At 67.8% G+C, this 46,531-nt stretch carries 23 protein-coding genes, 2 tRNA genes and 5 pseudogenes; 23 read left to right on the top strand and 7 right to left on the bottom strand.

All coding sequences use genetic code 11. The annotated features are described in order from the left end of the window. Both H5J33_RS00420 and H5J33_RS00415 read right to left on the bottom strand, forming a co-directional pair. Positions 1 to 461 (bottom strand): annotated as a pseudogene (locus H5J33_RS00420) (hypothetical protein); the annotation flags it as partial. Positions 462 to 670: 209 nt separating this feature from the next. Continuing rightward, positions 671 to 1,180: pseudogene (locus H5J33_RS00415) on the bottom strand (response regulator); the annotation flags it as partial. Between the two features lie 118 nt (positions 1,181 to 1,298). Between H5J33_RS00415 and H5J33_RS00410 the strand changes: the two are divergent. Continuing rightward, positions 1,299 to 1,370: transfer RNA gene (locus tag H5J33_RS00410), tRNA-Arg, on the top strand. Between the two features lie 301 nt (positions 1,371 to 1,671). Here H5J33_RS00410 and H5J33_RS00405 read toward each other — a convergent pair. Then, positions 1,672 to 2,898, bottom strand: coding sequence for a tyrosine-type recombinase/integrase (locus H5J33_RS00405; RefSeq protein ID WP_258564763.1), 1,227 nt, complete (start codon positions 2,896 to 2,898; stop codon positions 1,672 to 1,674). 343 nt (positions 2,899 to 3,241) lie between these two features. Between H5J33_RS00405 and H5J33_RS00400 the strand changes: the two are divergent. From H5J33_RS00400 to H5J33_RS00350, 11 genes and pseudogenes are all read left to right on the top strand, one after another. Then, positions 3,242 to 3,481, top strand: a pseudogene (locus tag H5J33_RS00400) (adenosylcobinamide amidohydrolase); the annotation flags it as partial. Positions 3,482 to 3,854: 373 nt separating this feature from the next. Then, positions 3,855 to 4,139 (top strand): annotated as a pseudogene (locus H5J33_RS00395) (type II toxin-antitoxin system VapC family toxin); the annotation flags it as partial. Between the two features lie 211 nt (positions 4,140 to 4,350). Continuing rightward, entirely contained in the window at positions 4,351 to 5,832 is a 1,482-nt protein-coding gene (locus tag H5J33_RS00390) for a DUF3375 domain-containing protein (protein WP_220211795.1), read from the top strand. Then, positions 5,829 to 6,449 (top strand): DUF4194 domain-containing protein, encoded by a 621-nt coding sequence (locus H5J33_RS00385; protein ID WP_181792695.1) that lies wholly within the window; start codon positions 5,829 to 5,831, stop codon positions 6,447 to 6,449. Before H5J33_RS00390 ends, H5J33_RS00385 begins: the two co-directional genes overlap by 4 nt. Continuing rightward, on the top strand, positions 6,446 to 9,859 hold the full coding sequence (locus tag H5J33_RS00380; RefSeq protein WP_220211794.1) for an ATP-binding protein: 3,414 nt from the start codon (positions 6,446 to 6,448) through the stop codon (positions 9,857 to 9,859). Before H5J33_RS00385 ends, H5J33_RS00380 begins: the two co-directional genes overlap by 4 nt. Before the next feature lies 1 nt (position 9,860). Then, positions 9,861 to 11,099 carry a Wadjet anti-phage system protein JetD domain-containing protein gene (locus H5J33_RS00375; RefSeq protein ID WP_181792694.1) on the top strand — a complete coding sequence of 413 codons (1,239 nt, stop codon included), beginning with the start codon at positions 9,861 to 9,863 and terminating at the stop codon, positions 11,097 to 11,099. 214 nt (positions 11,100 to 11,313) lie between these two features. Then, the gene (locus H5J33_RS00370) at positions 11,314 to 12,477 is read left to right on the top strand and encodes a serine/threonine-protein kinase (RefSeq protein WP_181792693.1); all 1,164 of its coding nucleotides are present in this window, start codon (positions 11,314 to 11,316) and stop codon (positions 12,475 to 12,477) included. 258 nt (positions 12,478 to 12,735) lie between these two features. Further along, positions 12,736 to 15,669: an SNF2-related protein gene (locus H5J33_RS00365; protein ID WP_309485282.1), complete on the top strand. Its 2,934-nt coding sequence runs from the start codon at positions 12,736 to 12,738 to the stop codon at positions 15,667 to 15,669. Continuing rightward, complete coding sequence (locus H5J33_RS00360) at positions 15,666 to 21,155, top strand: hypothetical protein (RefSeq protein WP_181792691.1); 5,490 nt, start codon at positions 15,666 to 15,668, stop codon at positions 21,153 to 21,155. The genes H5J33_RS00365 and H5J33_RS00360 overlap by 4 nt, the downstream gene beginning before the upstream one ends. Continuing rightward, on the top strand, positions 21,152 to 27,880 hold the full coding sequence (locus H5J33_RS00355; protein ID WP_181792690.1) for a DEAD/DEAH box helicase: 6,729 nt from the start codon (positions 21,152 to 21,154) through the stop codon (positions 27,878 to 27,880). Before H5J33_RS00360 ends, H5J33_RS00355 begins: the two co-directional genes overlap by 4 nt. Beyond that, positions 27,877 to 30,198 (top strand): UvrD-helicase domain-containing protein, encoded by a 2,322-nt coding sequence (locus H5J33_RS00350; RefSeq protein ID WP_181792689.1) that lies wholly within the window; start codon positions 27,877 to 27,879, stop codon positions 30,196 to 30,198. Before H5J33_RS00355 ends, H5J33_RS00350 begins: the two co-directional genes overlap by 4 nt. A 62-nt stretch (positions 30,199 to 30,260) precedes the next feature. Here H5J33_RS00350 and H5J33_RS00345 read toward each other — a convergent pair whose 3' ends face one another. Next, on the bottom strand, positions 30,261 to 31,319 hold the full coding sequence (locus H5J33_RS00345; protein ID WP_181792688.1) for a restriction endonuclease: 1,059 nt from the start codon (positions 31,317 to 31,319) through the stop codon (positions 30,261 to 30,263). A 236-nt stretch (positions 31,320 to 31,555) separates the two neighbouring features. Between H5J33_RS00345 and H5J33_RS00340 the strand changes: the two genes are divergently transcribed. Further along, positions 31,556 to 32,215 carry an HAD family hydrolase gene (locus H5J33_RS00340; RefSeq protein ID WP_181792687.1) on the top strand — a complete coding sequence of 220 codons (660 nt, stop codon included), beginning with the start codon at positions 31,556 to 31,558 and terminating at the stop codon, positions 32,213 to 32,215. Here H5J33_RS00340 and H5J33_RS00335 read toward each other — a convergent pair. Beyond that, positions 32,196 to 33,470 carry a transcriptional regulator gene (locus tag H5J33_RS00335; RefSeq protein ID WP_181792686.1) on the bottom strand — a complete coding sequence of 425 codons (1,275 nt, stop codon included), beginning with the start codon at positions 33,468 to 33,470 and terminating at the stop codon, positions 32,196 to 32,198. The genes H5J33_RS00340 and H5J33_RS00335 overlap by 20 nt on opposite strands. Before the next feature lie 551 nt (positions 33,471 to 34,021). On the opposite strand from H5J33_RS00335, the gene H5J33_RS00330 reads away from it, so the two are divergent. The 9 genes from H5J33_RS00330 (at position 34,022) to H5J33_RS00290 (ending at position 44,319) form a co-directional block, all read left to right on the top strand. Beyond that, positions 34,022 to 35,311: a radical SAM protein gene (locus H5J33_RS00330; protein WP_181792685.1), complete on the top strand. Its 1,290-nt coding sequence runs from the start codon at positions 34,022 to 34,024 to the stop codon at positions 35,309 to 35,311. Positions 35,312 to 35,316: 5 nt separating this feature from the next. Beyond that, on the top strand, positions 35,317 to 36,402 hold the full coding sequence (locus H5J33_RS00325) for a hypothetical protein (RefSeq protein WP_181792684.1): 1,086 nt from the start codon (positions 35,317 to 35,319) through the stop codon (positions 36,400 to 36,402). A gap of 5 nt (positions 36,403 to 36,407) precedes the next feature. Further along, entirely contained in the window at positions 36,408 to 38,102 is a 1,695-nt protein-coding gene (locus H5J33_RS00320; RefSeq protein ID WP_181792683.1) for a carbamoyltransferase C-terminal domain-containing protein, read from the top strand. Continuing rightward, positions 38,099 to 39,061, top strand: a complete 963-nt coding sequence (locus H5J33_RS00315; protein ID WP_181792682.1) for a phosphotransferase — start codon at positions 38,099 to 38,101, stop codon at positions 39,059 to 39,061. Before H5J33_RS00320 ends, H5J33_RS00315 begins: the two co-directional genes overlap by 4 nt. Next, positions 39,058 to 40,323 (top strand): DegT/DnrJ/EryC1/StrS aminotransferase family protein, encoded by a 1,266-nt coding sequence (locus H5J33_RS00310; RefSeq protein ID WP_181792681.1) that lies wholly within the window; start codon positions 39,058 to 39,060, stop codon positions 40,321 to 40,323. The genes H5J33_RS00315 and H5J33_RS00310 overlap by 4 nt, the downstream gene beginning before the upstream one ends. A gap of 14 nt (positions 40,324 to 40,337) precedes the next feature. Next, entirely contained in the window at positions 40,338 to 40,802 is a 465-nt protein-coding gene (locus H5J33_RS00305) for an NUDIX pyrophosphatase (protein WP_220211792.1), read from the top strand. After that, positions 40,799 to 42,085 (top strand): nucleotide sugar dehydrogenase, encoded by a 1,287-nt coding sequence (locus H5J33_RS00300; RefSeq protein WP_309485281.1) that lies wholly within the window; start codon positions 40,799 to 40,801, stop codon positions 42,083 to 42,085. The genes H5J33_RS00305 and H5J33_RS00300 overlap by 4 nt, the downstream gene beginning before the upstream one ends. A gap of 86 nt (positions 42,086 to 42,171) precedes the next feature. Continuing rightward, on the top strand, positions 42,172 to 43,197 hold the full coding sequence (gene add / locus H5J33_RS00295) for an adenosine deaminase (RefSeq protein ID WP_309485280.1): 1,026 nt from the start codon (positions 42,172 to 42,174) through the stop codon (positions 43,195 to 43,197). A gap of 1,063 nt (positions 43,198 to 44,260) precedes the next feature. Beyond that, positions 44,261 to 44,319: transfer RNA gene (locus tag H5J33_RS00290), tRNA-Ser, on the top strand. A gap of 30 nt (positions 44,320 to 44,349) precedes the next feature. Here the strand turns inward: H5J33_RS00290 and H5J33_RS00285 are convergent. Together H5J33_RS00285 and H5J33_RS00280 are read right to left on the bottom strand one after the other, a co-directional pair. Further along, positions 44,350 to 45,603, bottom strand: a complete 1,254-nt coding sequence (locus tag H5J33_RS00285) for a nitrate/nitrite transporter (protein WP_181792679.1) — start codon at positions 45,601 to 45,603, stop codon at positions 44,350 to 44,352. Between the two features lie 99 nt (positions 45,604 to 45,702). Then, on the bottom strand, positions 45,703 to 46,098 hold the full coding sequence (locus tag H5J33_RS00280; protein ID WP_220211791.1) for a helix-turn-helix transcriptional regulator: 396 nt from the start codon (positions 46,096 to 46,098) through the stop codon (positions 45,703 to 45,705). A 117-nt stretch (positions 46,099 to 46,215) separates the two neighbouring features. On the opposite strand from H5J33_RS00280, the pseudogene H5J33_RS00275 reads away from it, so the two are divergent. After that, a pseudogene (locus tag H5J33_RS00275) lies at positions 46,216 to 46,531 on the top strand (MFS transporter); the annotation flags it as partial.

Raw genomic sequence — 46,531 nt, 5'->3', positions numbered from 1 at the left:
ACGGTGGCCCGGCCGCCCTGGGTGCCCACGATGCGCACGACGGCGTCGGCCACGGTCTCGGCCCGCACCTCGTACGGCACCCGGAGCGCGACGACCTGCCCGGCGAGGGCGTCACCGTGCCCGTACCGGGCGCCCTTCCCCCGGATCTCGGCGACCAGCGCGGCCACGGGGTCGACCTGCCCGGCGAGCCGGAAGTTGAGGAACCCCGGCCCGGTGACGACGACGTCCTCGATGCCGTCGGCCCCGAGGAGACGTTCCCGCAGGATCCCGGCGACGTGCCGCGGCGGCTGACCGGCGGCGTGCGCGAGCCGCAGCGCGACGGCGGTGGCGAAGTCCCCGCACCCGCCGGGGCCCGGCTCGGTCACCACGACCCGCTCGGGCACGGCCACGCTCAGTTCCCCGTCACCGACGGCACGGCACACCGCGTCCACCACGGTGCGGGACAGGTCGGCGGGGGTCACGGGACAAGCGTAGGGGAGGAGGGGGGTGGGTGGGCGAACCGGTTATGCCTTCCATGGCCGGCGGTCATCGAAACCCGGTGACCACCAGGCTTCGATTTCCCTGGCTAGGGGTGGATGCCGTCATGACTCGGAAGGCCGTCGCGTCCGGGGAGGCCGTCGATCTCCTCTGCGTCCTCCGCGGCTTCCCCGGCCGCCCGCGGATCGGCGGTCCCTCCTTCACCACCGGCACCACCCGGCTCCGCTCCCGCGTGCGCGTCCACGCCGGGCCCCTCTCCCCCGGCCTCCGCGCGACTCGTCTTCCGCTCGATGAGGTCCTTCACGATCCGGACCAGTTCGGCGGGCTCGAAGGGCTTGGCGAGGAAGGCGTCCACGCCGAGGTCGAGGCCGGCCTCGACCTCGTACTGCGTGCAGGCGCTGACGATGGCGACGGGCAGGTGGTGCGTACGGGGATCGGCGCGGAGCCGGGCGGCGGTGCGGATCCCGTCCAGCCGGGGCATGACGACGTCGAGCGTCACGACGTCGGGCCGCACCTCATGCACCACATCCAGACACTCGGCACCATCGGCCGCGGTCACGACCTCTAGCCCTTCCAGCTCGAGGTTGACCCTGATCAGCTGCCGGATGACCTTGTTGTCGTCCACAACAAGCACTCGGCCCGAAGCGCCTGGCACAACTCGAGAGTAGGTGGGGACCGGCCACCGCGTCCGGGTTTTCCCCACTTCCACCCCCTCCAGGCGACCGGCTCGCCCCCGCCAGGGGAACCGAATTGCTGATCACCCCTGCGGACCTGCTAGTGTTCTACCCGTCGCCGCGAGCGAGAAGCTCAGCGCCCGACACGCCCCCGTAGCTCAGGGGATAGAGCAACGGCCTCCGGAGCCGTGTGCGCAGGTTCGAATCCTGCCGGGGGCACCCGCAATCAAGGCCCTGAACTGCAGAAATGCAGTTCAGGGCCTTTCTTGTGCATGTCAGAACGCACACGGCCTGCTGGGTGGTGGCCGTTCTCCGCGACACCCCCATGACCTGCGGGTTTGCCGTGCCGAGCGGACGAAATCCCAATTATCCGATCCCGCAGAAACCCTCCTCACGGGATATACGCGGGACAGACGGCACACATGACGGGTCCGCAGGGGGCCACCGCCCTTCTGACCTGCACTTTCCTCCGCGAGGAGAGCTGGAAGCCGCACGGTGAAACAGGCCGTTCAACTTTGTCTTACCGGTACTCGTTCAGCAGCAACGCGATGCGCTGGTTGGCGAGGGCCTGCCGCCCGTACAGGCATTTCGCGTAGCGGGAGAGGAGCACTTCGACGCTGTTGCCAGCCCGTTCGGCGACCTCGGTGGGGTCGACGCCGGCGTTGAGCCAGGTGGACAGCGCCGAGTGCCGTAGGTCGTAGGGGCGGGCGGCGAGCGGGGAGTTCACCAGGTCGGTTGGGAGTGCGAGGGTGCGGGCTTCGTGCCAGACCCGGTCGTAGGTGCCGGAGGTGACGATGCCTCCGCGTTCGTTGAAGAACAGCCGACCGTCGTCAGCGGTGCCGAAGGTGTCGGTGCTCTCCCGCCAGAGCTGCACCAGCGGGGGTGGCAGCGGCACCACCCGGGTGTCGCCGGCTGGGCGGTTCTTCAGGCCGCGCTCATCATGGAGCTCTCCGGTGTCGGTCCACTTCGTGCCCGCCTGGGGCAGGGTGCGGTGCAGGATGGCGCTGCCCCAGCCTTCGGCGGGCAGGACGCAGTCCGGCAAGGCGATGGCGACCGCTTCGGCGGGGCGCAGCCCCGCGTAGTACATGCCGGCGAACAGTCCTACAAGCCGCCGTCCACGTGCGCGCCGGTAGCCGCCCACGTAGGACACGGCGCACAGCAGGGAACGAGCCTGGGCGGGGTTGACGACCACCCGGGGGTCGATCTGCTGGACGGTCTCTGCCACGTGCCAGTTGATCGGAGCAAGCGGGTCCGTGGGGAGTTTTCTCTGCTCGAGGGCGTACCGCACAGCGTTGACAAGGATCTTGTGCTTGTGCCGCTGGGTCTCGGCCGCTGCCGTCGTCCCATCCTGTTTGAGGCACAGGGCCACCAGCAGGGCTCGTGTCACGGCCGGATCGAGAAGATCGGTCAACGGGCGCGAAGAAGTGGCCACCCAGCGCAGCGCCAGCCGGACTTCGCCGGGTGCCGCTCGCAGGTCGGGCTGGGGCACGACGAACGCCCAGTCCCGCAGCGCGCCCCTCAGTAGTTGATCGCTTGGGCGGCCCCGGGCGTCACGGAGCATAGCCTGCGTGATCATGCAGAGCGCGTCGTTGGTCTCATTCCGGCTCTTGGCCGCGATCTGCGGCCAGCGCATCTGCAGGTATTCGAGGGCGAAGGCGTACCAGGTCAGGGGTGCGCCATCCCCGCAGGCAGGGTCGCCGTGCGTCCGGCGGGTGCGGGTCTGCTCTCGGACGGGTCCTTCCTGCATCGCTTGCAGCAGAGCGGTACCGAGTTCGCCGGCCAGCTCCCGGACGTCCGCTGCTTCGGTTGCGCCGGGCCGGCAGGCACGCCGCCCCGCAGTCGTCCCCCTTCCGCTACGCCGCGTCCCGAAGGTGCGACGCGCGGGGATCGCCATGGCTTTCATGGCGTCCACCACCTATCTGGTCTCGTTGACCAGGTGAACACAGTGGATCTCCAGCGTCATCGCAGCCCAGGTGGCCGTAGAGGCGTCTGCGACGGAAGTGGCCGGTGCCGGGAATGCGCGGACGTCGCTTCGGAGGCTTCGCGTACGATCAGCCGGCCCGCCCCCGTGTCGAAGGAGCTTGTGCCCGGTGATCGCCGCCACGCCATCGTCACCGGCCACCGCCGGCTTGCTGCGCCTGCAGCGTTTGGCTCGCAGCGAGGACGGCGAGCGGCTGCCCCTTCTTTTGTGGTCGGCTGGCCCGGGGTGGCGGATGATCAGTAACGCCGTGCTGGGCGGCGGCATCGGTGAGCGCGCCTGGGTCATCAACGCCCAGGTCGCCCACGGCTACCGGCGCACCGACCCCGACCGCCACCTCGCTGCCCTGGCCGGCGAGCCTCTGCCCAGGGATAAGTGGCTGTCAGTGATCATCTGGCTGGCGATCCCGGGGCAATGGAAGACCGGTAGCAGGGCGAGCGAGGTCGGTCTCCTCGTCCTCCATGCCGTCGGGCCAGAGCCCGAAGGGCCCGACGGGCTGCTCAGGGTTGGCGCCGAGTATGCCCGGACCCTTCGTACGGTGCGGCGGCATCGGGATCACGCGCCCTCTCCTTCGCTCCGGGCCTGCGCCAGCAGCGCAGCCACGACATCGTCCGTCCCATTTTCCCGGCCGGCTCAACGAGCGTGGCCACCACCTCGCCGGTGCTGCCGCTGCCGGGCCCGGTGAAGTCCTCCCTGGTCGGCCAGCGCGGGGCGACGACCTCCGCGTGATCACCAGTGCGGCCACCCTCGTCGAGGTCGTCCATCCCCGGATCAACCGCCCGGCCCTGGAGTGGACTCTGTCCCGCATTGTCATCGAAGCCGTCACCGAGCCCATCGCCCGTCACGCCGCCGTCCTGCTTGCCGACGCGGGCCTGCATGGCCACAAGTACGCCATCGACGCCATGCTCGGTGCCACTGCCCTCGCAGCACCCGGACCAGTCACCGTCCTCACCTCGGATCCAGAGGATCTTGCCGCGCTGTGCGATGCCCGGGTCACTGTCATCAAGATCTGCCCCGTGGACCGACGTCAGGCGCGCACTATGTGCGCCGTCGGGCGCTGGTGTGCCATGTGCGCGCACCGGTGAGCCTTGCCCTGCCGGCCTTGTCCGCCGTCCACCCCATTGTCAGTGGTGGACCGTACGGTTCTTGTGCGGCTGCACCCGAACGGGCTGGCCGGTGGGCCGGCGCGGCGTCGTACCGTGGCGATCTTGAGGGCAGGGTATGGATTTGGATTATGACCGTCTGGTCGCTTTGCGAAAGCAGAGTGCGGCCTGGAGGCTGCTGACCGCTGGTAACGCCGCGTTGATGCTGAGCTTCTTCAACAAGGTCTTTGTTGAGCAAGGGGTCCGGTCGATACCCGGTTCTGAGCTGATCGAGCGGCTGGACGATGAGTTGTACGCGCTCAACGAGCGGCTGGGCGTGGGGACGTTTCCGCAGTCAGCCAAGGCGTATCTGGATCTGTGGTCGGCTCCGGAGAACGGCTGGCTGCGCAAGTACTACCCGCCCGATTCGGACGAGCCACACTTCGACGCCTCGGCCGCGGTGGAGAAGGCCCTGTCCTGGGTGCGATCGCTGGAGGAGCGCTCGTTCGTCGGCACCGAGTCGCGCCTGAACACCATCGTCGACTTGCTGCGGCAGATGACCTTCGGAGCCGAGACAGATCCCGAGGCACGGCTGGCGGAGCTGATGCGGCGGCGCCACGAGATCAATGAGGAGATCGCGCGCGTCGAGGCCGGCGAGGTGGACGTGCTCGGCAGCGCAGGGCTGCGGGACCGCTACCAGCAGGTAACGGCGACGGCCCATGGGCTGCTGGCCGATTTCCGTGAGGTCGAGGCGAATTTCCGGGACCTGGACCGGGAGCTGCGCCGAAAGATCGCCATATGGGATGGCTCGAAAGGCAGGCTGCTGGACGAGGTCCTGGGAAGCCGCGAGAGCATCGCCGAGTCCGACCAGGGCAGGAGCTTTCAGGCGTTCTACGACTTCTTGCTGACGCCCCGCAGGCAGGAGGAGCTCAAGAAACTGCTGGCCGAGGTCGAGTCCATGGACGCCATTGGCGAACCCGACCCTCGGATGCGGCGCATGCCCCGGGACTGGCTGGAGGCGGCGGAGCGCACACAGGCCACGGTCCGGCGGCTGTCGGACCAGCTGCGCCGGTTCCTCGACGACCGTGTGCGCTCGGAAGACCGCCGTGTCATGGAGTTGGTGCAGGGTATCGAGTCCCGTGCCCTGGCGTTGCGTGACGTGACCCATGTGGATCTGGCCGTGGAACTGGACGCCGCGGCACCAGCCATCGTGCTGCCGATGGAGCGGCCCTTGTACACGCCGGTGACCAGGGCGCCGATCGACAGCACCGGCATCCAGGCGGGCGATGACGAGTTCGCCGCCGACGCGCTGTTTGAAGCGACCTATGTGGATACGGCCCGGCTCGCGGCCACCGTGCACCAGGCACTCGGCTCCCGTGCGCAGGTGTCCTTGTCCGAGATCGTCCGCGATCATCCGCTGCAGCAGGGGCTTGCCGAACTCGTCGCCTACTTCGCGTTGTCGGACGACGGTTTCACCACGGTGTTCGACGACGGCCGCCGCGAAGAGATCTCGTGGGCCGGCGAGGACGGCATCCAGAAGTTCGCGACGGTTCCCGTGGCCATCTTTGCCCGCACCAGCCCCGGCATCACCTGGGCACAAAACCAGAAGGAGGGGCGATGACCACGCCGCCGACGCCTGCCCAGCGGCAGGCGCACACCTTGTCCCTCCCGGTCAACCAACTGCTGAAGGGCCCAATCTTCCGCGACCAGCACGAGCGCGCCTGGGAGGCACTGCTGCACTTGCGCGCCCGCCTCCAGGACTACGTCGAGGTCATGGGCCTGCGCGTGGTGGTCGACGAAACCGAGGGGTATGCCTTCCTCCAGTCCAAGCCCGACGAAGAAGACGGCGATCCGCGCTCGGCACCACCTCGCTTGATGCCCCGCCGCTCCCTGTCCTATCCGGTCAGCCTGCTGATCGTACTGCTGCGCAAGCGGCTCGCGGAGTTCGACGCGAGCTCGGGCGAGACCCGGCTGATGATCACACGGGACGAGATCGTCGAGATGATCCGCACGTTCCTCCCGGCCGGCAGCAACGAGGCGCGGCTGGTCGACCAGATCGACGGCCACATCAACAAGGTCGTGGAGCTGCAGTTCCTGCGCCGTGCGCGCGGGCAGGAACACGTGTACGAGGTGCAGCGGATCATCAAGGCGTTCGTCGACGGGCAGTGGCTCGCCGACTTCGAAGCGAACCTGGCCCAGTACGCGGCCACGCACACCCCCCAGGAAGGACAGCAGTGATCCCCACCCAGCCCGCCCTCGGCACCGCCTCCGGCCCGGATCTCAGCCGGGCCGGGTTCCGGCTGGAACGGCTGGAGGTCTACAACTGGGGCACCTTCGACAAGCACGTGTGGTCCTTCGACGCCGGCGGCACCAACGCCCTGCTGACCGGTGACATCGGCTCGGGCAAGTCCACCCTGGTCGACGCCATCACCACCTTGTTCATGCCCGCCCACCGGATCGCCTACAACCGGGCCGCCGGCGCGGAGAGCCGAGAACGCAACCTGCGCTCCTATGTGCTGGGCCACTACAAGTCCGAACGCAACGAGACCACCGGCACCACCCGCCCGGTCGCCCTGCGCAAGCCCGGCAACTACAGCGTCATCCTGGGCGTGTTCGCCAACCGGGAGCTGGAGGCGAGCATCACCCTGGGGCAGGTGTTCTGGCTGGCGGATGCCAACGCGACCCAGCCCGAGCGGCTGTTCCTCGTCGCGGACCGTGCCCTGTCCGTCGCAGGTGACTTCGCGGACTTCGGCACCGAGGTCAGGTCACTGAAGAAGCGGCTCGCCGCGAGCAGCGTACGCGTGCACACCACGTTCCCGCCCTACAGCAAGGACTTCCGGCGCCGCATGGGCATCGAGTCCGAGCAGGCCCTGGAGCTCTTCCACCAGACCGTGTCGATGAAGTCCGTCGGCAGCCTGGACGACTTCGTCCGCAGCCACATGCTCGAACCCTTCGACGCCGCTTCCATGACCGACACCATCGTCGCCCACTTCGATGCCCTGACCACGACCTACGACTCCGTCCAGCGGGCCCGCGCCCAGATCGAAGCCCTCACCCCGCTGCTGGAGGAATGCGACCAGTACGAGCGCCTGGGCGCCAGCATCGAGGAGGCCGACGCCCAGCAGGCCGCCCTGCGCTACTACTTCGCTCAGCGCACCTCCATCTTGTGTGAGACCCAGCGCACAGCGCTGGAGCACGAGATGGCCCGCCAAACCAGCCAGCGTCAGGCGGCATGTGACCAGCTGGAGGACCTGCGCGCTCAGCAGCGACGGTGGGAACTGCAGCGGGAAGGACTGGGCGGCGGGCGGCTCGGCGAACTGGAACGCCAGATCGAGGAGCTGTCGCGCCTGCAGACCGCGCGCCGGCAGCGGGCCACGGAACACGCCACTCTGCTCCGGCAGGCCGGCCTCGACTCAGCTGAGGATGCCGAGCAGTTCACCGACCGCCTCCAGGAGATCGCCACCGCTCAGAAGGACGTCGCCACGGCCAAGCGTGAGACCCGCCAGGCCCTGGAGAAGCTCGCGGTCGACTCCGACCACCTGCGCCAGCAGGCCCAGGACCTCAACGACGAGCTGGTCAGTCTCCGGGCGCGACGCAGCAACATTCCCCGAAAGCAGCTGGACCTGCGCACGCGTCTGTGCCGTGAGCTCGGCATCGAGGAGGGCACGCTGCCGTTCGCCGGCGAACTCATCCAAGTACAACAGGACGAGCAAGCGTGGGCCGGCGCCGCCGAGCGGCTGCTGCGCGGCTTTGCGCTGTCCCTCCTGGTGCCCGGTGACCAGTACGCCCGCGTGTCCGAATGGATCAACGATCACCATCTCGGGACGAAGCTGGTCTATTTCCGCGTCCCCGACAAGATCTCTCCACGGCGCCCTCAAAACTCCACCGAGCCTGTGCTGTTCGCCAAACTCGAGGTGCGGCGGGAATCGCCGTTCGCTCCCTGGCTCGTCGGCGAGCTGGAGCGCCGCGCGCCCCACGTGTGCGCGGAGACGATGGAGGACTTCCGACGCGCTGAGCTCGCGATCACCCGCCAAGGGCTGATCAAGGGCGCACGCGGACGCCACGAGAAGAACGACACCACCCGCATCGACGACCGCAGCTCCTACGTGCTGGGCTGGACGAACCAGCAGAAGATCGACGCACTCCTCGACCTGGCCGGCCGCATCCACACCGCACAGCGCGACATGGCCGACAAGAAGCGCGGCCTGGAAGCCGCGCACGAGGACAGCATCAGCCTCGACAAGGTCCTGGACCGGCTCGCGGCCATGCGTGACCACAGTGAGATCGACTGGCAGTCCGCCGTCCGGCGCATCACCGAACTGAGCGAGGAGAAGCAGCGCCTGGCAGCCGCCTCGAAGGACCTTGAGGAGATCGCCCGCCGGCTGGAGACCATCGCCCAGGACATCGGCAAGCAGGAAGACGCGCGTGCGGAAGCGGACAAGGCTCTGGGCAGGCTCGCCGGCGAACTGGACGCCGCGGTCCGTACCCACGACACTGCCCGAGCTCTCCTTGCCGAACCGGCTGCCAAGCAGGCCCAAGCCCACTTCCCCGCCATCGACCAGCGACTGGCGGAGACCCGCCTGCAGTGCCGGACTGTGGATGAGTGCACACGGGCCGAAGAGCGCCTCCGCGAGGTCTTGACCGCCATGAAGAGCCGCTGGGGCAAGGAGCAAAACCGCCTCGGCCAGTCGATCGCCTCCCAGATGGGTTCCTTCCGCAGCACCTACCCGACCGAGACCAACGAACTCGACAACTCCGTCAACTCCGCCCGCGGGTACCGCGAGCTCCACGCACGACTCGTCGCCGACGACCTGCCCCGCTTCCAGGAGCAGTTCCGGAAGTACCTGAAGACAAATGTCATCCGGGAAATCGCCGGATTCCACGCCCAGCTGAACATCTGGGCCGAGGAAATCGGCGACCGTATCACCACCATCAACGAATCCCTGGCCGACATCGACTACAACCCCGGCCGCTACATCATGCTCAAGCCCGAGCGGACCCCCAACACCGAGATCCGCGAATTCACGGCGGAACTGCGCGCCTGCACCGACGACGTCCTGTCCGACGACGACTCCGACCTGTACTCCGAGGAAAAATTCCACCAGGTCCGACGTCTCATCGAACGCTTCAAAGGCCGCGAGGGCCACACCGAAGCCGACCGTGAATGGACCAAGCGGGTAACGGACGTCCGCTACTGGTTCGTCTTCAGCGCCAGCGAACGGCACCGCGAGGATGACAGCGAGTACGAGGTGTACTCCGACTCCGGCGGCAAGTCCGGCGGCCAGAAAGAGAAGCTCGCCTACACCATCCTGGCCGCCTCCCTCGCCTACCAGTTCAAACTCGACACCGGCACCAGCCGCCCCCGGACCTTCCGCTTCGTCGTCATCGACGAAGCCTTCGGACGCGGCTCCGAAGAGTCCGCCCGGTTCGCCCTGGACCTCTTCCAACGCCTCGGCCTGCAGCTGCTCATCGTCACACCGCTGCAGAAGATCCACGTCATCGAGCCCTACGTCTCCGCCGTCGGCTTCGTCGACAACCCGACCGGACACCACTCACGCCTGCGGACCCTGACCATCACCCAGTACCAGCAGGAGCGCCTCGCCCACACCCTGGCCACGCTGCAGCCCAGCGCCACAGAGGGGAACTGACATGCCGGCCACCACCCCGGCCTGGACGACACCGCACGATGTCACCACGCGCCTGCGTAAACGCTGGGAGAGCGGCATCTACCTCACCGACCTGGCCGAAGAGACCGACTGGGAGCCCGTCTGTATCCCCCTGCGCGGCCCCAAACCCGGCGAGATCACCCGGCACTACGAAGCAGTCCGGGAATGGGCCCAGTCATGGGCCACGACCGCCGCACGCAGCCCCCTACGCTTGGAGCATCGACGCGTCGGAGGACAACTGGTCGGCAGAAACGACATCCCCCACCAGGTCTGGGTCGACCACCGCGAAGACCTATGGAAACTCCTGGGCGTGACCAACACCGTCCACCGCTACCAGGCCCTGCTCGCATCCGCCCGGGCCACCGTGCCGCAGCTCGCGGCCTGGATGGCGGCCCACCCCATGAAAGTCGTCAAGCTCCACGACGTCTGGCCGCGACTGGAAGCCACCGTCCGGTGGATCGCGGACTACCGCGGGCCAGCCCTCTACGTGCGGCAGATCGACGTGCCCGGTGTGGACACCAAATTCATCGAGCACCACCGCGCCACGCTGACCGCCCTGCTGGAACACTGCCTCCCCGCAGACCGGATCACCGACGCAGCCCCCCGTACCAACTTCGCCGCCCGCTTCGGATTCCTGCAAAAACCCGCCTACCTGAGGTTCCGCATCCTCGGCGGGCAGACACTGGCCGGTTTTCGGGAGCTCACCGTCCGCACGGAAGAATTCACTGCACGGCCACCAGGCGTCACCACCGTGTATGTCGTCGAGAATGAGACCACGTATCTGGCCTTTCCCTCTCAGCCGGACAGCATCGTGATCCTCGGTGGCGGCTATGCCGTCACCCAGCTTTCTCATCTCCCTTGGCTTCACGACGTACGACTGATCTACTGGGGCGACCTGGACACCCACGGTTTCGCCATTCTCAACCGGCTGCGCCGAGCATTCCCGCATACAGAATCAATACTGATGAACCGCTCCGTTCTGATGACCCACAAAGACCAATGGGTCAAGGAGGCAGGCCCCACCGTTGAATCCCTCGAAGCACTGACGCATGAGGAATCCGACGTCTACCGAATTCTCACTGGAGGTGACTTCGGCCAAGGGGTGCGACTCGAGCAGGAACGGGTGCGATTCTGCCTGCTCCAGGAAGCCTTAGCCGATCTTCGAGACAATTCCCAGCCGGTCTCTCGCCTGGCAGGAGATCGGCTCTTGCCCAAGCAATGAGCAGGCGACTCGGGCGGCTCAGCAGCCGGCCGTCTGGGACGACGGAAGCCCGATCGGCTGCGGGGCGGCGCCAGGGAGCGAGATCCGGCCGCCGTCGGGGCCATCCGCTGTCCTGATCAGTCGATGGGCGCACGGCCCGGTGGCGTGGCCAATTACAGTAGTGCGGACAGCAGCGCCGATCGAGTGAGGCGCATCGGAAAGGTGAGTCGTGCGGATGAGCGGGGTGCCCACGCGGATCGGCCGTTACACGGTGGCGCGGGAGCTCGGCTCAGGCGGGATGGGAGAGGTCTACCTCGCCTACACCCCCGCCGGCGATCCGGTCGCAGTCAAGGTGATCCGCAACGACAAGCTCGACCCCCTGACCCGGGCGCGCTTCGAGAAGGAAGCGCTGATCGCCCGCACGGTGATCGGCACGAACCGGGTGGCCCGCTTCCTGGACGCCGACCCTTACGCGGATCAGCCGTGGCTGGCGATGGAGTATGTCGCCGGGCGGACGTTGCTGGCGTGCGTGGACAGCGACGGTGTGCTTCCGCTGCCGCTCGTGGCGAGCCTCGGCGCGCTGCTCGCGGAGGGGCTCTCGGCCGTCCACGCCGCCGGACTGCTCCACCGCGACCTGAAGCCGCAGAACGTCATCATGGGCAGCGACGGTCCCATGATCATCGACTTCGGGCTGGGCGCGTTCATGGACACCTCGCAGGAGTCCCTGTCCCACAGCGGCATGATCATTGGCACGGTGCGGTGCATGCCGCCGGAGCAGGCCGGTGGCCATCCGCAGGTGACACCCGCGGCGGATGTGTACGCGCTGGGCACGGTCCTGCTGTACGCGGCGGCTCGCCACTACCCGTACGACGGCACTCGGTGGGAGGCGATCGTGGCGCAGGTCACCAATCCCGAAATCGCTCCCGATCTCTCGGGTGTGCCCTCGGCGCTGGTGCCCCTGCTGGAGTCCATGCTCGCCCACACCCCGGAGGAGCGGCCGACTCTGGGGGCCGTCTCGGAGGCATGCGCGAAGATCCTCGCCGACTCCGGAACCGCTCCGGCGACCGCCCGGCTGGCGCTGATCGCACACACCACGGCCGGCGAAGCCCCATCCGCGTCCAGGAAGCCGCTGACGACGTCGTTCGAGAAGCTGCTGCGGGAACAAGCAGCCCTCGTCAAGGACGAGGAGCCGGCAAGCCCTCTCGACCAGCCGGCACGGGTACCGCCGGCAGCCGAGCCAGAGCCGGACGAGCCGGAGGCGCCCAGGGCCGAGATCGGTCCAGGCTCCGGGGGGCGGAAGGGCATGTCCCAGGCGGGTCCGAAGAAGGGCCGGGCACCGGCGTCGAAGCGGATCGCGGACGAGCTGCGCACCCTGTACGCGACAAGTCCGGCTCTCTGAGCTCTTCCGCTGACAGTGCTGGATGAGAGTCTTGGCCGGAATGGGTACGGCCGGGCGGCGTGATACGCCGGACGCGGGCCCATGGAGTGTGAGCGGCAGCCACGCCGCAGGGAAGAATCGGAGCAGTCGTTGAGCGTCGAGGCGGGGGCCGCAAGCGGCCAGGACGATGCCCTGTGGGACGCCTGGAGGCCGGACGATGCCCCGGCAACGGGGCCGGCTCGCGCATCGTCCGGTTACGCGCCGGGTTCCCAGGTACTGGTGCGGGACGAGCTGTGGCTGGTGCGCAACTGCAAGGACACCCGGCACGACGGATGGATGGTCGAGGTCACCGGCGTCTCGCCCTTCGTCCGCGGCACGGACGCCGTCTTCTACAGCCGGCTCGACGACATCCAGGTACTGGACCCACGGCAGACGCAGCTCGTCGCGGACGACTCACCGAACCACCGGCGCGGCCGTCTGTTCCTCGAAGCGGTGATGCGCAAGACCTACCTGCCGCAGACCGAGCACGGCCTCGCCCTGGCCGACGGCTTCCTCATGGACCAGCAGGTTCACCAGCTGCGCCCGGCCGAGCTCGCGCTGTCGATGAAGAACCCGCAACCACGGATCCTGATCGCGGACGTGGTGGGCCTGGGCAAGACCCTGGAGATCGGCGTGCTGCTGGCCGAGCTGATCCGGCGGGGGCGCGGCGAGCGCATCCTGGTCGTCACCCCGCAGCATGTGCTGGAGCAGTTCCAGCGGGAGCTGTGGACCCGGTTCGCGATCCCGCTGGTGCGCCTGGATTCCACCGGTATCCAGCGCATCCAGCAGGACATCCCGGCCGGCCGCAATCCTTTCGCGTATTTCAAGCGCGCCATCATTTCCGTGGACACGCTCAAAAGCGACGTCTACGCGCACCACCTGGAGCACACCGACTGGGATGCCGTCGTCATCGACGAGTCCCACAACCTCGTCAACCGGGGCACCAAGAACAACGCTCTGGCCCGTCTGCTGGCCCGTAAGACCGACGCGCTCGTCCTGGCGTCGGCCACTCCCCACAACGGGGACGCCGCCTCGTTCGCCGAGCTGATCAGGATGCTGGACGAGGCGGCCATCGCCAATCCGTCCAAGTACGAGGTGAAGGATCTCGAGCACCTGTACATCCGGCGTACGAAGACCTCGGCGGAGGTCCGTGACTCGCTGAAGGGTGCCTGGGCCGACCGCGGTCCCTCCCAGCCGATCCATGTCCCGGCCGGTGAGAAGGAACTCGCCGTCTTCCAGGAGCTGGCCACACGCTGGATCCCGGCCGACCCGGACCAGCCGTCGGTCAGCCGGCACCAGCTGGTGCCGTACCAGTTGCTGAAGTCGTTCCTGTCCTCGCACAAGGCTTTGCTGGAGACCGTCAAGACGCGCCTGGCGACGCTGGACGAACCGCCTGCCGCACAGGTGGCAGAAAGCCGGCAGAAGACGGCACGCCAGGTCGATCCTGCCGCGCGGGAAACGGTCCGGCAGGCAGAGCGGGCGGCCCTGCTGGAGCTCAGAGACCTGGCCGAGAAGATCCAGGACGAGGACTCGGCGAAGCTGGCAGCACTGGTCGCCGAGCTGCGGAAGATGGGGGTCGGCCCCGGCTCAGAGACCCGGGTGGTGGTCTTCTCCGAGCGCATCCCCACCCTAAAGTGGCTCGCGCAGACCGTCCCGGCCGCACTGGGCTTCCCCCGCGGAGGAGCCAGCCCGGATGAGAAGAAGCCGTGGCTGGCCTTCGGCGGCGCGGTGCAGGTCATGCACGGCGAGTCGACCAGCGACGAGGAGCAGCAAGCCATCGTCGAGAAGTTCGGGCTGCGGGACGACCCCGTGCGCATCCTCTTCACCGGCGACGTCGCCTCCGAAGGTGTCAACCTCCACCAGCAGTGCCACCGGCTGATCCACTTCGATCTTCCGTGGTCCCTGATCCGGATCGAGCAGCGCAACGGCCGCATCGACCGCTACGGCCAGACGCACCAGCCGCAGTTCCGCGCCCTGATCCTCACCAGCGACATCCCCTGGCGGACAGACGAGACGACCGGGCAGCCGCGCACCCTTGATGACCGCTTGGTGGGCGAGAAGCTCCTCAAGCGTGAGGAGGAAGCGCACAAGATCGAGGGGTCGGCCGAAGCGGTCACCGGTCTATACCGGGCCAAGGAGGAGGAGAACCGCCTCACCCAGGACCTGATCGCCGGCCGGACCGTCGAGGAGTCCATCAAGCAGTCCCAGCAGGGCGGCGCCGCGTTCCTCGCCGGGCTGCTCGGCCAGGTCGGCGCCGTGCCGGAGCACCCCGAGATCCGCCGGGCCAACGTCCCCCGTCTCTTCTCCTCCACCGCCGACTACTTCGACGAGGCACTGCGTCAGATCTGCCGCCCCAACCCCGAGGACCAGCTCGCGCTGCGCCGCGACGACGACGGCACGATCGCCTTCGAACCCCCGCGTGACCTGTTGTATCGGCTGAAGGCGCTGCCGAAGTCCTACCTTGACGAGCAGCGGATCCTGCCGCGCAAGGCCGAGCCGGGGCGGATGCGTATCACCTTCTCCAAGGACCTGGCGGACCGGCGCCTCAAGGCGGCCCGGGAGTCCTCGAAGTCGCAGTGGCCGAACGTCTCCTACGTCACTGATGTCCATCCGGTCCTGGACTGGCTGACGGACAAGGTGCTCGTGGAGATCGGCCGTCACCAGGCTCCGGTGCTCGCCGCCTCGGTGCGTACCCCGACGTTCCTCGTTCAGGGAATCTGCTCCAACGCGCTGGGCCGGCCCACCATCGTGGAGTGGATGGCCGTCCACGGCGACCCCGAGGACCTTCAGGTGACGCCACTGACCCCAGAGGTTTTGGAAGACTACGGGGTCGGTCCGACGATGCCCGGCCGCGCCACGCCCCGTGACCTCGCTGGGCTGAACGCTCGGGTGCCCGCCGCGATCGACAGGGCCGACCGGCATCTGCGGGAATTGCGGGAGGCGTATGCCAAGGAGATCGAGGCCACCTTGGCTCCGTACCGCAAGCGCGTCGTGCACTGGCAGCAGGAAGCGCTGCATTCCATCAACGGGACCGGCAAGCGCGGCGTGAACCTGAGCGCCAGCAGGCGGCTGAGCCTGATCAAATCCCTGGAGACCACGGGCGAGCCGATGCTGCGCCTGCTCGCCGTCCTCGAACCCCTCACCGCCACTGAAGGAGGCGACGCCGACCGATGAGCACCGAGTTCGACTCCTTCAGCAACCGCGGCGAGTACTTCTCCGCGCACTACTTCGCCGAACAGCTCGCAACCGACCTCAAAAAGGGCCTGTTCAGTAGCTGGACCCGGCGCGAGGGCGACGAGAACGACCCGCGCAAGACACCGCGCGAGCTGCTCCGCTCCCTGCGCGGCACCTACCTCTCCGAGGACGTCCGGAGCTACTTCGCCGAGGCGGCCGAGCGCGACGCCGGAGACGACGCCCGGCTGAACACCCACAACAACCCCGAGTGGCGCAAACGGCTCACCGAGTGGCACCAGACCGTCCTGCACGCCCTCGGCTTCGAGGCCACGCCCTCCGAGCTCACCGTCCACCGCGCCGGACGCGATCAGACCCTGACCGTGGCCTACCACGGCCACGGCATCATCGCCCTGGACTGCGGCTGGGCCGCCGACAATGACACCGCCCTCGACGCCACCGGCCCGGGGCGGCTGCTACACCCCCTGCGGGTCAGCGCGAGCGAGACCTACGAGACCAGCACGGCCCTGGCGTCCTGGCTCTTCCAGAGCGAACTCGGCGAGGCCGGCGGACCCCACCCCCGCTTCGTCCTGCTGCTGTGCGGCGGCGTACTCGTCCTGGCCGACCGCCAGTCCTGGAACGAGGGCCGCTACCTTGCCGCCAACATCGACGCGGCACTGGAACGCAACGACCGCACCCAACAAGGCGAACTCGCCACCATCGCCGTCCTGTTCAGCCTGGAGATGCTCCGGCCCGGCGAGAACGACCAGAGCCGGGCCATCGACGCCCTGCTTAAGTCCTCCAGCGCCAACGCCGCCGGCGTCTCCGGCGAACTGCGCCACGGCCTCCAGCGCTCGGTCGAGATCATCGCCAACGAAGTCCTGGCCCGGATGGCCGACCCGAAGAACAACGTCACCCCGGCCGACATCGAAAGCCCCAAGATCCCCTTCGCCCGGGAACTCACCCGGGAGTCCCTGCGCTACCTCTACCGGATCCTCTTCCTCCTCTACGCCGAAGCCCGCCCCGAACTGGGCATCCTGCCCGCCGACGACGGCAGCTACGAGGCCGGCTACTCCATGGCCCGCCTGCGCGAGCTCGTCGAACGCGACGAGGAACTCATCGAGGAGGCAGCCCGCAACGGCTTCCACCTCTACGAATCCCTGAACGTCCTCTTCAACAAGGTCAACTTCGGCCACCGCCCCTACGGCACCGAGGAAACCGACGACCAGCCCGGCGACGACGAGGAAACCCGCAAGGCGAAAGCCGCCCGCCGCAGCGAGGACCGCGGCCTGCGCTTCGAACCCCTGCGCAGCGAACTCTTCGAACCCACCGCAGTCCGCCTCATCGGCCGAGGCGTCATCGACCCCCGCTGCGACGAGGACACCGACCCGCGCTGGCTCGACCTGCGCCTGCGCAACGCCGCCCTGCACGAGGTGCTGCGCCTCCTCACCATGAAGAAGGGCAAACGCGGCGAGCGAGGCGGCTTCATCTCCTACCGCAACCTCGGCATCAACCAGCTCGGCGCCGTCTACGAAGGCTTGATGTCCTACACCGGCATCATCGCCGAGGAAGAGCTGTGCGAGGTCGCCAAGGGCGGCGACCCGGAGAAGGGCTCCTGGCTCATCCCCGCGCACAAGCAGGACCAGTACCCCGACAAGACCCTCGTCCACTACACCGAGGACGACGCCCGCAAGGGCCTGCGCGGCGTCAAGAAGTACCCGAAGGGCTCCTTCGTCTACCGCCTCGCCGGCCGGGACCGCGAAACCTCCGCCTCGTACTACACCCCGGAGTCACTGACCCAGGTCACGGTCGAGCTCACCCTCAAGCACCGCCTCGACCAGGAGCGCGACGCCGACGGCAACGTCGTCAGGACCCGCGCATCCGAGCTGCTGAAGTACAAGATCTGCGAGCCGGCCCTCGGCTCCGGTGCCTTCCTCAACGAGGCGATCAACCAGGTCGCCGAGGAGTACCTGCGCCGCAGGCAGGACGAACTGGGCGCCACCATCCCGACCGCCGACGCCCTCACCGAGAAGCAGAAAGTCAAGGCGTACATCGCCCTGCACAACGCCTACGGCGTCGACCTCAACGCCACCGGCGTCGAACTGGCCGAGGTCTCGCTCTGGCTCAACACCATGCACCCGGGCATGCGGGCCCCGTGGTTCGGCCTGCACCTGCGCCGAGGCAACTCCCTCATCGGCGCCCGCCGGGCCGTCTACGCGGCCGACGACGTCACCGGGAAGGAATGGCTCAAGGCCAAGGGGGCCTTGGCCCCGACGCCGCTGCCGTTCCTCAAGGAGGGAGAGCCGCAGACCCTGCCCGAGGACGCGGTGCACCAGTTCCTGCTGCCGAGCCCGGGATGGGCAGCGGTCGCGGGATCCAAGGACGCCAAGGAACTCGCCAAGGAGGGCGTCGAGCAGCTCGCCGCCTGGAAGAAGGGCATCCTCCAGCGCCCCAAGCGCAGCAAGTCCGGCAGATCGAAGAAGGAGCCGGTGTCGCAGTTCACGCGGCTCCGGGACGCCGCGCGGCGGGCGGAGTTCTTGTGGTCGCTGGTCGTCAAGCGGATGGAGCTCTCCGAGCAGGCGATCGCCCGGCGCATCGACGTGTGGGGTGCCGACCCGGCTGAGCCCGAGTACGCATTCCTCCACCGTCCCGACCAGGCCGTCCGTAAGGAACAGGTCCTCGAAGACCTCTTCAACGCTGCGGACACTCCGTACTGGCGCTTGAAGAAGATCATGGACGCCTGGTGTGCGTTGTGGTTCTGGCCGGTCGACAAAGCCGGGCTGCTGGACGGAACAGCCGGTGAGTACGCAGCGCACTCGGTCGTCGCCGGGACGGACAGCCTCGCTGCGCTTCTCAGCGGTGGCGGAATGGAGCCGGAGCCGCTGACTCCGGCTGCCTCAGAGCCAGCGACGGTTCCGGCTCCGAGGCCCGTACCGCGCTTCGTCGAGGCGACCGCTCTGTTCTCGCTCGGCCATGAGCAAACAAGTTTCGAAGACCTCGAATTGACCACCGATGATGCGGTGGTAGAGGTCAAGGAGCTGAAGCCGAAAGCAGAGAAGAAGGCCACGACACCGAAGCCCAAGGCATCCGAGCGGCGGACGATCGTACCGCTCAAGGATCTCGACGACTGGCTCGATTTTCTGGAAGCGATGCTGGGCACGGCCGACGTGCCCGAAGGCACGCTCATCGACAGCTTCACAAGCCTCGATGCGCTCAAAACCTTCGAGGAGACGCTTCCGCACTTCATGGGCATGGACATCGGCAACCCGGAGGACCGCTTCCCGTGGCTCCGTGAGGTACGGGACATCGCCAAGGAGCAGGGCTTCCTGCACTGGGAGCTTGAGTTCGCTTTGGTCTTCGCACGAGGCGGCGGATTCGATATCCAGGTGGGGAATCCGCCTTGGGTGCGCCCCCGCTGGAGCGAATCGGCTGTGCTCGCGGAGCACGAGCCATGGTTTGAGCTGGAGGAAAAGGCGTCCATCGCCGAAAAGGACCGTCGGCGCCGAAAAGTTCTGGGGTCTTCCGACGCTCACCAGTACATTGTTGGCGAACTTACAAACACGACGGCCCAAGTCGCCGTGTTTGGCTCGCCACAGATGTACCCACTTTTGACGGGAACCCAACCGGATTTGTACCGGGCGTTCATGTGTCAGGTGTGGGCGCACACCTCAACGGACGGGACCGCTGGCATGGTGCACCCAGACACGCACTTCACCGGCGAAAAGGAGGCCAAACTCCGGGAGGCGGCATATAGGAGACTGCGCATCCACGGGGATTTTTTCAATCCAGGCCACCGCTTCTTCCAGAAGCCCGTCGGCGAGTCCAGCCACTTCGGAGTACACGTCTACGGAAATCCGAGAGAGATTGAATTCGACCACCTTTCTTGGCTGGTCTCGACTGATGCGCTACGCCTGTCTTCTCAGCATGACGGTTCTGGAGAAGGCCCAGGTATCCGGTATCGCGGTGGAGCGTACGACGAGCGTCCGCATCGAGCTCGTGTTGTCCGGGTGAACACAGATCTGCTGTCCACCTGGCAGCGACTGTTGGACGAAGCAGACAAGCCGGTGGAGCAGGCCCGTCTTCTGTTCCCCGTCAGCACGGCGGAAGCGTCCGCTATCGCGGCTCTGGCGGACTACCCGGTGCGGCTGGCTGTGCTATCGCCACAGGTCACAAGGGGATACGACGAGAGCGGCGCCAAGAAGGACAACCTGATCGACTACAACCGCCCCGACCCCATCACAGGCCAGGAGTACCAGCCGGACCGCTGGCGTCACGTCATTCTTAAAGGCACCCAACTGAGTGTCGCTACCCCGGTGTTTAAGCGTCATGACGCCAACACGAACGAACCGTATGGCACCGACCTCGTCACTCTTTCCCCTGACTTCGTGCCTGACACGGAGTATGTTCGGTCCGCGGGTAGGGGTCAGGCATATCTGGCCGCTCAGGACCGTTGGGTGGACTACCGAGTTCTAACTCGCCTGCGCTGCAGCGAGAAGGCGGTCGCCCGCGCTCGACTTCAAATTGCCAGAGCAGAGAACACACCCGAGGCGCAGGTGACTCCAGACCGAGTTGAAGCAATGCTGGTGCAGCGAGCGCGTCGGCGCTACACCACGTTCTATCGGCTGGCCTGGCGAGAGATGATTGCGCCGGACACCGAGCGTAGTCTCTACGCAACTCTTATCCCGCGTGGCGCTGCGCACACAAACGTTGTTCGTAGCGCATGGATTCTGGACAATCGCAGCACCGTTCTCCAGGCTGGCATGTGGGCCGCCCTTCCCATCGACTACCTGCTGCGAGTAACAGGCACAGGCCATCTCGATGTCGGCCGGGCAAGCGGCCTTCCAGCGCCTGCGCCTCACCATCCACTCGCGCCAGCGCTCCTTCTCCGTACCCTCCGTCTCAACTGCCTTACCCGCGCGTATGCAGACCTCTGGGCCGAGCTGTACGACGCCGCTTGGCTTGACCAAGAGACCTGGGCGTACAACTGGCCGGGCCTCCAGCCTCTCCAAGACGTCACCCCGGACTGGCGCCCCGAAACCCCTCTCCGCAGCGAGCGGGCCCGGCGCTCCGCCCTGGTGGAGATCGACGCGCTGGTTGCCGTGTGGCTCGGCATGGACGCCGATGCGCTCATCGCCGCGTACCGGGGTCGGTTCCCCGTGCTGCAGAAGTACGAGGCCGTGACCTGGTTCGACGCCGAGGGCTGGAAGATTGCGGGCAATGCACGCACGATCGGTCAGCGGCAGACGAAGGAAAGCTGGGCGCAGTTCGAGGCATACAGGCAGGATCCGGCCTTCGCCGCGTACCAGCAGGATCCTGAGCACAACCCCATGCCCAAAACGCCTGTCCCTGATGGTTATACCGCCCCGTTCTATAAGGCGGACCGGGAAACAGAGATGCGCGAGGCGCATGCCTATTTCCAGAAGCGACTCGACGATGCCGTCGCCCGCGGTGAGTGGGATCCGGTGAAGCAGGAGGTGCCGAAGCCGTGAGGCCGACGCTTCAGGCGCGGGGGCTCAAGGAGAGCCTGCTGCAGTACCTGTCCACCACGTACGCGCTCACCGATGAGGGGGCGCGGGAGGCGCTGCACCGGTTTCTCGGGGATGAGACGTCGGGGATGTTCCGGGGCCCGTATCTGCGGATCCGGACGCCGTTCACCGTCGCCGACGAGACATGGCGTAAGCACCTGGAGTGGCAGCGGGAGGGGTTCCGGCCCTACGCACACCAGGCAGTCGCCTTCGCGCGGCTGAGCTCCGCGCACGGGCACACCCCTCAGCCAACGCTGGTCACCACGGGTACCGGTTCCGGCAAGACGGAGTCGTTCCTCTACCCCGTGCTGGACCACTGTCGCCGGGAGCGCGAGGCAGGCAGGGGCGGGGTCAAGGCGGTGTTCCTGTACCCGATGAACGCCCTCGCCACCGACCAGGCGCAGCGCATCAACGAGCTGCTCACGGAGAATGCCGCACTGGGGAAGCTGTCGGCGGGGTTGTACATCGGCGAGCGGGCCGCGACGCGGTACGAGAAGGTGCTGACGCGGCGCTCGGACATGCAGCTGTCGCCGCCGGACATCTTGATAACGAACTACAAGATGCTGGACCTTCTCCTCCAGCGCGCCGACGACGCGCCGCTGTGGCGGGGGTCGGACATCCGCTACGTCGTCGTGGACGAGTTCCACACCTACGACGGCGCGCAGGGCACGGACGTCGGGATGCTGCTGCGACGGCTCGCGGCGGCCGTGGGCGCGTCCGAGGAAGGCCGGCCGCTGGGGAAGATCTGTCCCGTGGCGACCTCGGCCACGCTGGCGTCGGGCACGGACGAGGACGGTGTGGCACGTCTGCTGGAGGTGGCCACGCATGTCTTCGGGACGGAGTTCACGCCGGAGGCGATCGTCGGGGAAAACCGGCTGTCGGTGGAGGAGTTCCTTCCGCTCGGCGCTGTGATGATGCAGCCGATGCCGACGCCGGACGAGCTGCTGGCGCTGCCCGATCCGGCCTCCGGTGAGGAGGCGCTGCTGGATCTGATCCAGAAGGTAACGGACGTCCGTGATCTGGATCCCTTTGTCCTCGGCGGGAATCTCAAGCGGCATCTGTTCACCCGCGCGGTGATGCAGGCGCTGGGTGGCGAGGTGAAGACCAGCGCCGAGGTGCTGGATGTGATGTGGCGGGCCGGGGCGGCGGGCTGGTCGGAGGCGGTGGCCCGGCAGCCGGAGAAGGCGGCGGAGGCGCTGGCACGGTTTGTCGCGCTGCTGTCGTACGCCCGGGACCCGGAGTCCTCGCCTGCGGCGCCGCGGCCGTTTGTGCATGTGGAGGTGCACCAGTGGGCGCGTTCGGTGTCGCGGCTGCTGCGCGGGGTGCTGCCGTGGCCGAAGGCGCAGTTCAGGTGGGATGCGGCTGGCATGGCCGACGCCAGTGCGGCCGATGGTGGCCGTACCGCTCCGGTGACGACGGCGACCTCGGGTCAGAGCGCGAACTTGTTCCTGCCGGCGATCTATTGCCGTGACTGCGGGCGGTCGGGCTGGGCGGTGTTCTCGCCCGAGAGTGACGACCATGATGTCCAGTTCGATACGCACAAGATCCGGCGGGCCTCGCTGGGGCAGGACAAGGCGCGGGTACGGAACCTGATCGCCGCGACTGATCGTGAAGCCCGGGAGGGTTCCGGCGCGGCGCTGCTCACTGCGGCCAGCGGCAAGCAAGGCTCGGCCGCCTCGCAGGGGGCGGGCGGCATCCTGATGGTGCTGGACGGCACCCGCAAGCGGCTGCGGCTGCCCGATCCGCTGAACGACTACGACCGGGAGACGAAGGAGCCGCGGCTGACGGCCCGGGATTCGGCGTTCGTGCTGGTGAACTTCGGGGAGACGGCGAACACGGCGGCCAAGGAAGACTGGTGTCCGGCCTGCGGCGAGCGCAACGCGATCCGCTACCTGGGTACCGGTGCCGCAGCGATGGCCGCGGCGTCGATCACCCAGCTGTTCACCGGCGGGGAGCTGGACAAGGAGCTTCGCGAGGACAAGACGCTGATGTTCAACGACTCGGTGCAGGATGCCGCGCACCGGGCCGGGTTCGTCGCGAACCGTTCGTACACCTTCTCGCTGCGCGCGCTGCTGGCGGATCATCTGCGGCACGCTGAGCCGACCGCGCTGAACGACCTGATCGCGAACGTTGTCGAGGCCACGACGGACAAGGACACCCTGTCCGCGGTGGTGCCCCCGGACCTGCACGGGTTTAAGGGAGTGGACCGGCTGTTGTCCGGGCAGGGCCGCGGCGGTGACCTGAAGACCTGGCGGCTGATCGGTCAGCGGCTGGCGTTCGAGACGCTGATGGAGTTCGGGTTCCGGTCCCGCAACGGCCGTACGCTTGAGCTGACCCGGACGGCCGCCGCGCAGGTGCGCATCGATGACCCGGCGGCCGTGATCGCCTTGGCCCGGCAGGTGCATGAGGAGTGCGTCCGTGACGGGCTGCCGCTGGTGCCGCAGGACGATGCCCGGTACCTGGCGTTCGTCCGCATCTTCCTGGAGCGGCTGCGTACCCGTGGTGCGGTCGCCCACCAGTGGCTGGACAAGTACATCGACGAAGCCGGCACCAGCCGGTACTTCATCTGGGGCAAGCGGGCGCCGGGCATGCGGGCCTTCCCGAAGGGGATCGCCGCTCCGGTGTTCCTTCTCGGTCAGCCGAAGAGCGGCAGTGAGTTCGACTTCGCGACCGGTCGGCTGTCCTGGTACGAGCGGTGGGCGGGGCGGTGTCTGGAGCTGCCCCGTGAGCTGGTGCCCGAGCTGTGGAGCCGTCTGCTGCCCGAGCTTGCCTCGATGGGGCTGTTGTCGGCCCGTACGCCGAATGATACCTCGGTGCGGGTGTACGGGCTCAAGCCCGGCAATATCGAGGCGCAGCTGCTGGATGACGAGCAGGTCCGCATCTCGTATGTGCGGTGCCCGGTGTGCTTCTGGGAGCAGACCGTGCACCCGTCGCTGCTGGATCAGTGGCATGACCAGCCTTGCCCGTCCTACCGGTGCCGCAAGGGCCGCCTGGTCGCCGGCGACCGGCCCGAGGGCCTGGGAATACACCACCGCGACCGTGACTACGCCACCGACTACTACCGGCGCCTGTATCTCCAGGCGGGCACCTATCAGGTGGTCACAGCGGAGCACACCGGCATGCTCACGCGCCACCAGCGGGAGAAGGTCGAGGAGGCGTTCAAGCGCGGCGGGGGCTTCAAGGACCCCAATGTGCTCTCCTGTACGCCGACGCTGGAGATGGGTATCGACATCGGTGACCTGTCAGCCGTCGTACTGGCCGCGTTGCCGCGCCGCCCGGCCTCCTACGCACAGCAGGTCGGGCGAGCCGGGCGCCGTACCGGCAATGCCTTCCTGCTGACCATCCCGGACCGGCGGCGACGTGACCTGTACTTCCTGGAGCGTCCCAAGGACCTGATCGCCGGCACCATCGTGCCGCCCGGCTGCTATCTGTCCGCCGTCGAGATCCTGCGCCGGCAGTACCTGGCGCACCTGCTCGATCTGGCCGCCGCCGGCCGCCTGGTGCGAGCGGACGGCATCGTGCTGCGCGCGCTGCCGCACAAAGCACCCCGTCTGTTCGGGCCGTCGGGGTACCTTGCCGATCTGGTCGAGGTGGCCATCGCGCAGGGCGAGGAGCTGGCCAAGGGGTTTCTGCGGCTGTTCCCCACGGGCGTCAGCGACCAGGCCAAGGCAGACCTGACGGCGTACGCGACCCATGGCCTGCGGAGCGCGGTGGAGGAGGCCGAACGCGAGTGGCGGCGCGCAGAGGACGCCCTGCGGGCGCGGCTGCGTGAAATCGACGAGGCCCACGGCGAGTTGCACGACTCCGACCCTGACCAGGCCCGGCAGAAGGCGGAGCTGGACGCTGAACGACGCGGTGTGGGCCGGCAGCTGCTGCACTTGGGCGACACCTCGGCGCAGAGCGCGCTGTGCGATCTTGGATTGCTGCCGAACTACGCGCTGATCGACTCGGCGACGACGCTGTCGGCGACCCTGTACGGCGAGGACGGCATCGATCCGAAGACCGGCAAGGTGGTGTACTCCTCCGAGACCCTCTCCTACGAGCGGCCGCGTCGCTTGGCGATCCAGGAGCTGGCGCCGGGCAACACCTTCTACGTCAACGGCTACCGCCATGAGATCACCGGCCTGGAGCTGTCCACGGGCGGGCGTCAGGAGTGGCGGACCTGGCGGGTGTGTCCGGGCTGCGGCTACGTACGTACCGAGAACGCCGCCGAGGACCGCTCTGCGTGCCCTCGCTGCAAGACCAGCCAGATCGCCGACGACGGCTCCTGCCTGTTCCAGGTCGTCGAGCCGGCCACCGTCACCTCGCGCGACAAGCGCGAGGACGCCCGGATCCGGGACGACAAGGACGACCGTGACCGCCGCGCCTACACGGTCGTGGACGCGGTTGATATTCCGGTCGAGAAGATCGAGCGGGGCCTTTCGTGGAGGCACGCCCGCGAAACCTTCGGCGTGGACTACTGCCGCAGCGCGGTGATCCGCCGGATCAACGTCGGCCCGGTCCGCTACGACGCCCCTGCGCGTGATGACTTCGCCGGCCATCTGGTCCGGCTGAACCCCTTCCATGTGTGCACCGCCTGCGGGGCCGCGAGCGCGGACGGCCGTCCGGTCTTCGACCATGACACCGATGCCCTGGACTCCGCCGCGGCCCGCGCCCCCCAGCTCAAGCACCACCGGCCCTGGTGCCCGCTGCGCCGCGGCAAGAAGAGGGAAAGCGTCACCCAGGAACCGGTGCTGCTGGCCCACCAGTTGCAGACCGAGGCCCTGCGGATCCTGATCCCTGCTGCGACCGCGGATGTGGACGCCAAGGTGCACTCCTTCCGCGCCGCCCTGCGGCTCGGTGTCGACCTGCACTTCGGTGGCGACCCGCAGCACCTGGACACCACGGTCGCGTCGATGCCGGACAACGACAGCGGGGAGCGCCGCTGGTTCCTGGTCCTGTTCGACTCCCTGCCCGGAGGCACCGGCTACCTCGACCGGCTCACCGACCCGGCCGCCTTCCGCGACACCCTCGCCCAGGCGTACGAGAGCCTCAAGGCGTGCCCGTGCGCGGAAGAACAGCGCCGGGCCTGCCACCGCTGCCTGCACCGCTACACCCCCGAACAGTTCCAGGACGTCGTCTCGCGGCAGGCCACGCTGACCATGCTGGAATCGCTGCTGTTCACCGGCGAGGGTGAGGACGGCTGGCAGACCACCCAGGTGGAACACACCGGGCTGGTCGGGCTGGACGCCCAGGTCGAATCCGACCTGGAGGCCCGTTTCCTGGCCGCGCTGCGGGACTGGGTGAAGGTCACCGGCGACGCCTCTCTGGACGAGGACGGCCACGCCAGTGGGCATCTGCGGTTCACCGACGGCAGCGATGTCCTGCACTGGCGGCTGACCGCCCAGCGTCAACGCGAAGGCACCCGCACGGACTTCACCTTCACCCGGGTCGGCGGCCCCCAGCAGAGCGTGGACGTCTACCTGGAAGGCTTCCGTTTCCACGCCAGCCGGGAGCACAACCGCATCGCCGACGACGCCGCACGGCGCACCAGGCTCCGCGCCGACGGAAAGATCGTCTTCCAGATCACCTGGGCGGACATCGATCTGTTCGAGCAGCGTCCCACCCGCACCAAGCCCGTCTGGCCGCCGTACCGAGGCACCGCCCAGGAGCAGGCGAAGGCGGCGTACGAGCAGTACGGCGGGAACCGGGCCCACTTCGGCGAAGCCGTCTTCACCAACCCGATCGACACGCTCATCGCCTACCTGCGCGACCCGGACAGCGAGCGCTGGGCCCGCCGCGCCCGTGCCCTGGTCACCGGTCTGACCGCCGTACCCGACACGACCGCCGTGGCCGCGACCGGCAAGCGTGGCGAACTCGTCACCGCACTGCGTGACCAGCTCGCCTCCCTCGGGGCAAGCGAACACCGGCCCAAGCCGGCCGTGCCCGACGCGGCGGGCATCGGTCCGGTCCACCTCTTCCGCACCCGCGACGAACACGGTCTGCCGATCGTCTTCGCCCTGGACGCGGCCGATCCCGAGAACCTGCGGTGGACGGCCCTGACCGTCCTCGACGACACCGAGGCCGTTCTCGACACGGAGGAACACAAGCTCCGGTGGCGGTCCTGGCTGTACTGGACCAACATCACCCAGTTCCTTTCCCTCGCCGGCGGCGACGGCGTCCAACTCGCCGCCAGCCGGGCCGCCGACTTCGAGGTCGAGGTCCTCGCCGTCTGCGGCGGCCTCGGCGAACTCGACTCGCTCACCGCCGCGACTGCACCGGCAGTCGAGCCGGCTGCGCGGCCCGCCGCCCCAGAGCCGAGCGCCGACTCGGCGGCCGAAGCCGCCCTGCGTCGGATCATCCGGGACGCGGCCTGGGATGAGGACATCCTGGAGATCCTGCGGGAGGAGCCGGACGAGGCTCCCGATCTCCTGCGTCTTGCCGAGACGCTGGCCAACCATGGCAAACAGGCCCCCGTCTTCGGCTTCGAGCTCGGCCCGAGCCGCTGGCAGGTGGACTTCGCCTGGCCGATGCCCGGCCTCAAGATCGCCGTGGTCCTGGACCACTACGGTGACGACGACGCCGAGGCCCAGCGTCGCGACGCCGCCTACGCCGAGGACGGCTGGACCGTCCGCACGGCCGCCGAATGGCTCGACCACCTCGACACTCTGCTCGAACAGCTCCCCGACACGGAAGGCACCACCCGATGACCGCCCGGCTCAGCCTGTACCGGAAGGCCGAACAGGAGCTGTACAAGCTCGACCGCTCGGTCAAAGCCGAGTTCTACAACTTCTGCCACGTCTTCCGGAACAACCCCAACCAGCCGGGCCTCAGGCTCAAGAAGCTCAAGGGCGATTCGCGTATCTGGTCCGCGCGCGTCAACGACTCCTACCGGGCCCTGCTCGCCCCGGCCGGAGTCGACCCGGACGGCACCGAGAGCTGGCTGGTCATCGCCGTCCGCCACCGCAAGGACGTCTACGAGGAACTCCAGGTCGCGGTCAACCGCATCACCGGCGAGATCGAGTTCGTCGACCTCGCCGTCGTCGGCGACAGCGCCCTGCGCCGAGCCGGCATCACCCTCACCCCGGCCGAGCCGGACGACACCGCACCCAGCGCCGCACCAGCCCCCGCGCCACAGCCCCCGGCGCCACCGGTGCAGACCCCGCCGCTGCTCGCCGCCTACAGCGCTGACGATCTGCGGAAGCTGGGCGTCGCGGAGCAGCTGATCGAGCTGGCCCTCGCCGTCACCGACAGCGCCGAGCTGGACCAGCTCGTCGAGGGCGCGCCACTGCTGTCCAAGGACGTCCTCTACGGCCTCGCCGCCGGCATGACCATCGACGAAGTCCGCAAGGAGATCACCGGTCCCGTCGAGCTCGGCCACGAACCCGACCTCGGCGACTTCGCCACAGCGCTGACCCGCACCAAAGTCACCGCCGTCGATGACGCCGTACAAGCGGCCATCGACGAAGGCGACTTCCGGGCCTGGAAAGTGTTCCTCCACCCCACTCAGGAACGCATCGTCCGCCGCCACTACAACGGCCCCGCACGCGTCTCTGGCGGCCCCGGCACCGGCAAGACCATCGTCGCCCTGCACCGGGTCAAGCACCTCGCCGAGCAACTGCCTCCCGGCAACAACAAGCCCATCCTGCTGACCACGTTCACCAAGAACCTCACCACCGACCTGCGACTGCGCCTGGCATCCCTCGTCGACCCCACGCTCCTCGCCCGCGTCGAGATCGCCCACATCGACCAGCTCGCCGCCCGCGTCCTGGGCGAGAACACCGCGCCCGGCCGCGCCAAGCAGCGCGTCTACAACCATGTGGCACTGAACGAGATGCGCCAGCTCCTGGCCGAACTGGACGATCACCGCTGGGAGGCGGAGTTCCTCCTCGAGGAGTGGGAGCAGGTCATCCTCGGCCAGTCCATCCCCACGCGCTCCGCCTACTTCCAGGCCCGCCGCGCCGGCCGCGGCCGTTCCCTGACCCGGCCGGAGCGCAATCACATCTGGAAGCTGATCGAACAGTTCACCGCACGCCTCGACAAGCTCGGTGTGGAGACCTGGGGGCAGGCGTCCGAGCGCGCCGCCCGCTTCGAGATCGAACGCGCTGCGAAGATCCGCGCCCGGCGCGAGTACAAGGAGGAGATCGGCGGCATAGATCTCATCCACCGCGACAACAGCTCCGGCATGCGCTACCTCGGCTACCGCTACCGGCACATCGTCGTCGACGAAGCGCAGGACCTCAGCCCGGCCCACTGGAAGATGCTGCGGGCCATGGCCGACCCGGACCTGCCCAACGACATCTTCATCGCCGGCGACACCCACCAGCGGATCTACGACCACCAAGTCGCGCTCGGCGCTCTCGGCATCAACATCCGGGGCCGCTCCTCACGCCTGACCCTCAGCTACCGCACCACCAAGGAAATCCTCGCCGAGGCCCTCCGCGTCGTCGAGCCCCGCAACCCAGGTCAGAAGGTCACCTACGACGACCTCGACGACGGCCCGGACAACCTTGCCGGATACCGCTCGGTCCTTCATGGCCCCGCCCCGGTCTTCACCTCCTACGACACCTGGGACGACGAACTCGCCGGCCTCGCGCAAACTCTGACCACCTGGCGGCAGGAACTGTCCACCGACGACCACGGCTCCCCCCGCGACCCCAGCGGCCACATCGCCGTGTGCGTCGCGGACCGCGACATGGTCAGCCAGACCATGTACTACCTGATCACCAAGGCCGGCATCACCTGTGCCGAGCTCACCAAGGAGGGCCCCAAGGGAGACGGGGAGGTCCACGTCGGCACCATGCACCGCTTCAAGGGCCTGGAGTACCAGCGCCTAGCGATCGTCGGCGCCAGCGACGGCATCATCCCCCGAACCCATGTCATCGACCGCTACCGCACCGAAGACCCGCCCCGCTACGAGCGCGAGCAGCGCAAGGCCCGCTCCCTGCTGTTCGTCGCCACCACCCGGGCTCGTGACGCCCTGGCCATCAGCTGGCACGGCAAACCCAGCCCCTACCTGCCCGTCTGACCGAGCGGCCGGCCTCCTCTCCCTTTTTGAGGAGGCCGACCGCCTCGCCCTGCGAAGCGGGATCAGGCGTGTGAGAGGGAACTCGCCTCATAGCGCAACTGGTAGGCCCGCACCCCGCCGCCGTTCATCCGATAGATCGTGATCACGGACAGGAACTGCTCCTTCACCTCCAGCGTGCGCCGCCGCTCCTTCCCGTCAATATCGCTGATCCACTCCTCCACATGCTCCGGCAGCTTGAAGGCCAGCTCGTAGGCACCTTCCTCACCCAACGGCGACAGCGTCCACTCCGCCGAACCCCCGCTGCCCCGGCGCCGGATACGCACCGCGTGATCGGGCCGGGCATCCGCGTACGCTGTGAACGCCAGGTGATCACTGACGGCCAGCGGCAGGATGAACGGCGCCGAGGGAAAGCCCAGCAGCAGCTCGGCCTCACTGTTCTGCCGCAGCGCGGCGACGAAATCCTCGATCGCCGCCGCAGCCACCTCCCGGAACTTGCCCTCGCCAGGAGCCGCTGCCGGCAGCAACGCCGGAGACGCCGTCCAGGTCCCCAGTGCCTTACGCAGCTCCGTACGCACCCAGGTCACCGGAAACGTGCCCGACGCCCCGAGATGCTTCTGCGCCTGCTCCAGCGTCCACGCGGTAGTGCCGATTGCCCCGAGCAGCCAGGCGAACGAGGCACCCGACATATCCACCAGTGATATCTGGTGTGCGAGAGCGTATTTCTGCGCGTCCGCCGTGAAGCCACTCGTCGAGAAGAGGGCATAGGCGTACTGATAGCGCCGTCGCGGCCTCCTGCCGGCGTGCATTACGAAGTTCTCGTTCACGTCGTGCAGTACGCCATGGGCATTGCGTACGATCTCCAGCCCGCAGCGGTCCTGGTAGAACTTGGCTTCCAGGAACAGCCGCACGGGCATCGAGAACGCCGGGGTGAATGCGAACTCGCCCAGCGCGTCCACCTGGTGCAGCGCGCCCCTGCCTCGCACGCGCAGCGTGTTCCCGTCGGTCACCAGCTCCTCGGGATCCTGGCTGGCGTGTACCAGCAGGCGGTAACCGGAGGAGCGCAGGAGCCAGGCCAGTGCTTCTTCCAGCAGGTAGCCGCGCAGCGCGGAACCCTTGACCACTCTTTGCCCCTCCCGCAATCGACCGTGAATAGCCGGTCACCATCTGCCGTCCGCCGCTGGACCGCACCCACTGTAGTGACCGGCTGCTGCGGGCCCTACAGCACCTTGCTGGCCCGGCGGGCGGGCTCGCTCGCGGAGGTGTGTGCTCGGCGGCCGGGACGGCTCGGGTGCTCCCTTGCGTGGTCAGTCCAAAAGGGCCGTCTTCTCGCCCCGCCGCACGGGTTAACCTGCGGAACATGATTCGTGCGGTGGTATTCGACGTGGGCGAGTGTCTTGTTGACGAAACCCGGGAGTACGGGACATGGGCTGACTGGCTGGGCGTGCCACGGCACACCTTCGCGGCCATGTTCGGTGCGGTCATCGCGCAGGGGCGGGACTATCGGGAGACGTTCCAGGAGTTCCGGCCTGGGTTCGACCTGACCGAGGAGCGCGAGAAGCGCGCCGCGGCGGGACAGCCAGAGTGGTTCGGTGAAGGGGACCTTTACCCGGACGTCCGGCCCACGCTGGCTGCCCTGCGCGAGGCCGGGCTGTGGGTGGGCATCGCCGGGAACCAGACGGTGCGGGCCGGCGGGCTGCTGCGGGGACTGGACCTCCCCTCCGACATGATCGCCACCAGTGACGACTGGGGGTTCTCGAAGCCGGACGTGAAGTTCTTCGAGTGTGTCATTGACGCGACGCCTGCCGAGCCGGGCGAGATTCTGTACGTGGGTGACCGGCTCGACAACGACATCCGCCCAGCCGTACAGGCGGGCCTTTTGACCGCGCTGATCCGGCGTGGCCCCTGGGGCACGATCCAGCAACATGACCCCGACGCGGACGCGATCACAACGATGCGCATCGACTCGCTCACGGAACTGCCAGAGAAAATCGCCAAGTTCAACGCTGCAGAGCACTGACCGTCGTGCCCCAGTCGTAAAGACGATCGTCGAGGTTCCGTACGCACTGCTCGTTCTGCCAGGGGGCGAGAGTGCGGCGGACCTCGCGGACGCGGTCCATTCCGGTGGCATACCAGGTGATGGCCAGCTGGTCGAGGGCTTGGATGGCGTAGCGGCACGCCTCCTTCGGTCTTCCGTCGGCGGCTTCGACCGCGGCCAGGTCACCGAGGACGACGGTGCGCTGCTTGTTCGACTCAGGCGGCAGGCCGTCGAGTACCTCGCGGAGCGTCTGGCGCGCTTGCGGCAGGTGGCCGGCCTTCAGCTGCGTGTTCCCTTTGAACGCGGACAAGCGGACGAGACTGAACCAGTCCAGCCACTCGGGGGTGGCATGTTCGGCGCCTACGGCGAGCGTGTCCTCGGCGCGGTGAATCAATCGCAGCGCGGCGTGAGGATCCCCACAGCGGGTCTCGCACTCCGCCTCGACGGCATCGAGCCACGCCCAGAACTCCGCTGACGCGCGCCCGCGACGGGCATACGTACGGGCCGCCAGCATGCGCTCAACTGCCGTCTCCCGATCGCTCGCCCACCCAGGGATGAACGCCATATGCGCGAGGGCGGCTGCTCCCAGCAGCGGATCATCTGCTTCGCCTGCTGCTTGCAGAGCCCGCAGGAGCGTCTCCGAAGCCTGGTCCGGCTGGCGCAGGTCGAAGAACTCAATGCGGCCGGCCAAAAGGTAGGACTCGGCCAGTGCGCCCGCAAGGACCTGGCGGGCTGGGCTGCCCGTCTCCGGGAGAAGAGTGCAGCCGAGACGGGCATGCTCCAGGACAGCTGGGTGCAGCACAGCGGGGGCGACGGACCAGTACAGATGCCGGTGCGATCGCGTGACGGCCGCGAAGTCCCGTCCGACTGACGGGGGTTGGGTCGCGGCTGCGCTCTGGGCGGGGACCGTCGCCAATCGTGTGCCGTACAGGGGCGTGCGCGGGGTGTTATCGACGGGTGTGCCGGGCTGGGGGCGCGGGCTTGCCCATGGAGGGGTGAACCCGAGGTCCTCCATGCTCTGCCCTAACAGATGCGTCAGCACTCGGTGCACATCTGGCTGCGGCCAGGGCGGCCTGGCGGACTCCCATCGTCTGATCTGCCGCACGCCAACCGCCAGCCCTCTGATGCCGAGCTTTGGTGCGGTCTCGGTGATGGCGTCGGCCAAGGCTTGCTGGGAGTTGTACCCGGCGGCCAGACGTGCGGCCTTGAGCCTGGTGTTACCTGGGGGGCGGGACATGGGTCTCCTCCAGAGGGCGCTCTGGTCAGAGCCTGCCACGCGACGTCCTAACGGCGACGCGAAATCATCCACGAAGGAACAACGAAGCCCTTTTCGAGTCCTCTTGATGACCTGTCAAAGCCCTCGAAGAGGACCTTCAAGGTCAGCATGATGTCACCTCGTCAGCACCAAGCACCGTCCTACCGAGCCGTCTGCGCTCGGCAGGCGGGATGGACTGGCGGCCGACGGTCGGCACCGCTGTGCCCGGTGCCCCTCCGTCCGTTCTCCGCTGTTCCGCGACCAGAAGGAGCCAAGGGCATGCCCCACAGCGTCAGGCGCAACGCCCGCCACCAGCAGGCGACATAAGGAGCACGGTGACCTACTTCACACCGGACGAAAAACACGCGCGGATACGCAGAGGGATCATACGATCACTCACAGCCGTCCGTCTCGCACCTCACCACCCGCGCCCCCTCTGACCGCAATCGGCACAGCGAACCGTTGAATTGTCATGGAATTGCCAACCTTGCCACGGATTCGTGGCAACTACCGCAACGCCTGGGAGTTCTCGCATGACCAATGTGGTGGAGACCAATCCGCTCGCCCCCTACGTCCGCAGCGACCTGCCGGGCCGCTTCAATGAACTCGACGTGCTCAGGCGGCACTGGGCGCGGTTCGCCGCCGTGTCCCAGGGCGCGGTCGTCCCCCCGTACGAGGTCTTGATTCATCCGTCGAGCGGATGCAACCTGCGCTGCGCCTGGTGCATCGGAGACCACGTCCCCCTCGAGCTGTGGGACGAGCAGCGGGAGCAGTTGGTGATGCTCGACGCGGCCAAGGATGCGTCGGACCGGCTCCCGGACCATCTGACGAGCCCGGAGAACATGCTCAAGCTGATTGGCGACATCGCCGACTACGAGGTGGAGGCACCCTACCGGCAGGGCGGCGAAGACCGCTCCGGCGTCTTCACAGTGGAGGCGGTGTCATTCTCCGGACTGATCGGCGAACCGCTTGTCGCCCGCAAGGCACTGATCCCGGCGTTCGCCCTGCTGGCCGAGCGCGGGATCCGCTACGGCATCTTCACCAACGCCGTGCTGATGGATGACGCCTGCATAGAAGCTCTGCTCCCAGCGGGATACGTGCATATCAGCATCGACGCGGGCACCCCGGAGACCTACGCCGACCTGAAGTACGGCGGCCGTAAGGCCGGCAAGGCCATGTTCGAGCGCGCGATGGCCAACCTGACGCGGCTCGTGCAGCGCCGGGCCGAAACCGGATCGGACGTGGAGATCAACACTTCCTTCGTCATGTATCCCGAGAACTACCACGAGGTGTACACGGCTGCCCGCCTGATCCGTCAAGCCGGCGCTGACAGCTTGCGCTTGAAGCAGGACAACTCCGGCGAACGTCCGCTGGCCCCCGACCAGGCGCGCCATGCGTCCGTGTTGATCGAGCAGATCCGCAGTGACCTCACGGCCGATAGCTTCCGGTTGCTGGAGATCCACAAGATCGGCCAGACCGCTGAGATGGCGCGGACGTGTTCCACGTGCTCGATCACCGATCTGATGGCCGCGGTGGGCTCGGACGGATGTCTGTACCCGTGCAACTATCACCCCCGGCCTGGCGGCTTCAGCTACGGCAGCGCGTTGGAGGGGTCCTTCGCGGCGGTCTGGGAAGGTGAGCAGCGCCGACGGCTGCGCGGCCAGCTCCCGGTGATCTGCCCCAAGGTCTGCGACCCGTTCAAGAACCGGTCGAACCGGCTCCTGGCAGCAGCCAAGCAGGTCGCTGCGGTCAGCGGCATCGATCACCTGGAGGGGCAGGTGGCTGACTTGGTCAACGGCGGTGCCTACCTGGTCGAGAGGTGACCTCCGTGCAGGACAGCCTGTCGGTCAACGATCTGGGCACCTGGGCACGCCGCCGCCCCTCTCCTTCCCTTCGCCGCGACCGTTTCGGCCTCGCGTTGGCGTCGGTTGAGATCATCGCGCCGTCACCGGTCGTCGACTATGTCGCGTCGTACACCGAGGGCTTCTTCGCACAAGGGGACTTCCCGGCCAGAGTGCGGCTTGTCATTCATGACGTGGACCCAGAACTGATCGGCTCAGTCAAGGACGCCCGTCCCACGCCGCCCTTGCGCCGAGCGACTCTGCCCAGCTCGCCGGACGCGGTGTGCTTCGTGGATGACACGCACTCGACAGTCCACCTGCTCCTGGCGACAGCCATCAGAGACGAGCCCATGCAGGTGGCGGTTCGGATACTGCGCGCTCTCGTACTCCGCGCACTCCTTGGGGACGGCTTCCCGTTCTTCCACGCGGCGTGTTTCACCCTGCGCGGGCTGGGCGTGGCTTTGGTGGGGAGGCGGAATGCAGGCAAGACGACGCTGCTGCTGCACTGCCTGGACAGCCTCGGGGCGGTACTCGTGGGTAACGACAAGTTCGCCCTCGTCCAGGACGCCGGCTCGGGCGCCGAAGACGCTCTCGGCTTCCCCATTCAGATCGGGATCCGTGCGGGCAGCGTGCTGGCTCTGCGCGACGGTCCACTGCGGACCTTTCTTACACGCCGGTGGTCGCAGCGATTCGGCGGCGTCGAAGGCCACCGCGATGACCTGCAGACGCGTCTGGGGATACGCCCGCAGGAGTTGGCCGCCGCGGCAGACAGCACGGTGACGCCTCGATGCCGCCTCGGCCTGGCCATCGAACCGTACGTTGATCCAGACGCGGTCACACCGCGTCTGGAGAAGCTCGACGAGGACGAGCGCCGGACGCTGTGGACGCACAACCTGCTCCGCCGTCCAGCCGACGTGTTCCCTCAACAGGCTTCCTTGGCCGGCCCGGCGAGCGGGGCCGGGTTACGCATTCCGCAGGTTCCCGCGTATCGGCTGATCCAGCCGCCAGCTGCGGGCCTGCTGACGAGCCGGGTGATCGAAGACCTAGCGTGCCGTGTGTCGGTGGAGGAGTGAGGACTATGCGCATTCTCGGAATCGCCAGCGATCTGCACATCTCCTCGGCCGCGCTGATCGAGGACGGACACGTCGCCGCGGCAGCAGCGGAAGAACGCTTCACCCGGCGCAAGCACGCGCGCGACTTCCCCGCCCGCGCGATCGAGTACTGCCTGTCCACTGTTCGCGACGGTCTACACGGCGTGGACCGGATCGCGGTGAGCACGAACCCGGCGATCGACTTGAGCGTGCCCGACGGCCGCTACGCCGGACGCGCCCGCTGGCATCCCGAAGGGCTCTACTCGATCCCGAACAACCTCGCCGCTCTCCTCGACGCGCCGTATCAAGGGTGTGCCACGCAGATCCTGCAGACCGCCGGTGAGCCGCTGACCATCGACTACGTCTACCACCATGACGCGCACGCGGCGAACGCCTTCTTCCTCTCCCCCTTTGAGTCGGCCGCAGTCCTGACCGTCGATGGCCGAGGCGAGGACTGCACCGCGCTGCGCGCCGTCGGGAACCGCAACTCCCTCACCACGATGGACACCATTCCCTATCCCCACTCGGTAGGGCTGCTGTACGGCGCGGTCACGCAATATCTGGGTTTTCGGATCGACCGGGACGAGTGGAAGGTCATGGGGCTGGCCGCTTACGGAGACCCCGGCAGCAGCGCCTACAAGCTGCTCCGGGATCTCATCGACTTCAACGACGGCACGGTCCGCCTCGACCTCAACTACTTCGGCTATTACCTTCGCCCCTCTCGCGGTGCGGTGAGCGAGGCGTTCATCCACCGCTTCGGGCCGCCGCGCCGGCCGGATGAACCCATCACCGCCCGGCACCATGACATTGCCGCGGCCGTCCAGCATGTGCTGGAGGACGCCCTCCAGTACCTTCTCGCCGACCTGCACCAAAAGACGGGGCAGCGGCGGGTTGCCGTGGGCGGAGGGACGTTCATGAACTCGGTCTTCAATGGGAAGATCATGTCCTCGACGCCGTTCGACGAGGTCTTCATCTCCAGTTGCCCCGACGACAGCGGCACCTCCATCGGCGCGGCCCTGTACGAGCACTGCGTCCTGCTTGCAGGCGAGCGCGGTCCGGCCATGATGCACAACTACTACGGCCCCTCCTTCGAGCAGAGCGCGATCGACGAGGCGCTGTCCCTGTGCAAGCTGCACGCGCCCGCAGTGGACGATCCGGCGGATGCCGCCGCACACGCGCTGGCCGAAGGGAAGATCATCGGGTGGTTCCAGGGAGCCATGGAACTCGGGCAGCGGGCGCTGGGGAACCGCTCCATCCTCGCCGATCCTCGCAGCGTGCGCATGCGTGACCAGGTGAACAACGCGGTGAAGTTCCGGGAGCCGTGGCGCCCCTTCGCCCCGGCCGTACTCGCCGAGGACTTCGCCAGCTACTTCGGCCCGGAACCGGCGGTGTACTTCATGGAGCGCACGCTGCCGGTGCGGGACGAGGCGCAAGACCTCATCTCGGCCGCGGTCCACGTCGACGGCACCGCCAGACCGCAGACCGTGACCGTGGACACCAATCCGCTCTTCCACCGGCTGATCACGAAATTTCGTGCCCGGACCGGCGTCGGCGCGGTCCTGAACACCTCGTTCAACCTGGCAGAGGAACCGATCGTGTGCAGCCCCGAGGACGCGATCCGCACCTTCTATTCTTCGGGGCTGGACGTGCTTGTCATGGGGAATCGGGTGCTGACCAAGTGACGACGATCATGGGCGCGACGGAGCTGTCCGCGTGCCTGCACCAGTACGGATTACAGGCGGGCGGACCTGCCCGGCGGCTTCCCGGTGGGCACGTCGGGCAGTCCGCCGTGGTTCCCACGGCCCAGGGGCTGGTCGTCGTCAAACGGTGCAACCGGCGGTTCGAGAAGGCACGGGTTCAGCTCGTGGCTCAGGCACATCAGCACGCGGCCCGGGCCGGCCTCGCGCCGCCCCTGCGACTCACCTACGACGGTCAGTGGACCGCCCAGGTCGATGACGCCATGTATACGGTGACCGAGTACGTTGATCACGCGGAGCAGGCTGGGCCGACTGTCTTTGCCTCCGCGCTCGCCGCCTTGCACAACCACTTCGAAAGCTTCAGCCCGCAAGGCCGCTGTGAGGACTTCCTTCAACTGCCCGATCCTCCTGCGGCAGACCTGGAGCGGATCCGGCGGCAGACGGACGATGCGGCCAGCCGGCAAGCGATCGACTGGCGGATGAAGATCCTCACGGAGTTCGGGCTCGACGCACAGTCGCTTGCTGCCGTGCCCCGAAGCTGGGTGCACGGCGACGCACGTCCCGACAACCTGCTCATCACACGCAGCCCTGACCGTCGCCTGTTCATCGACTTCGATCAGGTCTCCCGCTTCCCGCGGCCCTATGAGATCGTCCGGGCCTTCGTGGCCTGCATCAGCCCACAGATGTCCTCGCATCTGTTGGGCTCGACGTTCCGGGAGTATCTGAACGCGTACCACACCATCGCCCCGATCCCCGCAACGGACCGCGCGATCATGATCGACCTGTACATCACGGTTCAGGCGGCGGAGACGCGCACCTTCACCACGCCCCAGGGCGAGATCCGCGGCATGCCGGCATTCGCGCGGGCCCGCCACCAGCAGCTGACCTGGATCACCGAACACCGCGACCTCCTGCGCGGGGTCGCAGAGGAGGCTCAGCCGTGACCGCCCTCGCCCTCTACGGTGGGCCGCCCATACGTACCCGTCCCTTCCAGCCCTGGCCGCAGTCCGACCAGACGGAGCTTGGCGCGCTTGCCGGTGTCCTCGCCAGCCGCCGCTGGGGCGGGATCCACAGCGGATCACAGGGTGAGGCGTTCGAGAGGGCGCTCGGCGAGTACCTCGACGTACCGCACGTGGCAGTGGTCGCGAACGGCACCGCTGGGCTGATGATCGCGCTGAGAGCCCTGGGGATCCAGGCCGGTGACGAGGTCGTCGTCCCCGCCATGACCTATGTGGCGACGGCCACCGCAGTATCCATGCTCGGCGGAGTGCCAGTGTTCGCGGACATCGACCCTGACACCCACACGATCGACCCCTCGTCCGTGAAAGTCGCGATCAGCGAAAAGACGAGGGCGATCATCGCCGTTCACCTGGGCGGGCACCCGGCCGACATGGACCGCCTCGGGCTCATCGGCGCCGATCACGGCCTCCCGATCGTTGAGGACTGCGCCCAGTCTCTCGGCGCCACCTGGAGCGGCGCTCACACCGGATCGCTGGGCAGGGTCGGCGTGTTCAGCTTCGCCAGTACGAAGAACATCTCTGCTGGAGAGGGCGGAGCGGTCGTCACACATGATGGTGAGCTGGCAGCACGGATCGCATCGCTACGGGATCACGGCCGCTCCCTCGGCGTCACCGGTCACCACTCCGAACTCGGCTGGAATCTGCGACTCAGCGAGTTCCAGTCCGCCATACTGCGCGTCCAGCTCGAACGCCTGGACCGCCAGCTCACAGCGAAAACGAAGGGCGCGGCCTTCCTGACCAGCGCCCTGTCCAGCGTGCCAGGATTGCGGCCCGTACCCGCCGATCCCAACCCACGGGTAACCAGACACGGCCGGTTCTCCCTCGCGTTCACCCTCGATCCCGAAGCATTCGGCAACATCTCGATCAGCTCCTTCCGTGCCGCGCTGAGAGCGGAAGGCATTCCTGTCGTTCTCCGCGACCTCATCGCCTGTCCTGACGAGCCGGTCTACGCCGACGCCGCATCCCAGGACCACGCGCGCTCACGGACCGTGTCGTGTGCGCGGGCCCGTGCTGCCTGCAAGAAGCTGGTGCTGTTCGGGCAAGCAGCCGGGTCGGGGATGCTGCTCGAGGACCCATCAGAAGTCGCCGATGTCGTACGTGCAGTGGAGAAGATCCACGACAACATGGGCCAACTCCGCGAAGCGGAGCGTCAGCGCGCCACGACTTGTGTTCCATCCGATTCCTAGCCGAGGAGAGCCACGTGTCCCGAGCACCATTCCAGATCCTCGTCGTACCGTTCCGCCGGGTCGGCGGTCAGGTTGAATTCGCCGTACTCCGCCGCCAGGATATGGATGCCTGGCAGGCAGTCGCCGGCGGCGGTGAGTCAGGCGAGAGCCCGCAGCAGGCCGCCGCGCGCGAGGCACGTGAAGAGCTCGGCCTCGACGGGACAGTCGCGCTCTACCCCCTGCAGACCACCGCTAGCATCCCCGCACGATTCTTCGCCGATCGCAACAGTTGGCCGGCGGGAACCTATGTTGTGCCTGAGTACGCGTTCGCTGCGGACCTGACCGGCGTAGAGATCAAGCTCTCTGATGAGCACACCGCCGTCCAGTGGCTGGACTTCAAGGCGGCCAGCGAGCTGCTGCGATTCGACAGTAACCGCACAGCTCTGGGGGAGCTTCACGAACGTCTGCTGGCCGCCGACCTGCCCCGACCGGTCGAGTGACCGTGGCCGGCGCATCCTCCGCCCCGCTGCGCACAGTGATAGTCGGCCAAGGCTACGTCGGCCTGCCGCTGGCCATCCGGGCAGCGCAAGTCGGCTGCCGGGTTGTGGGATTCGACACCGACGCAGACCGCGTGAAACGACTGCAGGCCGCGGAGTCATTGAGCCCCGATGTTCCTGCGGAACAGATCGCGGCAGCTCTGACGGACGGGCTCTACCTACCAACCACGCGCCCAGAAGACTTGGCCGGATTCGAGGTCGCAGTCATCGCGGTACCCACCCCGTTACGCGACGGCGCACCAGATGTTTCCGCGATCGAGCATGCCGGCCTGGCACTCGCCCCGCACCTTCAACCGGGCTGCGTCATCATCCTGGAATCCACCACATACCCGGGAACGACTGAGGACGTCCTCGGGCCAGTGCTGGAAGCCGCCTCCGGGCTCCGGGCGGGCGAGGACTTCCACCTCGGCTACAGCCCCGAACGGATCGACCCCGGCAACCGAATATGGACCCTCCAGAACACGCCGAAGATCGTCTCCGGGATAGACGATGCGTCTCTGAAAGCCGTGAGTGACTTCTACCAGAGCCTCGTCGACACTGTCGTCGAGGTCGCCTCGGTGCGCGACGCCGAACTGGCGAAACTCCTGGAGAACACCTTCCGCCAGGTCAACATCGCCCTGGTCAACGAACTCGCTGTCCACGCCCAACAACTCGGCACCGATATCTGGGCCGCGCTCGATGCCGCCTCCACCAAGCCATTCGGGTTCATGCGCTTCTCACCGGGCCCCGGCGTCGGCGGGCACTGCCTTCCGGTCGACCCCACCTACTTGTCCTGGCGAGTCCGGAGGCAGACCGGCGGGGCACTGCGCCTGGTCGAGGTGGCCGACGAGGTCAACGCCGCGATGCCTGCCCATGTCGTGCGGCGCCTGACTGAGGCCCTCAACCGGCACGGCCTGCCAGTCAACGGCTCACGCATCCTCCTCCTCGGCGTGTCCTACAAGCCCAACACCGGCGACGTCCGGAACTCGCCGGCGACTACCATCGCGAGGCTCCTGGTCGAACTTGGAGCGCAAATCAAGATTTGTGACCCTCACGTCACTGATCCGATCGACCTCGGTGTGCGAGCGCACCATTCGCTGCTCACAGCGGACGCTGTGGAGGTATCCGACGCAGTCGTCCTGCTCACCGACCACGATGCATTCGACCTCCGGCTCGTCGAGGACCACGCATCGTATGTCTTGGACTGCCGAGCGCGCCTGAGCGGCACGAACGTCGAACGTCTGTGATTCCGCCCTAATCTCATCCCGAGGACATGTCCATGCCCCACTCACCCTCAACGCCGAGGGATCTCATCTCGAGTGACCGCGATCTCGTGGACCTGCCGAAAGCCGATCTTCATCTCCACCTCGAGGGCGCCATGCGACCCAGGACCCTCGCGGATCTGGCCACCGCCTACGCGGAGCCGACGCCGCAGGTCGGTTGTTATCGCTCGTTTGACGAGTTCCAGCGCTGCTACCGAGAGGTCGTCAAGCTCATTCGAACACGAAGCGACATGCGGCGCCTGGTGCGAGAGGTCATCGAGGACGCGGCAGCCTCAGGAGCGGTCTGGATCGAACCGCATTTCAATCCGACGACCTACGCCCCCGCGCTCGGCTCGGCCGAAGACGTGCTTGACCTCGTCGTGGACACCGGAGCCGCGGCAGGCAGACCCCTGGGCGTCGGTTTCGGACTCACGCTCAGCGCAAGCCGCAATCGCGATCCGCGGGCTGCCGCTGTTCTCGCGAGACTCGCTGCCGATTACGCCGGCCGCGGCGTCGTGGCCTTCGGCCTCACTGGTGACGAGGCCACCACTCCTCCGGAGGCGTTCAGTGAAGCCTTCGCAATCGCCCGGGACGCGGGCTTAATCATCGCGCCGCACGCGGGGGAACTGATGGGGGAAGCCAGCATCCGCGGCACACTCGACGTATTGTTTCCTGACCGGATTGCCCACGGAGTCCGCGCCGTCGAACACCCGGCGCTCATGGAACGGCTTGCCAACGAACAGATCACCTTGGACGTATGCCTGACGTCCAACCGCGTTCTAGGAGTCGTCAAGCACATTCAAGAACATCCCCTGCTGCACCTCCTGGAGAGCGGGGTGCAATGTTCGCTCGGCTCCGATGACCCGCTGCTGCTGAAGACCAACGTGCTCGCGGAATACCAGATCGCCCGTACCCATCTCTCGATGACAGACCAACAACTGGCCGCGATAGCTGCCACGTCACTCAGATCGTCCGGAGCACCCACCGAATTCATCGCAAAAACTTTTACCGAAATCGATGCATGGACGAAACGAACCCACCCAAATCCGTCAAGGACACTTACCCACCGCGGCCATAAGGATTCCAGTACGCGTTGAATCCGCGCATTCTCCAGTGACTCCAGATGGAGCGCCGTCCCCACCACAGCATGGCTGGACAGATCCTGCGTCACCATCCCGGCCGCCCGCTCCCGCGGCGATGATACCTGGGAGCTGGGGCGGTAATATAGCCGCAGGCCGGCGGTTGGCCAAACGCGCAATTCAGTAGATAATTATTGATCCACCGCCACGATGGCCTGACCGCCACCCCGAAAGGCAAACACACGGCCACAGACCAGCAACTCCACATCCCGCCCGCATCCTGCGATGCGCGGGCTCGCCACGCGCGGCGCAGCTGGGGCGGAAGAGTTCCTGGGCGCGCTCCAGGTTTCGCTCCATACACAACTGCACCTCCGGTCACCCGCGCCATGGTGACCGAGCCCCGTCACATCCTGGGTGAGACCGGTGATGAGGTCGGGCTTCTGCGGTGAGTCTTGAGGTAGGCGGGGAGCTTGGTCGGCTACGGCGGGCACATGCAGGCGAAGTGCCGCAGCCGCCGATAGGCCGAGTACCGATTGCGCTGGACCCGGGCGACAACATCCCCGAGGCCGAGCAGCACCTCGCTGGCCGCCAGGGCCACGCCCTGCCCGCGGGCAGGCGATAGCCCGGCGACGCGCCGGCAGCCCCTTCGAGGCGCCCTGAGTGCCTGCGGCGAAGACCACGGCCTCAAGGCCGATGCGGTCATCGCCGTGGAAGCGGTGGCGGGCAGGTCGATAGTGCGCCGCCGCTCACGAACGCCGTGCGCGCCGTAACGGGTGAGTCACCGGCAACACTGAGGTCCTACGCATCCGCCCTGGCCTCGTCGCGACGCGGCGTGACCCCGGTCACGCCGCCGTGCGTGTTGCAGAGCTTAGATTCGGCACCGCCTCTTTGCCCATCATGGCCAGGGTCGACATCGGAAGAGGTCGAGATTATTTCCGCCCAGCCACGCCCCTGGGCCCGAGGCGCCACGAGCCCATACAATTAATACAAACTGGCCATAAATGGACATTTCCAAATCGCGGGACATACGCGGGATCGCGCCGCTGACGCCATGTCAGGTATCGCGCTGACCTGCGAAAACGCCTGGGAACTGCCCGGCCTCCGGAGCCGTGTGCGCAGGTTCGAATCCTGCCGGGGGCACTTCGCGAGAAGTGTCCGAAGACCCCGCCATCAGCGAATTCGCTGGTGACGGGGTTTTTTCGTCGGGCTGTCGGCTTCGGGGGCGTGGGCCGGGGCCGGCTCCGGGGTCGGGCCCGCTGTGCGCATGCGGCCGTAGGCGTAGACGCAGCCTGCCAGGGCGAGGTCGGACAGGAGCATGTAGCCGATGGAGTACGAGGACTTGGCGCTGTAGACGGCGCCCATGACCAGGGGTGGGACGAAGCCGCCCAGGCCGCCTGTCGCGCCGACGATGCCGGTGACGCTGCCCACCTGGGACTGGGGGGTGACCCGGGAGACCAGGGCGAAGACCGAGCCGCTGGCCGTGCCGAGGCCCGCCGCCATCAGCAGCAGGCAGACCGTGGCGGTGGGGACCAGGACCGGGTCGAAGGACTGGATGATCGCCAGAAGCGCCACCAGGCCCAGTGCGCAGGCCGTGACGACCGCCGGGTGGACGCGGTCCGCGAGCCAGCCGCCGAAGGGGCGGAAGACCACCGTGACCAGGGCGAAGCCGGCCGCCCGGGTGCCGGCGTCGGTGGGGCTGAGGCCGTACCAGGTGCGCAGGTAGGTGGGGAGGTAGACGCCGAACGCGACGATGCCGCCGAAGCCGATCGCGTAGAGCGCCGACAGTTCCCAGGTGACGCGGAGGCGGGCCGCCCGGGTGAGGCGGCTGACCAGCGGGGTCGAGGGGACCCGGCGGCCGGGGCGGTCGTTGATCAGGAAGGCGGCCAGGGCCGCGTACACCGCCAGGGCGGCCGCCATGACCAGGAACGGCAGGTGCTCGCCCCGGTGGTACATGCGCGGGGTGAGGAAGCCGGACAGCGCCACGCCGCCCATGCCCATGCCGAAGACGCCGAGGGCCGCGCCCCGGTGGGCGGGCGGGAACCAGGAGTTGACCAGCGGCACGCCGATCGCGAACGTCGTGCCGCCGAGGCCGAGGACGAACCCCACCAGGAGCAGGGCGGCGTACGACGACCGGGCCGGGATCAGGAGCAGTACCGGGATGATCGTCAGGGCGCTGGTCAGCGGGAACATCACGCGGGCGCCGTAGCGGTCGGTGAGCGCGCCGGCCGGGACCCGGCCGAGGGAGCCGACCAGGACCGGGACCGCGACCAGGAGGGACTGGGCCGAGGCGCCCATGTGCAGCCGTTCGTCGAAGTCGGCGGCGAGCGGGGCGACGAGGTTCCAGGCCCAGAAGGTGAGGGTGAAGCCGACGGTGGCCATGACCAGGTTGCGCCAGGCCGCCGCGGAGGGTCTGTCACCGGTCATCGTCACACTCCCAGGAGGTCGGCCCGGCTCTGACTGCCCCTCCCCTCGCGACGACTTCCATGGTCGGGGACCGGGGCACGGTCCGCATCCCGGGACGCCTCAGTCGCCGTCCGGCGGGGTCCAGGCGGCCACCAGGTCCAGCAGGCCGGGGAAGCGGGCGTTCAGGTCGGCCACCCGGACCTGGCTGCGGCGCTCCAGGCCGTACTGGCGCTGCCGGGTGACGCCCGCCTCGCGCAGGGCCCGGAAGTGGTGGGTCAGCGAGGACTTGGGGCGGTCCAGGCCGAACCAGCCGCAGGTGTGGTCGAACTCCTCGGACTCCAGGAGGAGTTTGCGGACGATCCGCAGTCTGAGCGGGTCGCTGAGCGCGCCCAGCACGGTTTCCAGCCTGATGTCGGCGGCGGCCGGTTCGGGCAGCGGGTCGGGGAGGCCGGGAGGCTCCGGCCGCTGCTCGACGCCCCCGGCCGGCCGAGTCGCTTCGATTCTCTGCCCGGTCAACTGCGGCTCCCCTCTCGCGGACTTCCTGTACGACTCCGATCGTACTGCATGCTAAGTTCGACTCCGCTCGTACAAGTACGACTCGACTCGTACCGAGGTCCAGGGGAGGACTGTGTCATGACGACGGCGACCGCCGGTGTGCGTGCCCGGGAAGCGGCGGGCGGGGGTGAGGTGCCCGTCCGGTGGGTCTGGCTCGCCGCCTGGCCCGTGACGGCGGTGTTCGTGCTGTCCAACGCGGCCACCCCGCTGTATGTGCTCTGGCAGCGTGGGATGGGGTTCGGCAAGGGCACGCTGACCGTGGTCTTCGCCTGTTACATCGCGGGGCTGCTCGGCTCCCTGCTGGTCTCCGGGGTCGCCTCCGACCGGATCGGGCGCAAGCCGGTGCTGCTGCCCGCGCTCGGCCTCGCCCTCGTCGCCTGCCTGGTCTTCGCGA

This window comes from Streptomyces sp. WELS2 (genome assembly GCF_013870595.1).
In the GTDB taxonomy this organism is placed as follows: Bacteria; Actinomycetota; Actinomycetes; order Streptomycetales; family Streptomycetaceae; genus Streptomyces.
This window is presented reverse-complemented; position numbering and strand designations above follow the sequence as displayed.

Coding starts and splice junctions, on each gene's coding strand:
- H5J33_RS00360 (WP_181792691.1), top strand. CDS start 15,666: ATGAGCACCGAGTTCGACTCCTTCAGCAACCGCGGCGAGTACTTCTCC.
- H5J33_RS00330 (WP_181792685.1), top strand. CDS start 34,022: ATGACCAATGTGGTGGAGACCAATCCGCTCGCCCCCTACGTCCGCAGC.
- H5J33_RS00320 (WP_181792683.1), top strand. CDS start 36,408: ATGCGCATTCTCGGAATCGCCAGCGATCTGCACATCTCCTCGGCCGCG.
- H5J33_RS00335 (WP_181792686.1), bottom strand. CDS start 33,470: ATGTCCCGCCCCCCAGGTAACACCAGGCTCAAGGCCGCACGTCTGGCC.
- H5J33_RS00405 (WP_258564763.1), bottom strand. CDS start 2,898: ATGCAGGAAGGACCCGTCCGAGAGCAGACCCGCACCCGCCGGACGCAC.
- H5J33_RS00385 (WP_181792695.1), top strand. CDS start 5,829: ATGACCACGCCGCCGACGCCTGCCCAGCGGCAGGCGCACACCTTGTCC.
- H5J33_RS00285 (WP_181792679.1), bottom strand. CDS start 45,603: ATGACCGGTGACAGACCCTCCGCGGCGGCCTGGCGCAACCTGGTCATG.
- H5J33_RS00350 (WP_181792689.1), top strand. CDS start 27,877: ATGACCGCCCGGCTCAGCCTGTACCGGAAGGCCGAACAGGAGCTGTAC.
- H5J33_RS00340 (WP_181792687.1), top strand. CDS start 31,556: ATGATTCGTGCGGTGGTATTCGACGTGGGCGAGTGTCTTGTTGACGAA.
- H5J33_RS00375 (WP_181792694.1), top strand. CDS start 9,861: ATGCCGGCCACCACCCCGGCCTGGACGACACCGCACGATGTCACCACG.
- H5J33_RS00390 (WP_220211795.1), top strand. CDS start 4,351: ATGGATTTGGATTATGACCGTCTGGTCGCTTTGCGAAAGCAGAGTGCG.
- H5J33_RS00370 (WP_181792693.1), top strand. CDS start 11,314: ATGAGCGGGGTGCCCACGCGGATCGGCCGTTACACGGTGGCGCGGGAG.